The organism is Kitasatospora sp. NPDC048298 (genome assembly GCF_043201465.1).
GTDB lineage: Bacteria > Actinomycetota > Actinomycetes > Streptomycetales > Streptomycetaceae > Kitasatospora.
This window is the reverse complement of sequence record NZ_JBICYZ010000014.1, coordinates 110,693-161,115: the sequence shown is the minus strand read 5'-3', so window position 1 is coordinate 161,115 and position 50,423 is coordinate 110,693. Positions and strand designations below refer to the sequence as shown.

Genomic DNA, 50,423 nt, shown 5'->3' with positions numbered 1-50,423 from the left:
TTGACGATGATCTCCGCGCCGCGCGGCAGGTCCGGCAGGTTCGCCTTCAACGCCGCCGGATTCATCGCGACCAGCACGTTCGGCGCGTCACCCGGAGTCAGGATGTCATGGTCCGCGAAGTGCAACTGGAAGGAGGAGACACCCGGAAGAGTCCCGGCAGGCGCCCGGATCTCCGCCGGGAAGTTCGGCAGCGTCGACAGGTCGTTACCGAACGACGCCGTCTCCGAAGTGAAACGGTCACCGGTCAGCTGCATGCCGTCACCGGAATCACCGGCGAAACGAATGATCACCCGATCGAGTCTGCGGATCGGCTTGCCCGGCTTCACCGGAGGGCCGCCCGTGGCCGGCGGTCCCGCGGGAGCAGCCGAACCCGAGCGGACACCACCGCTCCCGGCGCGGGTCTCGTCGCCGTCCGGTCCGTCCACTGCCTCTGACTGATCGACCTGACTGGTCACTGCCGCGGACCTCCTCGTGGGCGCACCACCGCGGGCGCGGCCCCGTGCCCCGTCCGCCTGGTGCACCTCTCGCATCCTATGCGGGCCGACTCGACGGCGGCCGGAGCCACGGCAGTTAATTCACCGGCCCGCGGCAACACAGCACACAAGCGTCAACACCCGCCTGCCGGAGATCATTCCGGCTCGGGCGGGCGGGCGCGAGACACCTGGCGAACCTTGGCCGAGATGCGCTCAACGAGGCGGGTGTCAGGAGTTGAGGTAGGTGAGCACGGCCAGCACCCGGCGGTGGTCCTCGGCGCTCTGCGCCAGACCCAGCTTGAGGAAGATGTTGCTGACGTGCTTCTCCACCGCGCCGTCCGAGACCACCAGCTGCCTGGCCACCGCGGCGTTGGTGCGGCCCTCCGCCATCAGCCCGAGCACCTCGCGCTCGCGCGGCGTGAGATTGGCCAGAACGTCGCCCTTGCGGCTGCGGCTGAGGAGCTGCTGCACCACCTCGGGGTCCAGCGCGGTGCCGCCCTCGGCGACCCGGACCACCGCGTCGGCGAACTCGCGCACCTCGGCGACCCGGTCCTTGAGCAGGTAGCCGACGCCCCGGGTGGAGCCGGCCAGCAACTCGGAGGCGTAGCGCTCCTCCACGAACTGCGACAGCACCAGCACGCCCAGCTGCGGGTAGCGGCCGCGCAGCTCCACACAGGCCCGCAGGCCCTCGTCGGTGTGGCTCGGGGGCATCCGCACGTCGGAGACCACGACATCCGGCAGGGCGTCGGCCGCGGCCAGGTCGTGGATGGTCTTCACCAGGGCGTCGCCGTCCCCGACCCCGGCCACGACCTCCAGGCCGCGATCGGTGAGCAGCCGGGTCAGTCCCTCCCGCAGCAGTACGGAGTCCTCGGCGATGACGACGCGACGCATAACGACCTTCCCGGCAGGCGTGGGCTGACGGGAGTCAGTCTCCCCCATCCCCGGACGCGCCGAGGGGGCGGGCCCGGCCACATCGCGGCCGGGCCCGCACGGCCCCCGTCGGGGCTCACATGGTGCGGATCGCCACCGCGTCGCAGAGACCCTCCAGGGCGGCCTTCGCCGCGCAGTCCGGCAGCGGGGCCAGCAGCGCCCGGGCCTCCTCGGCCCGGCGCAGGGTCTCGGCGCGGGCGCGCTGCAGCGCGGGGTGGGCACGCAGCAGACGCAGCGCCTCGGCGTGCAGCTCGTCGTCGGAGAGGTCCTGGTCGAGCAGTTCGCGCAGCCGGGCGTCGTCCGGGTCGGCCGGGTCGGCGGGCATCTGCTGCAGCAGCAGGGTCGGCAGGGTCGGCACGCCCTCGCGCAGGTCGGTGCCGGGGGTCTTGCCGGACTCGTGGCCGTCGCTGGCGATGTCGAGCACGTCGTCGGCCAGCTGGAAGGCGATGCCGATCCGCTCGCCGAACTCGCCGAGGGTGTCCACCAGCTCGCGCTCGGCACCGGCCATCAGCGCTCCTATCCGGCAGGAGACGGCGATCAGCGAGCCGGTCTTGCCCTCCAGGACGTCCAGGTAGTGCAGCAGCGGGTCCATGTCCTGGCCAGGGCCGCGGGTCTCCAGGATCTGGCCGGTGACCAGCCGCTCGAAGGCCTCGGCCTGCATCCGCACGGCCTCCGGGCCGAGGTCGGAGAGCACCTGGGAGGCGCGGGAGAACAGGAAGTCGCCGGTGAGGATCGCGACCGAGTTGTCCCAGCGGGAGTTGGCGCTCGGGGCGCCCCGGCGCACCGGCGCCTCGTCCATGACGTCGTCGTGGTACAGCGTGGCCAGGTGGGTCAGTTCGACCACCACGGCGGCGGGCACCACGCCGGGCGCCCCCGGGTCGCCGAACTGGGCCGCCAGCAGCAGGAGCAGCGGACGGAAGCGCTTGCCGCCGGCCTCGAGGAGGTGACTGGCGGTGACGGTGATGAAGGGGACGTCGCTCTTGACGGCCTCACCGAGCGCCGCCTCCACCGCGTCCAGTCCGGCCTGGACATCCCGGGTCAGGTCGCGGTCCTGCACGCTGAGCCCGAAGGGTTCCACGACGGTCACGAAGACCACTCCTCTGTCCCTGGTCGATCTAGCGGCCTGGTCCCTGAGTGCCGCCGCTGGCCATACAGGCAGGGTATCCGGTCGCGAGTGGATCACTGCACGGGCGTGCGGATCCTGTCATGATCGGGCCTGATGCCCTGGTCAGGGCGGCTGTGCGGGCCGGACGGCGGTGGGGGCGAATTCGGCTGGAAATAAAGGTGGGAGAGCTCCCGGAACTCCCCCGGCCCCCGTACCCGACAAAGACCCGTCCGGGCCGCGCGAACTGGGCGCGGCCCGGACGGGGCCCTGGTCGAGAGCGGGGGACGTAAAGGTCAGCGCACGAACAGCGAGGCCTTGGACGCGAGGTCGAGGAAGTACTGGGGCAGCAGCCCGAGACCCAGCGTGACCAGCACCCCCACCCCGATCGCGGTCGCCGTGAAGGCGCTGGGGATCGCCACCGTGGGGCCGCCGGGCTGCGGGTCCGAGAAGAACATCAGCACGATGACCCGGATGTAGAAGAACGCGGCCACCGCCGAGCTCAGCACACCGACGACCACCAGGGGCGTCGCCCCCCCACTGGCCGCGGCCTGGAAGACCGCGAACTTCCCGGTGAACCCGGAGGTCAGCGGAATTCCGGCGAAGGCCAGCAGGAACAGCGCGAACACCCCCGCCACCAGCGGCGAACGCCGCCCCAGCCCGGCCCAGCTGGACAGGTGGGTCGCCTCGCCCTTGGAGTCGCGCACCAGGGTGACCACCGCGAACGCCCCGAGCGTCACGAAGGCGTACGCCAGCAGGTAGAACAGCACCGAGGAGATGCCCTGCTTGTTGACGGCGATCACGCCGGTCAGGATGAACCCGGCGTGCGCGATCGAGGAGTACGCCAGCAGGCGCTTGACGTCCTGTTGGGTGACCGCGAGCACCGCGCCCACCACCATGGTGAGGATCGCCACGCCCCACATGACCGGCCGCCAGTCCAGCCGCAGGCCCGGGAAGGCCACGTAGAACAGCCGCAGGAAGGCTCCGAAGGCCGCGACCTTGGTGGCCGCCGCCATGAAGCCGGTCACCGGGGTCGGCGCGCCCTGGTAGACGTCCGGGGTCCAGGAGTGGAAGGGCACCGCGGCGACCTTGAACAGCAGGCCGACCGCCAGCATCGCCAGGCCGGTCAGCACCAGCGCGTCGCTCTGGGTGGTGCTCAGCTGCGCGGGGGTGGTCATCGCCTTGCCGGAGATGACGTCCCCGATGTCGCCGAGCTTCACACTGCCCGCGTAGCCGTACAGCAGCGCCGTGCCGAACAGGAAGAAGGCCGAGGCGAAGGCACCGAGCAGGAAGTACTTGACCGCCGCCTCCTGGGAGAGCAGTCGGCGGCGCCGGGCCAGCGCGCACAGCAGGTACAGCGGCAGCGAGAAGACCTCCAGCGCCACGAACATGGTCAGCAGGTCGTTGGCGGCGGGGAACAGCAGCATGCCGCCGACCGCGAACATGGTGAGCGGGAAGACCTCGCTGGTGGCGAAGCCGGCCCGGACCGCGGCCCGCTCCTGCTCGCCGCCGGGGGTGGCGGCGGCCTGGGCGGCGAAGGCGTCGGCGGGCAGGCCGCCGGCCTTGGGCTCCAGCCTCCGCTCGGCGTAGGTGAGCACCGCGACCACCGAGGCCAGCAGGATCACGCCCTGGAGGAACAGCGCCGGGCCGTCCATCGCGACCGTCTCCATGGCCAGCAGGTCGATCCGGGTGAAGCCGTGACTCTGCACGGCCAGCACCACCACGGCGACGAAGGCGCCGCCCAGTCCGGCCAGGGCGAGCGTCACCTGGGTCCAGTGCCGGTACCGGCGGGGCACGAAGGCCTCCACCAGGACGCCGGCCACGGCGGCGGCGAACACCACGAGCATCGGGGACAGCTGCCCGTACTCGATGTGCGGCGCCGGGATGCTGGCGGTGTTGCCGCCGGCGGCGGCGAGCACTGCGGTGGCGCTCACTTCTGCTCACCTCCTGAGGTGGCGGCGACCGGGTGGGCCGGCGCCGGGTCGGTCTGGTGGATCTGCGAGAGCGTCGCGTTCACCGACGGGTTGACCAGGTCGGTGAGCGGCTTGGGGTAGACGCCCAGCAGGATGGTCAGCGCCACCAACGGGCCGACCACCGCGAGTTCGCGGAGCTTGAGGTCGGGCATGGTGCGCACGCCCTCCTTCACCGGGCCGGTCATGGTGCGCTGGTACAGCAGCAGGGCGTACAGCGCGGCCAGCACGATGCCGAAGGTGGCCACGACGCCGATCGCCGGGTAGCGGGTGAAGGTGCCCACCAGCACCAGGAACTCGCTGACGAACGGGGCGAGCCCGGGCAGCGACAGCGTCGCCAGGCTGCCGATCAGGAACGTCCCGGCGAGCACCGGAGCGACCTTCTGCACACCTCCGTAGTCGGCGATCAGCCGCGAGCCGCGACGGGAGATCAGGAACCCGGCCACCAGCATCCACGCCGCCGTGGACAGGCCGTGGTTGACCATGTACAGGGTGGCGCCGCTCTGGCCCTGGCTGGTCAGGGCGAAGACACCCATGATGATGAAGCCGAAGTGCGAGATCGAGGCGTACGCCACCAGGCGCTTGATGTCCTTCTGGCCGACCGCCAGCAGCGCGCCGTAGACGATCCCGACCAGCGCGAGGACCAGGATCGCCGGGGCGAAGGTCTTCGAGGCGTCCGGGAACAGCCCGAGGCAGAAGCGCAGCATCGCGAAGGTGCCGACCTTGTCCACCACGGCGGTGATCAGCACCGCGGTGCCGGCGGTGGACTCGCCCATCGCGTTCGGCAGCCAGGTGTGCAGCGGCCACAGCGGGGCCTTCACCGCGAAGGCGAAGAAGAAGCCCAGGAACAGCGCCTTCTCGGCGGTGCCGGTCAGCTGGAGCCGGCCGTCGGCGATCGCCGAGGTCAGCGTCGGCAGGTCGAAGGTGCCGAAGCCCTGGTCCTGCGCGATCACGTACAGGCCGATCACCGCGGCCAGCATCACCAGGCCGCCGAGCAGGTTGTAGAGCAGGAACTTCACGGCCGCGTAGGAGCGCTGGCGCGCCGACTCGGGACCGCCCGCGCGGTCCCCGAAGCCGCCGATCAGGAAGTACATCGGGATCAGCATGGCTTCGAAGAACACGTAGAACACGAAGACGTCGGTGGCGTAGAAGGAGACGACCACCATCGCCTCCACCGCGAGGATCAGGGCGAAGAAGCCCTGGGTGCGGCGCCTGTTCTCGAAGCTGCCGTCGGGCCCGGCCGGCCCCGGGTCGGCGTCGTGCCAGGAGGCGAGGATCACCAGCGGCACGAGCACGGCGGTGAGCAGGGCGAGCACGGCTCCGATGCCGTCCACGCCGAGCGAGAAGTTGACGCCGAAGGAGCGGATCCAGCTGTACGACTCGTTCAGCTGGAAGCGGGTGCCGTGCGGGTCGAACCGGGTCGCCACCACGGCGGCCAGCGCCAGGGTGACGACCGAGACGCCCAGCGCGACGGCCTTGGTGGTCCTGCGCCGGCTCTCGGAGGACCCGGCGGGCAGCGCGGCCGTGAGCACCGCGCCGGCCGCCGGGACGGCGCAGGTGGCGGTCAGTAGGACGCTCATGCCCGCTCCCCCCAACGGATATCAGGACGAGTCATCACGTGGACCTCATCAGGAGAGTCGTGGCGACCAGCACCAGCGTGCCGCCGAACATGGAGAGCGCGTACGAGCGGACGAAGCCGTTCTGGATCCGCCGCAGTCGGCCGGAGAGCCCGCCGATCGCGGCGGCCAGGCCGTTGACCACGCCGTCCAGGCCGCGGCTGTCGAAGAACACCAGCGCCGCGGCGAGCGCCGAGCCCGGCCGCACCAGCACCGCGTGGTTGAAGTCGTCCTGCAGCAGATCGCGGCGGGCGGCCCGGGTGAGCGGGGAGCCGACCGGCGGCACCACCGGGACCGGCGAGCGCCCGTACATCAGGTACGCGAGGCCGACGCCGGCCAGCATGCAGGCCGTGGTCAGCAGGGTGACGGTCAGCGGGGCGAGCGGGGAGTTGCCCTCCTCGTACCCGGTGACCGGCTCCAGCCACCTCAGGAAGGAGTCGTGGAAGGCGAACAGCCCGCCCGCGAAGACCGAGCCGAAGGCCAGCAGGACCATCGGGACGGTCATCGTCCGGGGTGACTCGTGCGGGTGCGGGGCCTTGCCCTCGCCCGCGGCGGAGCCGCTGGTGTCGCCAGTGGGCTGCCAGCGCTTCTCCCCGAAGAAGGTCAGCACCATCACCCTGGTCATGTAGAACGCGGTGACGGCCGCGCCGACCAGCGCGCACAGCCCGAGGATCCAGCCCTCGGTACCGCCCTTGGCGAAGGCCGCCTCGATGATCTTGTCCTTGGAGAAGAAGCCGGACAGGCCCGGGAAGCCGATGATCGCCAGGTAGCCGAGGCCGAAGGTGACGAAGGTGACCGGCATGTACTTGCGCAGGCCGCCGTAGTGGCGCATGTTCACCTCGTCGTTCATGCCGTGCATGACCGACCCGGCGCCGAGGAACAGCCCGGCCTTGAAGAAGCCGTGGGTCACCAGGTGCATGATCGCGAAGGCGTAGCCGATCGGGCCGAGCCCGGCCGCCAGCACCATGTAGCCGATCTGCGACATGGTCGAGCCGGCCAGCGCCTTCTTGATGTCGTCCTTGGCGCAACCGACGATCGCACCGAACAGCAGCGTCACCGCGCCGACCACCACCACAGCGGTCTGCGCGTCCGGCGCCAGGTCGAAGATCGCCGACGAGCGGGTGATCAGGTAGACGCCGGCGGTCACCATGGTGGCCGCGTGGATCAGCGCCGACACCGGGGTCGGGCCCTCCATCGCGTCCCCCAGCCAGGACTGCAGCGGCACCTGCGCCGACTTGCCGCAGGCCGCCAGCAGCAGCATCAGGCCGATCGCCGTCAGCTTGCCCTCGCTCGCCTCGTGCGCACCGCCGAAGACCGGACCGAAGGCGAAGGAGCCGAACTCGGCGAACATCAGCATGATCGCGACGGACAGGCCGACGTCACCGACCCGGTTGACGATGAAGGCCTTCTTCGCCGCCGTCGCCGCACTCGGCTTGTGCTGCCAGAAGCCGATCAGGAGGTACGAGGCCAGGCCCACGCCCTCCCAACCGAAGTACAGCAGCAGGTAGTTGTCCGCGACCACCAGCAGCAGCATGGCGGCCAGGAACAGGTTCAGGTAGGCGAAGAAGCGGCGCCGGCGCTCGTCGTGCGCCATGTAGCCGACCGAGTAGAGGTGGATCAGCGTGCCGACGCCGGTGATCAGCAGGACGAAGGTCATCGACAGCTGGTCGAGCAGGAAGGAGGCGTCGGCCTGGAAGCCGTTCACCGGGATCCAGCTGAACAGGTGCACGCCGACCGCCCGGTGCTCGGCGTCACGGCCGAGCATGTCCGAGAACAGGGCCAGGCCGAAGCCGAACGAGAGCGCCGCGAGCGCGGTGGCCAGCCAGTGGCCGTACCGGTCCAGCGCCCGGCCGCCGAGCAGCAGCAGGGCGGCGCCGGCCAGTGGAGCCGCCACCAGCAGCGGAATGAGAGAGTTCACCGAAGGCCCTCCGCCTACAGCTTCATCAGGTTGCTGTCGTCGACCGAAGCGGAGTGCCTGGTCCGGAAAATGGAGACGATGATGGCGAGGCCCACCACGACCTCGGCCGCCGCGACCACCATCGTGAAGAACGCGATGATCTGACCGTCCAAGGTCCCGTGCAGCCGGGAGAACGTCACCAGGGCGAGGTTCGAGGCGTTCAGCATCAGCTCCACGCACATGAACAGCACGATCGCGTTGCGCCGGATCAGCACCCCGGCCGCGCCGATGGTGAACAACAGGGCCGCCAGGTAGAGGTAGTTGACCGGGTTCACTCCGTGCCCTCCTCGCCGGCCGGGTGCTTCACGTTGTTCGCCGCCACCGGCTCGCCGTTCGCCGCGGCCCGCTCGCCGTTCGCCGGACCGCCGTTCGCGGTCCCTCCGTTCGCGGGCACCGGCTCCAGCGACTTGCGCGGGGACGCCACCGCCGGCCGCTCCGAGGACGGACGGCCCAGCCAGTCCGCCGTGCTGTTCTCCAGCTCCGCCATCCGCTGCAGCATCGCCTGACTGACGTCCCGGACCTGGCCGCGCTCGCGCAGCGTCGCCATCACCGAGTCCTCGGCGACCGTGCCGTCCGGCAGCAGCGCCGGGACGTCCACCGCGTTGTGCCGCGCGTACACGCCCGGCGCCGGCATCGGCGGCACCTGGATGTTGTCCCTGATCCGCTGCGCCGCCAGCTCGCGCTGCGTCTTCGGCGCCTTCACGTGCTCCCGGTGGGTCAGCACCATCGCGCCGATCGCCGCGGTGATCAGCAGCGCACCGGTGACCTCGAAGGCCCACACGTACCGGGTGAAGATCAGCCGGGCCAGACCCGGCACGTTGCCCTCGGCGTTCGCCTCGGACAGCCCGGTGAAGTGGTTCAGCTTCGCGTTGGCGATCCCGGCGATCAGCAGCACGCCGAAGCCCAGGCCGCACAGGGCCGCGGCGAACCGCTGGCCCTTCAGCTGCTCCTTCAGGGAGTCCTCGCTGGTGACGCCGACCAGCATCACCACGAACAGGAACAGCATCATGATCGCGCCGGTGTAGACCACGATCTGCACCACGCCCAGGAACACCGCGCCCTGGGCCATGTAACAGACCGCCAGCGCCAGCATGGTGGCCGCCAGGCAGAGCGCGCTGTGCACGGCCTTGCGCATCAGCACCATGCCGAGCGCACCGCCGACCGCGATCACCGCGAGCACCCAGAACTGGAAGGCCTCACCCGTCGAGGTCGTCCCGGTCGCCTCCGCCAGCCGCGCGATCACTGCCGCACCTCCTTCTCCCGGTCGGTGCGCTCCTGCTGGACCGTCCCCGGCGCCGCCGCGGTGACCTCACCCCGGTAGTACGCGCCCTCGTCGGTGCCCGGGAAGATCGCGTGCGGGGTGTCGACCATGCCCTCGGACAGGCCCACCAGCAGCTGCTCCTTGGTGAAGATGAGGTCCCGCCGGGAGGAGTCGGCCAGCTCGTACTCGTTGGTCATGGTCAGCGCCCTGGTCGGGCAGGCCTCGATGCACAGCCCGCACAGGATGCAGCGGGCGTAGTTGATCTGGTACACCGCGCCGTAGCGCTCGCCCGGGGAGTAGCGCTCCTCGTCCCGGTTGTCCGCGCCCTCCACGTAGATCGCGTCGGCCGGGCAGGCCCACGCGCACAGCTCGCAGCCGACGCACTTCTCCAGGCCGTCCGGGTGCCGGTTCAGCTGGTGGCGGCCGTGGAAGCGCGGAGCGGTGGGCTTCTTCTGCTCCGGGTACTGCTCGGTGAGCCGCTTCTTGAACATGGCCTTGAAGGTCACGCCGAAGCCTGCGGCCGGGCCGAGGATCGACGGACGGTCGGCCCGCTCGGGGCGACCCGCACGATCGGACTGGTCGGACATCTCGGTTCAGCTCCCTTCGGAATGGTCGGCCCCGTTGAGGGCGTCCTGGAGTTGCTTCGGGGCACGACTGCGCCGGCGCGGCACCGGCGGGAGCACCTGACCGGGCATCGGCGGGACCGGGTAGCCGCCCGCCATCGGATCGAACTCGCCCTTGGGAGGCACCTCCTCGACCTCCGGCTGCTTCCTCACGAAGTCCCGCAGCAGCGCCAGCAGCAGCAGCACCCCGACCGGGGCGCCCACGTACAGCACCACCTGGCCGAAGCCGTAGCCCTCGTTGCGCAGCGCCCGCACGCTCGCGATCAGCACCAGCCACACCAGCGAGACCGGGATCAGCACCTTCCAGCCCAGCTTCATGAACTGGTCGTAGCGGAACCGGGGCAGCGTGCCGCGCAGCCAGATGAAGAAGAACAGCAGCAGCTGGATCTTCAGCGTGATCCACAGCATCGGCCACCAGCCGTGGTTGGCGCCCTCCCAGAAGGTCGACACCGGCCACGGGGCCCGCCAGCCGCCCAGGAAGAGGGTCGAGGCCACCGCCGAGACCGTCACCATGTTCACGTACTCGGCCAACATGAACATCGCGAACTTCAGCGAGGAGTACTCGGTGTTGAAGCCGCCGACCAGCTCGCCCTCGGCCTCCGGAAGGTCGAACGGCGCCCGGTTGGTCTCGCCGACCATCGCGATGACGTAGACGATGAACGAGACCGGCAGCAGCGCCGCGAACCAGGTCGGTTGCTGGTGCGCCACGATCTCCGAGGTCGACATCGAGCCGGAGTAGATGAAGACCGCCGCGAAGGACAGGCCCATCGCGATCTCGTAGCTGATCATCTGCGCGGACGAGCGCAGCCCGCCCAGCAGCGGGTACGTCGAACCCGAGGACCAGCCGGCCAGCACGATCCCGTAGATGCCCACCGAGGCCGTCGCCAGGATGTACAGCAGCGCCACCGGGAAGTCCGTCAGCTGGAGCGGCGTGCGGGTGCCGAAGATCGACACCTCGTTGCCGGCCGGGCCGAACGGGATCACCGCGAAGGCCATGAACGCGGGGATGGCGCAGACGATCGGGGCCAGGATGTAGACCACCTTGTCCGAGCCCTTGACCACCAGGTCTTCCTTCAGCGCCAGCTTCACGCCGTCCGCCAGCGACTGCAGCAGGCCCCACGGGCCGTGCCGGTTGGGCCCGATGCGCAGCTGCATCCAGGCCACCACCTTGCGCTCCCAGACGATCGCGATCAGCACCGTCAGGACCAGGAAGGCGAAGCAGAACACGGCCTTCAGCAGCACCAGCCACCACGGGTCCTGCCCGAAGAAGTGGAGCGTCTCGTACGGCTGCGAAGTCATCGGTCCTCCCCTTCGCCGGCGGTGTGGTCCGCGGTCTCCTGGGCCTTCGCCGCCCTGGCCTGTGTCGCCCTGGCCTGTGCTGCCCTGGCCTGTGTCGCCCGGGCCTGTGTCGTCGGCGCGGGTTCGGTCTCGGTCTCGGCCGCGGGTTCGGTCTCCGGTTCGGGTTCGGGTTCGGAGTCGAGTTCGGCCGCGGTGATCGTGACCAGGTGGCCGACGGTGGTGCCGAGCGCGCGGTGGGCGCCGCCCGGGGTGGAGTCGAGCGGGATCCAGACCGTGCGGTCCGGGATCGAGTCGGTGACCTCCAGCGGCAGGGACAGCGATCCGGCCGGGCCGGTCAGCCGCAGCGCGGCGGCCGCCTCGGCGCCGACCTCCTTGGCCGTCTCCGCCGAGATCCGGACCACCGCCCGGTGCCGGGTGCCCGCCAGGTGCGGGTCCCCCTGCTGCAGCACGCCGTTGTCCAGCAGCAGTCGCCAACCCGCCAGCACCGCCTGGCCGGCGGCCGGCCGGGGCAGCACGCCCGGGTGCGCCGCCGGGTCGGCCGCGCGACCGCCCTCCCAGGGGGTGAAACGGTCCAGCTCCAGCCGGGCCGCCCGGACGTCCGGCAGGCCCAGCCGGTGGCCCAGGGCGTCGGCCAGCATGCTCAGCACCCGCAGATCCGACTGGAGGTGCCGGCCCATCTGCTGGTCCGGCTTGAGCGCGGACTCGAACATCCGCACCCGGCCCTCCCAGTCCAGGAAGGTGCCGGCCTTCTCCGCCACCGCCGCCACCGGCAGCACCACGTCGGCGCGCGCCGTCACCGCCGAGGGCCGCAGCTCCAGCGACACCAGGAACGGCACCGCCGCCAACGCCTCGTCGGCCAGCGCCGGATCCGGCAGGTCGTCCGGGTCCACCCCGCCGACCACCAACGCCTCCAACTCGCCGGCCACGGCCGCCGCCAGGATCCCGTCGGTATCCCGGCCCGGCCGGGACGGCGGCTCGGCCCCGCCCCACACCGCGGCCGCCTCCGCCCGGGCCGCCGCGTCCGCCACCGGACGGCCGCCGGGCAGCAGGCCCGGCAGCGCACCCGCCTCGACGGCCCCGCGCTCACCGGCCCGGCGCGGCACCCAGGCGAGCTTCGCGCCGGTCGCGTGCGCCAGCCTCAGCACCGCGGTCAGCGCTCCCGGGACGGCGGCCAGCCGCTCGCCCGCCAGGATCACCGCACCCGGGGTGCGCAGCAGTTCGGCCGCCCGGCCCGCCTCGTCGTTCAGCGGCTCGTCCGCCGCCAGCGCCGCGAACCACTCCGGCTCGGTGCCGGGGGCCGCCGGCAGCAGCGCGCCGCGCAGCTTGGCCAGACCCCGGGAGCCGAACGCGGCCACCGAGAACACCTTCAGGCCCGTCGCCCGGGTCGCCTTGCGCAGCCGCAGGAAGACGATCGGCGACTCCTCCTCCGGCTCGAAACCCGCCAGCAGCACCGCCGGCGCCCGGTCGAGGTCCTCGTAGGCCGGCCCGGTGCCGTCCAGGTCGACGCCCCGCCCGGCCACCGCGGCGGCCAGGAACTCCGCCTCCTCACCGCTGTGCGGGCGGGCCCGGAAGTCCACGTCGTTGGTGCCCAGGGCCACCCGCGCGAACTTCCCGTACGCGTAGGCGTCCTCGACCGTCACCCGGCCGCCGGCCAGCACCCCGGCCCGGACCCCGCGCAGCCCCTCGGCCGCCCGGGCCAGCGCCTCCGGCCAGGAGGCCGGCACCAGTTCGCCGTCCACCCGCACCAGCGGGGTGGTCAGCCGGTCGCGCTGCTGGGCGTAGCGGAAGGCGAAGCGGCCCTTGTCGCAGTTCCACTCCTCGTTCACCGCCGGGTCCTCGCCCGCCAGCCGGCGCAGCACCTTGCCGCGCCGGTGGTCGGTGCGCTGCGCGCAGCCCGAGGCGCAGTGCTCGCACACGCTCGGTGAGGAGACCAGGTCGAAGGGGCGCGAGCGGAACCGGTACGCCGCCGAGGTCAGCGCGCCCACCGGGCAGATCTGGATGGTGTTCCCGGAGAAGTACGACTCGAAGTCGTCGCCCTCGCCGGTGCCGACCTGCTGCAGCGCCCCGCGCTCCACCAGGTCGATGAACGGGTCCCCGGCGATCTGCTGCGAGAAGCGGGTGCAGCGCGCGCACAGCACGCAGCGCTCGCGGTCCAGCAGCACCTGGCTGCTGATCGGCACCGGCTTCTCGTAGGTGCGCTTCATCCCCTCGAAGCGGGAGTCGGCGGCGCCGCTGGTCATCGCCTGGTTCTGCAGCGGGCACTCGCCGCCCTTGTCGCAGACCGGGCAGTCCAGGGGGTGGTTGATCAGCAGCAGCTCCATCACGCCGCGCTGGGCCTTCTCGGCCACCGGCGAGCTGAGCTGGGTGCGCACCACCATGCCCTCGGCCACCGGGATGGTGCAGGAGGCGACCGGCTTGCGCTGGCCCTCGATCTCGACGATGCACTGGCGGCAGGCACCGGCCGGGTCGAGCAGCGGGTGGTCGCAGAAGCGCGGGATCTGGGTGCCGATGGTCTCGGCGGCCCGGATCACCAACATTCCCTTGGGGACCCGCACTTCGACGCCGTCGATGGTGAGCGTGACCAGTTCGACCGCGGTCTCGGAGGCGGTTGGCTCTGTGATCGTCACGCGTGCACCTCCCTTTCGGTGGCGGACTGGTGGCCGGGGCGGGGGCCGTCGGCCCAGACGGTGGAGGCGGCCGGGTCGAACGGGCAGCGGCGCTCGGCCAGGTGCTGCTCGTACTCGGCCCGGAAGTGCTGGAGCGAGGAGACGATCGGGCTGGCCGCGCCGTCGCCCAGCGCGCAGAAGGACTTGCCGTTGATGTTGTCGGCGATGTCGAGGAGCTTCTCCAGGTCCCCGTCGACGCCCTCGCCCGCCTCGATCCGCTTGAGCAGCTGGACCAGCCAGTAGGTGCCCTCGCGGCAGGGGGTGCACTTGCCGCAGGACTCGTGGGCGTAGAACTCCGTCCAGCGGGTGACCGCCCGCACCACGCAGGTGGTCTCGTCGAAGACCTGGAGCGCCTTGGTGCCGAGCATCGAGCCGGCCGCGCCGACGCCCTCGTAGTCCAGCGGGACGTCGAGGTGCTCGTCGGTGAACATCGGGGTGGAGGAGCCGCCCGGGGTCCAGAACTTCAGCCGGTGCCCGGCGCGGATGCCGCCGCTGAGGTCGAGCAGCTGGCGCAGCGTGATGCCGAGCGGGGCCTCGTACTGGCCGGGGTTGGTGACGTGGCCGGAGAGCGAGTAGAGCGTGAAGCCGGGGGACTTCTCGGTGCCCAGCGCCTTGAACCACTCCTTGCCGCGGGACAGGATCGGCGGCACCGAGGCGATCGACTCGACGTTGTTGACCACCGTCGGGCAGGCGTACAGGCCGGCGATCGCCGGGAACGGGGGCCGCAGCCTGGGCTGGCCGCGGCGGCCCTCCAGGGAGTCCAGCAGCGCCGTCTCCTCACCGCAGATGTAGGCGCCGGCGCCGGCGTGCACGGTGATGTCGAGGTCGGTGCCGGAGCCGAGGATGTTCCGGCCCAGCAGCCCCGCCCCGTACGCCTCGGCGACGGCCGCGTGCAGCCGGCGCAGCACCGGGACGACCTCGCCGCGCAGGTAGATGAAGGCGTGGTCGCAGCGGATCGCGTAGGAGGCGATGATCATGCCCTCGATCAGCGCGTGCGGGTTGGCGAACAGCAGCGGGATGTCCTTGCAGGTGCCCGGCTCGGACTCGTCGGCGTTGACCACCAGGTAGTGCGGCTTGCCGTCGTTCTGCGGGATGAACTGCCACTTCATGCCGGTGGGGAAGCCGGCGCCGCCGCGGCCGCGCAGGCCGGCGTCCTTGACCAGGGCGATCACGTCGTCCGGCGGCATGGCGAGGGCCGCCTTGAGGCCCTCGTAGCCGTGGTGGCGGCGGTAGGTGTCGAGCGTCCAGGGGCGGCTGTCGTCCCAGGAGTCGGACAGGACCGGGGTGAGCAGCTTCTCGGCCGGCTCGGCGGAGGTCATCACGCCTCGCTCCCTTCCTGGCCGTTGGTCGGCTGGCCGCTGCCCGGTTGGCCGTTGGCGGGCTGACCGTCGGCGGGCTGGCCGTTGCCCGGTTGACCGTTGGCGGGCCGGCCGTTGGCTGCCCGGCGGGGGGACTCGGGGCGGGGGGAGACCACCTTGGTGCCGGGGGTGCCGGGCAGGGCCTCGCCGCGGGCCAGCCGCAGGCCGGCCAGGGAGGGCGCGCCGCCGGCGCCGGACTCGTCGTTGGCGCCCGGGCGCTCGTCGGGGAAGCCGGCCAGGATCCGGGCGGTCTCCTTGAAGCCGCACAGCCTGGCGCCGCGGGTGGGCCTGACCTCGCGGCCGGCGCGCAGGTCGTCGACCAGCTGCCGGGCGCTCTCCGGCGTCTGGTTGTCGAAGAACTCCCAGTTGACCATCACCACGGGCGCGTAGTCGCAGGCCGCGTTGCACTCGATGTGCTCGATCGAGAGCTCGCCGTCCTCGGTGGTCTCGTTGTTGCGGATGCCCAGGTGCTCCTGGAGCTCGGCGAAGATCTGGTCGCCGCCGAGCACCGCGCACAGGGTGTTGGTGCAGACCCCCACGTGGTACTTCCCGGCCGGGCGGCGCCGGTACATGGTGTAGAAGGTCGCGACCGCGGTGACCTCGGCGGTGGTGAGGTCCAGCTGCTCGGCGCAGAAGCGGATCCCGGTCGGGCTGACGAAGCCCTCCTCGGCCTGCACCAGGTGCAGCAGCGGCAGCAGCGCCGAACGGGGCTGCGGGTAGCGGGCGATCAGCTCGGCGGCGTCGGCGGCCAGCCGGGCGTGCACCTCCTCGGGGTACGGTGCGGCCGGCAGCGCCGGCAGTCCCAGTTCGACGTTGGTCACCGGTCCACGCCTCCCATCACCGGGTCGATCCCGGCCACCGCGACGATCACGTCGGCCACCTGGCCGCCCTCGCACATCGCCGCCATCGTCTGCAGATTGGTGAACGACGGATCCCGGAAGTGGACCCGGTACGGGCGCGTCCCGCCGTCGCTGACCACGTGCACGCCCAGCTCGCCCTTGGGCGACTCGACCGCCGCGTACGCCTGGCCGACCGGGACCCGGAAGCCCTCGGTGACCAGCTTGAAGTGGTGGATCAGGGCCTCCATCGAGGTGCCCATGATCTTGCGGATGTGGTCGAGGGAGTTGCCCATCCCGTCCGGGCCGACGGCCAGTTGGGCCGGCCAGGCGATCTTCTTGTCGGCCACCATGACCGGGCCCGGCCGCAGCCGGTCCAGGCACTGCTCGACGATCCGCAGCGACTGCTTCATCTCCTCCAGGCGGATCAGGAAGCGACCGTAGGAGTCGGCGCTGTCGGCGATCGCGACCTCGAAGTCGTAGTCCTCGTAACCGCAGTACGGGTCGGTCTTGCGCAGGTCGTGCGGCAGGCCGGTGGCGCGCAGGATCGGGCCGGTGGCGCCGAGGGCCAGGCAGCCCGGCAGGTCCAGGAAGCCGACGTCGACCAGGCGGGCCTTGAACACCGGGTTGCCGGTGGCGAGCTTGTCGTACTCGTGCATCCGGGAGCGGAAGACCTTGACCGCCTCGCGGATCTGGTCGACGGCGCCGGGCGGCAGGTCCTGGGCGAGGCCGCCGGGGCGCACGTACGCGTGGTTCATGCGCAGGCCGGTGACCAGCTCGAAGACGTCCAGGATCAGCTCGCGGTCCCGGAAGCCGTAGATCATCAGCGTGGTGGAGCCGATCTCCATGCCGCCGGTGGCCAGGCAGACCAGGTGCGAGGCGATCCGGTTGAGCTCCATCATCATCACCCGGATGACGCTGGCGCGGTCCGGGACGTCGCCGGTGATGCCGAGCAGCTTCTCGACCGCCAGGCAGTAGGCGGTCTCGTTGAACAGCGGGGTCAGGTAGTCCATACGGGTCACGAAGGTGGTGCCCTGGACCCAGCTGCGGAACTCCATGTTCTTCTCGATGCCGGTGTGGAGGTAGCCGATGCCGCAGCGGGCCTCCTTCACCGTCTCGCCGTCGATCTCCAGGATCAGCCGCAGCACGCCGTGGGTGGACGGGTGCTGGGGGCCCATGTTGACGATGATGCGCTCGTCGTCGGCCCGGCCGACCGCCTCGACCACCTCGCCCCAGTCGCCGCCGGTGACGGTGAAGACCCGGCCCTCGGTGGTCTCGCGGGCGTCCGCTTCCTCGGTCTCTCCAAAGTGCTGGGTGTTCATCAGCTGTACGACCTCCGCTGGTCGGGAGCCGGGATCTGGGCGCCCTTGTACTCGACGGGGATGCCGCCGAGCGGGTAGTCCTTGCGCTGCGGGTGGCCCAGCCAGTCGTCCGGCATCATGATCCGGGTGAGCGCCGGGTGGCCCTCGAAGACCAGGCCGAAGAAGTCGTAGGCCTCGCGCTCGTGCCAGTCGTTGGTCGGGTAGACACTCACCACGGAGGGGATGCGCGGGTCGGCGTCCGGCGCGGTGACCTCCAACCGGATCAGCCGGCCGTGGGTGATCGAGCGCAGGTGGTAGACCGCGTGCAGCTCGCGCCCCTTGTCGCCGGGGTAGTGAACGCCGCTCACTCCCAGGCACAGTTCGAAGCGCAGCGCCGGGTCGTCGCGCAGGATCCGGACCGTCCTCAACAGGTGGTCGCGGTCGACGTGGAAGGTGATCTCGCCGCGGTCGACCACGGTCTTCCCGATCACCTCGACCGGGTCCAGGCCCTGCTCCTCCAGGGCGCCCTCCAGCTCGTCGGCCACCTCGTCGAACCAGCCGCCGTACGGGCGTTCGCTCGGACCGGGCAGCACGATCGGGGCGGCCAGGCCGCCGAAGCCGGAGGTGTCGCCGCTGTCCTTGGCGCCGAACATGCCCTGGCGGCGGCCGACCACCTCGACCGGGATCTCGCGGACCGGCTGCTCGCGGCGGGTCTCGGGTACCTGGTCGTTCATCGCAGCTGCCCCCGCATCTCGCTGATCGGGGTGGCCTTCAGGGCGAGCGCCTCACCGAGCTCCTCGGCCCGGCGCTTGTTCACGCCCAGCGGCTCGTGCTGGATCTTGTCGTGCAGCTTCAGGATCGCGTCCATCAGCATCTCCGGACGGGGCGGACAGCCGGGCAGGTAGATGTCCACCGGGACGATGTGGTCGACGCCCTGGACGATCGCGTAGTTGTTGAACATCCCACCGGACGAGGCGCAGACGCCCATCGAGATGACCCACTTGGGATTGGGCATCTGGTCGTACACCTGGCGCAGCACCGGGGCCATCTTCTGGCTCACCCGGCCCGCCACGATCATCAGGTCGGCCTGCCGGGGGGAGCCCCGGAAGACCTCCATGCCGAACCGGGCCAGGTCGTAGCGGCCCGCCCCGGTGGTCATCATCTCGATCGCGCAGCAGGCCAGACCGAAGGTGGCCGGGAAGAGTGACGCCTTGCGCACCCAGCCGGCGGCCGTCTCCACGGTCGTGAGCAGAAAGCCGCTCGGCAGCTTCTCCTCGATTCCCATCAGATCCCTCTCAATGCCCTCAAGTCCTCTGATACGTGGGCCGGTTCTGGCTTGTCCGCTCGTTCACAAGCGGGCGCGCAGCCGGCGGACGGGTGGAGTTGCCACCCCGCGCTCGGACCGCCCCGCGCTCAGTCCCACTCCAGGCCGCCGCGCCGCCACACGTAGGCGTACGCGACGAAGACGGTGGCGATGAACAGGAGCATCTCGACCAGCCCGAAGATCCCCAGGGCGTCGAAGGTCACCGCCCAGGGGTAGAGGAAGACGATCTCGATATCGAAGACGATGAAGAGCATCGCCGTCAGGTAGTACTTGATCGGGAACCGACCGCCGCCCACGGGCTGCGGGGTCGGCTCGATGCCGCACTCGTACGCCTCCAACTTGGCCCGGTTGTAGCGCTTGGGGCCGGTGAGTGAGGCCATCACGACGGAGCCGACCGCGAACGCCGCCGCGATGGCACCGAGTACGAGGATCGGCGCGTAGGCATTCATAGCCCCCGCTCCCTCCGTCCAGTCGTCCTTGACTGCAGATCGGAACCGGCGGGTCACGCTGAGGTGAACCCGCGTTCCGGTTCCCGAGATCCACCTCATGTGAGGCAGTTCACAAAGCCTGGAACGAGCGCATCCTATGCCCGTCGGCTTGTGATCTGCGACACGCAGTTCACCGTCTTCTTTGTGATCTACGACACCATGCGAATGGGGTCGAATGCGAACATGCCCAAATTTGTCGACGCAAAGCAGTCGAATGATCACAAGCTGTCGCATTTGCTCGTGAAGCGGCTGGTCAGGGGCGTGTTCCTATATCAACTATGCGTCGCTTGGAGCAAATTTCCGGGCGTCATGTTGACGTGTTATAGCGGCTCACTCGCAGGGGTGGCGGGGGGCCGAACGCTCGCTTGACCCTTCGTTCACAAGCGCTCGAGGCGGTCTTCGGCGGTGCACCGGTGCTGGTCGCAGTGGGCCAGGCGCCGGGTGCCCGGGGCCGCGCTCCGGGCCAGGGGTCGGTTGCCCGGGGCCACGCTCCGGGCCGGGGCCGGGTGCCCGGGGCCGCGCTCCGGGCCAGGGGTCGGTCGGTTACTGGTGGCCGGCCGTCTGCTCCCAGATCCAGGCCGCGATGCCCACCCGGTTACGGGCTCCGATCTTGCGCTGGACGTTGGCGAGGTGGTTCTTCACCGTTCCAGGTGAGATGAACAGCCCGGCGCCGATCTCGGCGTTGGTCGCGCCGTCTGCCACCAGCTCGGCGATCTCCCTTTCTCTCGCGGTCAGTTCCTCCGTCGGCCCGGCTGTCGGTTGCACCGCAGCGGCAGCCGACGTGACGCCCGGCCCGGGCTTCGGCTCCATGCCGGGGATGGCCATGTGGCGCAGGAGCCGTACGGTGATCTGCGGGCTGATCAACGCGTCCCCGGCCATCGCCGCCCGAACCGCCTCGATCAGCAGCACCGGCCCCGAGCGCTTCAGCAGGAACCCCGCCGCTCCGTGCCGCAGTGCCGTGTGCACGTACTCGTCCAGGTCGAAGGTGGTCACCACGATCACCTTGCACTGGTCGGCCAACTGGCGTGTGACCTCCAGCCCGTCGAGCTTCGGCATCCGGATGTCCGCGAGCACCACATCCGGCCGCAGCCGCCTTGCCTCCTGCACGGCTGCGGCACCGTCCGCCGCCTCCGCCACCACCACCATGTCCGGCTGGACGTCCAGGATCATCCGGAACGCACTGCGAATGTCCGCCTGGTCGTCCGCGATCAGGACCCGAATCGGCCCTTTGCCACTACCCATCCCCGTACCTCCCCGTCACCGATCCCGCCGGCGATCCGCCGGCGGCCGCTACGATCCCGCCGGCCCCGCGCCTGCCTCCTCCAACGGCAGCACCGCCCTCACCCGCCAGGCCTCCCGCTCGTACGGGCCGGCCTCCAGCGAACCGCCGAGGGCCTCCACCCGGGCCGCCAGCCCCGGCAGTCCGCTGCCGCCGCCCCGGCGAGACCGCCCCGCCGGGCCCGGTGCCCGACCGTCGTTGGTCACCGTCAGCTCCAGCCGGCCGCCGCAGCGGCGGGCCCGGATCTCGACCACGCGCGCGGCCGGAGCATGCCGCCGGACATTGGTCAGGGACTCGACCACGATCCGGTGGACGGTGCCCTCCACCTCGCGTGGAACCGACTCCTCCGGCAGCTCCAACCGGACTTCGGCGCCGCCGGTCGCGGTGAACCGCTCGGCCACCCCGAGGAGTTCGGCGAGCCCGGGCTGCGGGCCGCGGCCGCCGCCCTCCTCGCTGCGCAGCAGTTGCACGGTCCGGTCCAGCGAGGCCAGCGCCCGCTGCCCGGCCTGCTCTATTCGCTGGAACATCTCGGCCGCCCGGGCCGGATCGATCCCCGCCAGATAGGCCCCCGCCTGGGCCTGGGCGACCATGCCGCTGACGTCGTGCGCCACGAAGTCGTGCAGGTCGTGGGCCAGTTCGAGTCGCTGTGCCCGCCTGGCCTCGGCCACCGCCTTCCTGCGCCCCTCGTCCAGGCCCCGCAGGTAGAGCCCGACCAGCACGGCCGGCAGGGAGAGCATCGACCCGAACCCGAAGAGCGTGAGCGTGTCCGCGGGCCCCTCGACGAACGCGAACCGGGACGGCCAGAGGGCGACCGCTCCGCATGCCGTCCAGGCCGCCGCCGCACACCGCGGGCCGTCCTCGGCGCGCAGGCTGACGACCACGGCCAGCAGCAGGACGGCCAGCTCGGCCAGGCCCGCCAGCCCGGCCCAGCGCTGCCCCTCCGCCCAGCGGCCAAGGAGCCAGACGGCGACCGTGACCACGACCGACGCCGCCCCGAGCGCCAGCGTCACGGCCACCGGCCCGTACCGCCGCCGCGCCGCCCAGGCCGGCGGCACCAGGACCAGGACGATCCCGGACAGGATCTGAGTCATCGTCACCACCTCTCCCCGACTCTTCGACTGCCGTCACACTACGACGCCACCCAGGCGGCGCGCCTGTGCCGATCGGCATATTTCAAAGGCTGGTTGAGCAGGAGGAACAGCCCGATCGGCATCTGCCGCGAACCCCCGCCGGGCCTCCAGTCTTGAGTCATCGCACCGGCCACGGAGGCCGGAGCCGAGAGGAGGCCACCACCGTGTCGAAGCTCGTGATCAATGCCCGCGCCACCACCCACCGGGCCGGCGCCACCGCCCCGGACGTCCCGCCCGCGCCGCGCTGGGCCCGGCTCGCCGCCAAGGCCGCCGTCCTCACCACCGTCCCCTCGGGGCTGTGGCGGATCGCCTTCGGGTTCGGCGCCCCGCTCGGCTTCACCGGCGCGACGGCCGCGGCCTACGCCGAACACCAGCCGGGCTGGGGCACGGTCTACTGCGTGGCCCTGAGCGCCCTGGCCGAGTCGCTGGCCTTCCTGACGCTGGGCCTGGTCCGGCCCTGGGGGCTGGTGGCGCCCCGGTGGCTCCCGCTGATAGGCGGCCGCCGGGTCCGGCCGCTCGCCGCGATCGTCCCGGCGCTGCTGGGCTCGGTGGTGCTCACGTTCCTCGGCATGGAGGGGCTGTTCGGCGGCTGGGCCCACAACCTGGCCGACCCCGACTCGCCGCAGGGCTTCGCCGCCGCCGTAATGACGCTCGCCTACCTGCCCCTGGTCGCCTGGGGCCCGCTGCTCTGCGCGGTCACGCTCGACTACGCCCGCCGGACACTGCGGCGGCGCCGGTGACGAGGGCGGCCGGTCACACCGGAGTCGGCTCCGGGCTCGGCCCCGTCGCATCGGTCTCGTTCGGGCCCTCGCCCCCGGCCGGGCCGGGCACGGGTTCGGGCGCGGGCGCGGGCGCGGGCGCGGTGCGTCGGCCCCACTCGGTCGCGACCAGCACCAGGACCCCGCCGAGCAGGGCGAGCGGGCCCATCCGGTTCCCGGCCACGGTGATGCCGAAGACGGCGGCCCACAGCGGCTCGGTGCCGAGCAGCAGGCTGACGCGGGAGGGCGAGGTGGCCCGCACCGCCCACATCTGGACGAAGAAGGCGAACAGGGTGCAGAACAAGGACAGATGCAGCAGCCAGGCCCACTGGTCGGCCCCGTACGAGCGCGCGACCGTCCAGGGGGCGGGCCCCGCCAGGAGCGCGACGACGGCGAACACCCCGGTGGCCACGGCGAGTTGGACCCAGGTGATGGCGAGCATGTCGGTGTCGCGGACGGCCCGGGTGCGGGCCATCGCGAGGACGTACGCGGTCCGGACGAGGGCGGCGCCCAGCACCAGCAGGTCACCGAGCGCGGGAGGGCGCAGCCCGCCGTCGCCGGTGAGCAGGGCGACGCCGAGGACGGCCAGTCCGGCGGCCACGAGGAAGGCCTTCGGTGGCGCGGTCCGGCCGAGGGCGCTCTCGCCGAGCGGGGTCAGCACCATCGCGAGGCTGATGATCAGCCCGGCGTTGGTCGCGGAGGTGTGCACGGCTCCGTAGGTCTCCAACAGGAAGATCCCGCTGAGCACCAGCCCCAGCGCGGCGCCGCCGAACCACTCGGCGCGGCTCAGCCTCCGCAGGGCGCGCCAGGCGACGGCCCCGAGCAGTGGCAGCACCAGCCCGAACCGCAGCACGAGCATCGCCACGACCGTCCCCGGCTCGGCCACCCGCTGGACGGCGAGGAAGCTCGACCCCCACACCACGGCCACGAGCAGGACCGGAAGATCACGAAGGACCGACGAGGACGACCTCTTGGGCAGGTCGGACAAGGAGGCTGGCATGCGAAAGAACCCTCCGAACGGACGGAACCGGCAGGCGCGAGTACCGTACGGCGTCGGACGGACCCAGGAGCCGGGCGAAAGGCCCGGCGGTGGACGGGGTGGAGCACGGAGCAAGGGTGCGCCATCTTCGCGCACCGGGCCGCCGGTGATCAATGCCCTGCGGGGGCGCGGGTGGATCAGACGGCGAGCAGACCGTTCGCCGCGGCGATCGCCTCGATGTCGGCCGGGGTGCCGGACATGATCGCGCGGACGTGTTCGGTGACCAGCTCGGTCGGCCAGTCCCACCAGGCCGCACGGAGAAGGCGCGCGGTGTCGGCCTCGTCGAAGCGGCGGCGGATCGGGCGGGCCGGATTGCCGCCGACGACGGTGTACGGCTCGACGTCGGAGGTGACCATCGCTCCGGCCGCGATGATCGCGCCGTCGCCGATCCGGACGCCGGGCAGGACGGTGGCCCCGTGGCCGAACCAGACGTCGTTGCCGATCACGGTGTCGCCCCGGCTGGGCAGGCCCGCGACGATGTCGAGGGTCCGCTCCGTCCAGCTGCCGCCGAACATGGTGAAGGGGAAGGTGGAGACTCCGACGGTCGGATGAGCGGCGCCGGCCATCAGGAACCGGGTGCCGGTGGCGATCGCGCAGTACTTGCCGATCACCAGCCGCTCGGGGCCGTACGCGTAGAGAACATTGCGCTCCTCGAAGCGGGTGGCTCCATCGGGGTCGTCGAAGTAGGTGTACTCGCCGACCTCGATCCGCGGGTCGGTGACGAGCGGGCGCAGCAGGACGACCCGGTCGTGACCGGCGAGCGGGTGGAGGGCGGTGGGGTCGGGAATGGCGGTGGCGGACACGCAGGCTCCTCTCGTAATGCGACACAAGTCGCATTACGATAAGCATCGCATGGCCTCCACCCCACGACAAGCTTTAACGCGACTGGAGTCGACTTTGACTGAAGCAGCCCACCCCGAGCCGGAGCCCCGCACCCCCACCCCGCGCCCCGGCGGCCGCAGCGCCCGGGTCCGGGCGGAGGTGGTTGCCGCCACGCTCGCCGAGGTGACGGCCAAGGGGTACGACGGCCTCACCGTCGAGGCGGTCGCCACCCGCTCCGGCATCCACAAGGCGACCCTCTACCGGCGCTGGGGCGGGGTCGACGGCCTGGTTGCCGACGCCCTGACCGCCTCCGCCGATCAACCCTGGCCCCTGCCCGACGCCGGAGACCTCCAGGAGGACCTCCGGCGGATCACCCAGGAGGTGTTCAGCGTCTTCACCGACCCGGAGCTCGGCCCCACGCCCACCGCGCTGATCTCCGCGGCCCAGCGCTCGGACGTCGGCGCGGCTGCCCTGCGCGCCTTCTTCGCGGCCCGCCACCGCCAGGCCGCCGAGGTGGCCGAACAGGCCGTCGCCCGGGGCGAACTGCCCGCCGGAACGGATGGCGCCGAGGTGGTCCGGGCCGCCACCGCACCGCTCTACTACCGGCTGTTCGTCTCCGGCGAGCCGCTCGACGCCCGCACCGCCGAGCGGGCCGCCGACGCCGCCGCCCTGGCCGCCCGCGCCGGACTCTTCGCACCCACCACGACCGCCCCGGAGGTGAACTGACGAGCACTCACGTTTCTGTCGCCCGGGGAGCCACGGCCGCCCCACCCCCTACCGCATCCCCGCCCGGCCGTGGATGATGCACCCATGACAACCCCGCCGTCCACCACCCCCCGGAAGGCCCGTCACGTGAACCGCAAGCGCTGGGCGCTGGTCGCCGCCGCCACCGTCCTCCCGCTCGTGGCGAGCACCGGCACCGCCATCGCGGACGCCCCCGTGGCCGCCGCCCCCGCCGCGGGCTGCACCTACACACCGGCCGTCCCGGCGGACAACTTCAAGGGCATCCCGGTGTTCGACGCCAAGAAGGCGGCGAAGCCCTACCGCGCGACACTGCGGACCACCCAGGGCCAGATCACCTTCGAGGCCCTGACGGACAAGGCGCCCTGCACCACCTTCTCGTTCCGGTTCCTCGCCGAGCACGACTACTTCGACCGCAGCCACTGCCACCGCCTCACCACCCAGCGGATCTACGTCCTCCAGTGCGGCGACCCGACCGGCACCGGCAGCGGCGGTCCTGGCTACTCGTTCCCGGACGAGAACCTGACCGGCGCCACCTACCCGGCCGGCACCGTGGCCATGGCCAACGCCGGCCCGAACACCAACGGCAGCCAGTTCTTCTTCGTCTGGAAGGACACCAAGCTCTCCCCCGCCTACACCCCGTTCGGCCGGATCACCGCCGGCCTGGACGTCCTCCAGAAGATCGCCGCCGGCGGCGAGGACGACCAGAACAACCCGGGCGACGGCTTCCCCAACCTCCCCGTGAACATCCGCAACGTGAAGATCAGCACCCACTGATCGGCACCCGCCACCCGTCCTACCGCCCGCCCATGTCCGCCCGCCCCCGCTCCCGTACGGTGGCAGCACCAACGACACCGCATGGGAGCAGGAGCAGCGCCGCATGGACAGCCGGATCTGGGAGAGCGTCGACCACCTGGTCGCATGGCTGGACGAGCAGGGCACGCAGTCGCCCCAGGAAGAACGGCTGCTGCGGATCCTCAAGCTCTCCGAGGAGATCGGCGAGGTCAGCGCGGCGGTGATCGGCGCCACCGGTCAGAACCCGCGCAAGGGCGTCACCCACACCTGGGAGGACGTCCAGCACGAACTCTGCGACGTCGTCTTCTCCGCCCTCGTCGCCCTCCGGACCCTCACCCCCGACGCGGCCCGGGTCTTCGCCGAACGCCTCGCCTACGTCGAACAGCGCTCCGCCGCCTCCCGCCGAACGACGGACGCCGCCCCAGCCCCGGCAGAGACGCCCGAAGAGACGTAGCCGACCGCTCCGTCCGGGGCCGAGCGTCTCCGCGGCAGGAGCCAGGCCTCCGGTCGGAGCGCGGTGAGGAGGCTGCCGCGGTGGGCTTCGGCGACACGGTCCACGGGATGCCGGTCCCGAGCCGAACGTCCGGGGCAAACGTCCGGGCGAACGCCCGAACCGAACGCCCGGGACGAACGCCCCGGGCCCCGGGTCAGGCGTTCGGCGCGACCCTGGCGAGGCCGTTGATCACGCGGTCCATCGCGTCGCCGCCCTGCGGGTCGGTGAGGTTGGCGAGCAGCTTGAGGGTGAAGCGCATCAGCATCGGGTGGGTGAGGCCGCGCTGGGTGGCGATCTGCATCACCTTGGGGTTGCCGATGAGCTTCACGAAGGCCCGGCCCAGCGTGTAGTAGCCGCCGTACACGTCCTTGAGGATGCGCGGGTAGGCCTGGAGGGCGCGCTCGCGGCCACCGTCGGTGACCCGGGCGAGGGCCTGCACGATGACCCCGGCGGCGATCTGGCCGGATTCCATCGCGTAGGCGATGCCCTCGCCGTTGAACGGGTTGACCATGCCGCCCGCGTCGCCGACGAGCAGCAGGCCGCGGGTGTAGTGCGGCTGCCGGTTGAAGGCCATCGGCAGCGCGGCGCCGCGGATCGGCTCGGTCATGTTCTCGGGGGTGTAGCCCCACTCCTCCGGCATGCTTGCGCACCAGGCCTTGAGCACCTCGCGCCAGTCCAGCTCGCCGAACGCCGGCGAGGAGTTGAGGATGCCGAGGCCGACGTTGGAGGTGCCGTCGCCCATGCCGAAGACCCAGCCGTACCCGGGCAGCAGCTTGCGGTCACCGTCGCGGGTGTCCCACAGCTCCAGCCAGGACTCCAGGTAGTCGTCGTCGTGGCGCGGCGAGGTGAAGTAGGTGCGGTAGGCGACGCCCATCGGGCGGTCCTCGCGCCGGTGCAGGCCCATGGCGAGCGAGAGCCGGGTGGAGTTGCCGTCGGCGGCGACCACCAGCGGGGCCCGGAAGGTGACCGGCCGCTTCTCGTCGCCGAGCTTGGCGGTGACGCCGACGATCCGGCCGGTGCGCTCGTCCAGGACCGGGCCGCTGACGTTGCAGCGCTCGTAGAGCCGCGCGCCGGCCTTCTCGGCCTGACGGGCCAGCAACTCGTCGAAGTCGGCGCGCTTGCGGACCAGGCCGTAGTCGGGGAAGGAGGACAGCTCGGGCCAGTCCAGCTCCAGCCGGACGCCGCCGCCGATGATGCGCAGGCCCTTGTTGTGCAGCCAGCCGTTCTCGGTGGAGACGTCGATGCCCATGTCCACCAGCTGCTTGGTGGCACGCGGGGTCAGGCCGTCGCCGCACACCTTCTCGCGCGGGAAGGCGGTCTTCTCCAGCAGCAGCACGTCCAGCCCGGCCTGGGCCAGGTAGTAGGCGGTAGTGGAGCCGGCCGGGCCCGCGCCGACCACGATGACGTCGGCCGTGCTCTCCACGGGGCTGTCCGGCTTCGTCAGATCGGCTGCGGTCTCGGACACGTGGACACACTCCTGGAACTGCGGCTGGGGGACGGCGGCTTTGCCTCCGGCAGTCTAGTTCCGCTCACGCCACCGACTGCGCCCCCGCCCCCGACCACCAGCCGCGAACCAGCCCCGACCACCAGCCGCGAACCGGCCCCGCCCCCGAGCGAGGTGGCCGCCGCGTCCGTCACGTCCGCCGCGTCCACCGCCCGGCTACGCGATCTTGTACGCCCGGTGCAGCGCGACGATCCCGCCGGTCAGGTTCCGCCAGGCGACCTTCGACCAGCCGTTGTCCTGGAGCCTGGCGGCCAGGCCCGGCTGGTCCGGCCAGGCCCGGATGGACTCGGCGAGGTAGACGTACGCGTCCGGGTTGCTGCTGACGGCGGTGGCCACCGGCGGCAGCGCGCGCATCAGGTACTCGGTGTAGACCGTCCGGAACGGCGTCCAGGTCGGGGTGGAGAACTCGCAGATCACCAGCTTGCCGCCGGGCTTGGTGACCCGCAGCATCTCGCGCAGCCCCGCGTCGGTGTCCTGGACGTTGCGCAGCGCGAAGGAGATCGTCACCGAGTCGAAGGTGTCGTCCGCGAACGGCAGCCGGGTGGCGTCGCCGGCGGTGAGCGCCAGCTCGGGGTGGCGGTGCTTGCCCTCGGCGAGCATGCCGACCGAGAAGTCGCAGGGGACGACCTTCGCGCCGGCCTCGACGAAGGGCAGCGAGGAGGTGCCGGTGCCGGCCCCGAGGTCGAGCACGATGTCGCCCGGTCCGGCGTCCACCGCCTCGGCCACCGCCCGGCGCCAGGCGCGGGCCTGGCCCAGGGAGAGCACGTCGTTGGTGCGGTCGTACTTGGCCGCGACGTCGTCGAACATGGCGGCGACTTCGTGCGGCTGCTTGTCCAGAGAGGCTCGGGTCACGCCCCCCATTGTTCACCCTCGCACGGACACCCCGACCAAGGGGGCACGCCGACCCTCGGGGCGCACCTGGAGCACCACCCGCCGGGCCACGCCCACGGGCCCGTCAGCGCCGAGCTCTCCGCCCGTCAACACTGAGCCCTCCGCCCGTCAGCGCCGAGCCCGCCGCCCGTCAGTGCTGAGCGCGCCGCCCGCCCGCGCGGCGCCGCCGGCGGGACCGCTTGCCATGCGTTATCGCGGGCATCCCGTCCGCCAGCGCCCCGGTCGCCAGGGCGAGGTTGGCGGCCAGCTTCCCCTTCCCGCTGCGGACCGCGAGGGCCTTGTGGTGCCGCCGGATGCGCAGCACGCAGATCAGGAAGAGCACGACTCCCACCGGCACGCTGAACCGGGCCAGGCCCACGCCGACCGGCTGCGGGTAGGTGTCGCCGCAGATCCGGACCGCGCCCGGGTCGTCGGCGGCGTGTTCCAGGCAGACCTTGTCGCCGAGCCTGATGCCGTCCGAGAGCGGAAGCGCGGCCGCGGTGTGCGGTTCGCCGCCGGCCCGGTAGCTGACGGCGCTGTAGGTGCCGCCGCCGGTCGGGAGCTGGGTGACGACCCCCTCGACTCTCACCGGGTGCGCCTCGATCCGGTCGGCCTGGTCGGCCTGACGCCAACCCAGCAGGCACATGCCGACGGCCAGCACGGCGCTGAGCACGGCGGCGAGGTACCAACCACGGCCCAACCGCGGGATGCGCGGCGGGGGAACGGTCGCGGGTCGCATGGTTCCTGTCCTGGCTTGCCGTCGGGGCCGGGGACACGGCCCCGCCGCCCGCGGGCGCGGGCAGTGGTGTGGTGAGGGTACGGAGTGAGCTGTCCGGGATCGTATCCGCTGGCGGGCCCTCAGGTCACGATGAAAGGGCAATCACTCTCCGCAACCGGCACCGGAGTTCGGGTGCACACGAAGGAAGTCCCGTACACCACAAGGGATTCCGGCTACTGGCGGGTACGTCGCGCCCGCCGTGACGGTCGTCTCACCGCCGGCGGTACACCAACCGCCCGCCCAGAACCGTGGCCAGGCACCCGCCCGCCGCCGGTTCGACGGCCGCGGCACCCGCGGCACCCGCGAGGCCCACGGCACCCCCGACACCCGCGACCGCGAACACCGCGAAGTCCGCCCGCCCCCCGGCCGCCACCCGCCCGTACACGGCCTGCGCCAACGGCAGCACCGCCAGCGGATCCAGCGGCCCCACGCCCCCACCCGAGGAGCCGGAAGAGCCGGAAGAGCCAGAGGAGCCGGAGGAGCCAGAACCGGAAGATCCGGAGCCAGGCAGCCCCACCACCCCCGACCGCGCCACCGCCGTCCGCACCGAGGCCCGCTCGAAGGGCCCGGCCACCGCCGTCACCCCGTACCCGAGCATCCGCTGCAGCCCCCGCCGCGCGCTGGCCCCGCAGCGCGTCTCGTCCGTGGATCCGGCCAGCCCGTCGGCGACCGGTTCGAGGCCGACCTCCTCCCGTGGATCCGGGTGGTACGCCCGTTCCAGCAGCCAGTGCCCGTACGGATTGCGCAGCCCGGGGGCGAGCACGGCCGCTCCCCAGTCCCGCACCCGCGCGCCCGGGTGCGCGGCCGCCAGCGCCTCGTACGGCCCGACCGCCTCCACCAGCTCGCCACGCACCACCACCGCCCCGTCGGCGATGGACGGGGCGGTGGGATCGGCCGGGTCGGGCAGCAGGAACGCCGCCCGGTGCAGGGTCAGCATGACGGGGTCAGCGCACCGTGGGGAGAGGGGTCAGTTGTCCAGGATCTTCAGCTCGGGGTGCGCGGTGCCGCCCTCGATCGCCGTGGAGGCGATGTGCGAGGCGACCCGCGGGTCGACCGGGTCGTTGGCCGGGTCGTCCAGCACGCGCAGGTGCTCGTAGGTGGTCGAGCGCTGCGCCGGGACGCGGTCGGCGGCCCGGATGAGGTGGATCAGCTCGGTGAGGTTGGAGCGGTGCTTGGCGCCCGCCGCCGAGACGACGTTCTCCTCCAGCATCACGGACCCGAGGTCGTCCGCACCGTAGTGCAGCGACAGCTGGCCGGCCTCCTTGCCGGTGGTGAGCCAGGAGCCCTGGATGTGGGCGACGTTGTCGAGGAACAGGCGGGCGATCGCGATCATCCGCAGGTACTCGAAGACGGTGGCCTGGGTCGAGCCCTTCAGGTGGTTGTTCTGCGGCTGGTAGGTGTACGGGATGAAGGCCCGGAAGCCGCCGGTGCGGTCCTGCACGTCGCGGATCATCCGCAGGTGCTCGATCCGCTCGGCGTTGGTCTCGCCGGTGCCCATCAGCATGGTGGAGGTGGACTCCACGCCGAGGCCGTGGGCGATCTCCATGATCTCCAGCCAGCGCTCGCCGGATTCCTTCAGCGGGGCGATCGCCTTGCGCGGCCGCTCCGGCAGCAGTTCGGCGCCGGCGCCGGCGAAGGAGTCCAGGCCCGCCTTGTGGATCCGGGTGATGGCCTCCTCGACGGAGACGCCCGAGATCCGCGCCATGTGCTCGACCTCGGAGGCACCCAGCGAGTGGATCACCAGCTGCGGGAAGTCGGCCTTGATCGCCGAGAACGCGCGCTCGTAGTACTCCACGCCGTAGTCCGGGTGGTGGCCGCCCTGGAACATGATCTGGGTGCCGCCCAGCTCGACCGTCTCGGCGCAGCGGCGCAGGATCTCGTCGAGCTCGCGGGACCAGCCCTTGTCACTCTTCGGCGGCACGTAGAAGGCGCAGAACTTGCACGCCGTCACGCAGACGTTGGTGTAGTTGATGTTGCGCTCGATGATGTACGTCGCGATGTGCTCGGTACCCGCGTAGCGACGGCGGCGCACCGCGTCGGCGGCGGAGCCGAGCGCGTGCAGCGGCGCCGAGCGGTAGAGCTCCAGCGCCTCCTCCGGGGTGATCCGGCCGCCGGCGGCGGCCCGGTCGAGCACGGCCTTCAGGTCGGTGCTGGACGCATCGAGGGTGGTCGCTGCGAGCTCGGTCACCTGGCGGCCTTCTCTCTCTCAAGTGCTACTGGGGTACGGCCGAACCAGCCTACGCCAGCACATTCGGCCGCCCACCTCCGCTGTCACCCCCGGCGACGACGCCGGTCACCCCACCAGCAGGGCCCGTCGCCCCGCGGCAACGCCCGTCACCCCGTCGGCAGGACCGGTCACCCCACCGGCAGGGCCGCCGGCTCCAGCAGCCGCACCGCGACGTCCGGGGCGAACCCGCTGTCGTGCGCGACCCGCCGGGCGAACTCGGAGACGCCGGCCAGCTGCCGCTCGCCGAGCGAGAAGTCGAGCGCCTCGCTGAAGTACCGCTCCAGCACGTCAGCCCCGAAGGACTCCCAGCGGGCGGCCTGCTCGGCCACCTTGGTGGCCTCGACCAACGACAGGTCGCGGGACTCCAGGAAGGCCCGGTGCACCGCGGCGGTCAGTTCCGGGGCGCGCTCGGCGAACTCGCGCCGCACCGCCCAGACCGCGAAGACGAACGGCAGGCCGGTCCACTCCTTCCACATCTCGCCGAGGTCGTGGACGGTCAGCCCGAGGTCGGCGGCCTGTCCGAGGTAGGCGCGCAGGGCCGGGTCGCCGATCAGGACGGCGGCGTCGGCCTCGGCGAGCATCGCGCTGAGGTCCGGCGGGCAGCTGAAGTAGTCCGGGCGCACGCCCTCGCGCTCCTCCAGGAGCAGCCGGGCGAGCCGCACGGAGGTGCGGCTGGTGGAGCCGAGGGCGACCCTGCGGCCGTCGAGGTCGGCGAGCGGCACCTTGCTCACGATCAGGCAGGACATCACCGGGCCGTCGCTGCCGACCGCGATGTCCGGCAGGACCAGCAGGTCGTCCGCGTTGCGCAGGTACTCCACGCAGGTGATGGGGCCGATGTCGAGGGCGCCGCCGACGAGCTGGTCGCTCAGCTTCTCGGGGGTGTCCTTGGTGAGGTCCAGGTCGAGCAGGTTGCCGGTCCTGGCGAGCCCCCAGTAGAGGGGTACGCAGTTCAGGAACTGGATGTGGCCGACCCTGGGCCTGACCGGGGTGTCCGGGGTGTTCTGTCGGGGCTCCCGCGTCCGCGCGTCCGGGGTTCGTGCTTCCGGTGCTGCCACTGCGCCGCTCCCTTGCTGTTCGTACCTCCCCGCAGCGTATGCCTGCTGTTCGCGGCGGCCCGCACCGGCCACCCGACACGCCCTCACGCGCCTCCGGCACGCCTTTCCGCGACCGCTCCCGCCCTTACGACACGCGCCTTCCACGCCGCAAGTGACCTCTGGTCGTCACAGCGGCCGCATGCTAGCGTTGCCCTCAGTTGCAGTTTGATTCCCCTTGCAGTACTTGAAGCCTGCGGAGCATGTAACCGCAGGCTTTTTGTAGTTTTTCAGCAATATCGAAAAATTTCGGACACGTCCGGAGGCAGGGCGATCAGCGCAGCGGACCGGGTGTCACACGGTGTGGCCCCCGACACGCATCGCAAGGAGAACGGCATGGCTCAGGGAACCGTCAAGTGGTTCAACGCTGAGAAGGGCTTCGGCTTCATCGCCCAGGAGGGCGGCGGCCCCGACGTCTTCGTTCACTACTCCGCCATCAACGCGAACGGCTTCCGCTCGCTGGAGGAGAACCAGCAGGTCACCTTCGACGTCACCCAGGGCCCGAAGGGCCCGCAGGCGGAGAACGTCAGCGCTGTCTGACCATCCTCTGATGATCTGATCGCTCGGGACCCGAACGGGTCCGTCGGCGGCTCCCGACAGCCGCCACCGTGAGCACAAGAGCAGTACCCAAGGGGGCCCGCCCATCCGGCGGGCCCCCTGCCTTTTCGAAAGCCGCGAACCGGACGGAAGTTCGGGTGCGGAACGAAGGAATGCGGAAAGGGCCCTCTCCCGTCACCGGGAGAGGGCCCTTTCCGTCGCGGATCGAACGCCCCCTCTGACGTCCGATCGGACATCCGACCTCCGGCCGAGCGGCCGGGCCGGAAGGCCGGACGGGCCTCAGGCCGCGACCGGGGCCGCCTCGCCCTGACCTGCGGCGACGGCCGGCTTCGCGTCCTCCTCGTACAGGTCCCCGGAGGGGTTGTTGTACGCGGCGACGTCCAGGATCCGCTCCCGGGCGGCGACCACGATCGGCACGACGACCTGGCCGGCGACGTTGGTCGCGGTGCGCATCATGTCCAGGATCGGGTCGATGGCGAGCAGCAGGCCGACGCCCTCCAGCGGCAGGCCCAGGGTGGACAGGGTCAGCGTCAGCATGATGATCGCGCCGGTGAGGCCCGCGGTGGCGGCCGAGCCGACCACCGAGACGAAGGCGATCAGGATGTAGTCCTTGATGCCCAGCTCGACGTTGAAGACCTGGGCGACGAAGATCGCGGCGACGGCCGGGTAGATCGAGGCGCAGCCGTCCATCTTGGTGGTGGCGCCGAACGGCACCGAGAAGGACGCGTACTCGCTCGGGACGCCGAGGCGCTCGGTGACGCGGCGGGTGACCGGCAGGGTGCCGACCGAGGAGCGGGAGACGAAGGCCAGCTGGATCGCGGGCCAGGCGCCCTTGAAGAAGTGCACCGGGTTGAGCCCGGCGGCGAAGCGCAGCACCAGCGAGTAGACGACGAACAGCACCAGGGCGCAGCCGAGGTAGATGTCCAGGGTCAGCGTGGCGAAGGGCTTCAGCAGGTCCCAGCCGTACTTCGCGACGGACTTGCCGATCAGGCCGAGGGTGCCGAGCGGGGAGAGCCGGATGACCCACCACAGCGCGGTCTGGGTCAGCTCCAGCACGGACTCGCTGAGCTTGAGGACCGGCTCGGCCTTGGCGCCGAGCTTGATGATCGCCGCGCCGACCACGACCGCCAGGAAGACGATCTGGAGGACGTTCACCTTGGCGAAGGAGTCGACGATGTTGGTCGGGAAGATCCCGGTCAGGAAGTCGACCCAGGTGCCCTTGGAGTCGAGCGCCTTGAGGCCCTCGGTCTTCAGGTTGGTGCCCTCGCCCGGGTTGGTCAGCAGGCCCAGGCCGATGCCGATGCCGACCGCGATCAGCGAGGTGATCATGAACCAGAGCAGCGTACGGGTGGCCAGGCGGGCCGCGTTGGTCACGTTGCGCAGGTTGGCGACGCTCACCACGATCGCGGTGAACACCAGCGGCGGGACGGCCAGCTTGAGCAGCTGGACGAAGATCTTGCCGATGGTCTCCAGGGTGGTGGCCAGCCAGGAGATGTCGGCGGCGCGGGCCAGGTAGCCGAGGCCGACGCCGAGCACGAGGCCGGCGACGATCTGCACCCAGAAGGGCGTCTTGCGGATGCGGGCGAGCACGGACGGCGACGTGGTCGCCTCGGGCGCTGTGGACATGGGGGAGCGTCTCCGGGGAGGGCGTTGCTGACGGTGAGGTGGGGGCGGAGCAGGCGGCACGGCGCGGGGCCGGACGGGAGAGGTCGGGCCCCGGTCAGGGGCGTGCCGCCGCGGTACAGCACAGGGCGGTACAGCGCGGGGCGCGACAACGGCGCGGGCTGTCCACAGCACCGGCCAGAGCACACGGGCGGGCGGCCCCGGGCAGCTGGCCCGGGCCGTGCATCCGCAGTGCGTCTGAGGCTGTCATGACCGATACGTTAGCAGCAAAGGTTTGAGATGTTCAAAGTACTTGTTTGAGGTCACGCAGAGTTCCTGCCCTCTTCGGGCGCACCGCGAACTCGAACTCCGGACACGAACGAAGCTGACGCCCCATCAGGTCAGCTCGGCGGTCCGATTGACCACTGAGCGGTTATACGTATAACTTTGTCGGCGTCCCCGCCCCTGCCTGCCCACCCGGAGAGGACGCCGATGGGCTACCTAGCCCTGCTCCGTGCCCCGCACGTCACCCGCCTGCTGCTCGGCACCCTGCTCGGCCGTCTGCCCGCCGGCATGACCGCCCTCGTCATCGCCCTCGCCCTGCGCGACGCCGGGGTGCCGTACGGCCGGGTCGGACTGGCCACCTCCGCCTACGCGTTCGCCGCCGCCATCGGCGGGCCGGTGCTCGGCCGGATCGTGGACCGCACCGGGCAGCCGAGGGTCCTGCTCGCCTCCGCCGTGGTGGCCGGCGGCGGGTACGCGCTGCTCGCCCTCGCCCCCGGCTCCGCGATCGGCGCACCGGTCGGGGCCGCGATCGCCGGTCTCGCCATGCCCCCGCTGGAGCCCTGCCTGCGCTCGCTCTGGCCGGACGTGGTCGAGGAGAAGCAGCTCGACACCGCGTACGCCTTCGACTCCGCCTCACAGCAGACGCTCTACGTGGCCGGGCCGCTGGCCGTCGCCGCCATCTCCGGACTGTTCAGCCCGGTCGCCGCGCTCTGGGTGGCCGCCGGGCTCGGGCTGGCCGGCGCGCTGATCGTGGCCACCACCGGGCCCGCCCGGGCCTGGCGCGCCCCGGCCCGGGAGCAGTCCGCCGGACTGCTCGGACCGCTGCGCTCCCCCGGCCTGGTGCTGCTGCTGATCGGCCTGGCCGGGGCCGGCTGGGCGGTCGGCGCCCAGAACGTGCTGTTCATCGCCTACGCCGAGCGGCACGCCGGCGAACTGCCGGGCGGCGGGAGCACCCTGCTGGCGCTGGCCGCGCTCGCCGGCCTGCTCGGCGCGCTCGCCTACGGCGCGGTCAACTGGCGGCAGAGCACGGCCACCCGCACCTGGGTGATGGCCCTCGCGATGGCCGCCTCCTACCTGCCGCTGGTCACCCTGCCCGGGCCGTACCCGATGGCCGCGCTGGCCTTCCTCTCCGGGATCATGCTGGCCCCGCTGCTCGCGGCGGCGTTCGTGCTGGTCGCCGAACTGGCCCCGACCGGCACCGTGACCGAGGCCTTCGCCTGGCTGGTCACGCTGTTCGCCACCGGCAACTCGCTCGGCTACGCCGTCTCCGGCAAGCTCGCCGAGGACTCGCTGCGCCCGGTGGCGATGTGCGCGGTGGGCGGGATCGCGCTCGGCGGACTGCTGCTGTTCGGCGCCCGGCGCTGGTTCCACCCGGCTCCGGCGGCCACCGCCGCGCAGCCCGTCCCGGTGGGCTGACCCACCCCCACAGACGACTGTGCCCGCCGGCGGTCTGGCCGGCGGGCACAGTCTTTGTCCTTCGGTTACGGATGATCAGCTGTGACGGCCCCGACGGCGCCGGGCGATCACCGTGAACAGCACGCCGAAGCCCAGGGCGACGGCACCCAGCACGGCCGGCAGCAGGCCGGGCCCACCGGTGTGGGGCAGCTCGCCGCTCCCCTGCCCCGGGGACGGCCGCCGCGGATCCTGCGACGGGGCACCGGGCTCACCCGTGCTCGGGGGCTCGGTCGACGACGGGCCGTTCGACGGGCCGTCGGTCGGGGTGCCCGACGGGGTGCCCGACGGGGTGCCGGTCGGGCTGCCCGTCAGCGAGGGCGAACTCGTCGGCATCGGCGAACCCGTCGGCGAGTTCGTCGGCGTCGGCGAACCCGTCGGGGACGGCGAGTTCGTCGGGGTGGGCGTCGACGACGAGGTCGGAGACGGGGACGAGGTCGGCGTCGGCGAACCCGTCGGAGTAGGCGTCGGAGTGGGAGTAGGCGTCGGCGTCGGCGTCGGCGTCGGAGTAGGCGTAGGCGCATCCGCCAGTACCAGCCCCAGGTCCAGGCTCAGGTCCCGCGCCCCGCCCGACAGCCGCACCGTCTGGGTGGTCCCGGTGGTCGGGTCGGCGTCCGAGTCCCGCGCCGGGTCCTTCCCCGCGTGCCGCACGGTGACCTTGGCGTCCGCCGGGACGGTCGTCAGGTCGAAGCGCACCGCGTACTCCCCGTCCGGCAGCTGGTCGAACAGGTAGTTCCCGTCCGTGTCCGTCACCGTGGTGACCGGCTTGCCCAGCTTGTCGCGGACCGGCTGCCCGGTCCCGTCCAGCAGCTCCACCCGGACACCCGGGACGCCGCTCTCGCCGGAGTCCTGGACGCCGTTGCCGTCGCGGTCGGCCCAGACGTGGTCGCCGAGCGCGTTGTTCGGCGACGCGGGGGCCCGGACGCCGACGCCGACCTTGGCGGGCTCGGCCGGCAGCAGCGGGCTGCCGGTGGAGTCGGTGGCGGTGTAGGCGAAGCTGTTCCACGCGAAGTCGGCGTTGCCGGCGTCCACCGAGGCGACCATCGGCCAGGTCAGGGTGAACAGTCCGCCCGACGGCAGGGTGCCCGGTCGGCTGACCCTGAACCAGGTGGCGTTGCCGGGACCGGGGAAGTCGGTGCTCCACCGGGCGCCGGCGTCGCACGGCCCGGGCACGGTGATCGCGCCGGTCACGCAGGGCTTCGGCGAGGTGGTGTACTCGATCACCACGGTCGGATCGCTGGAGGTCAGCGGCCGGGTGAGCGAGGGCGTCCAGGCGGAGCCGCGCGGGACGTCCGGGCGCAGCAGGTAGGAGTCTCCCGGGGTGGGCAGCTTGTCGTACGCGACGAAGTCGGTGACCGGGTCGGGCGAGTCGTTGCGGACGGTCAGCCGGTAGGAGAGGCCGCCGCCGGGCGTGGTGGTGCCGGTGGTCGCGTAGTCCTTGTCGAGGTCGCCCCTGACCTCCTTGAAGGAGCGCAGCACGGCCGGGACCTGCACCTCGACCTTGGAGGAGGCGTGGCACACGGTCTCGGTGGTGTTGCCGTCGCCGTTGAGGTCGCGGGTGTCCGGCACGCCGCTGTCGGTGCCGAAGTAGGAGCAGGCGACCGGCTCCTTGGCGCCCTCGGTGGTGACGTACACGTCGTTGGTGAGGGTGCCGGGCCTGGCGCTGCCGGCCACCTGGACGTCGATCAGGGTGCGGTAGGCCCGGTGGTCGTCGAGGTAGGTCATGTCGGGTGCGCCGGCCGGCCAGGTCAGCTTGAGCAGCTGGCGGCCGTCCGGTCCGGGCAGCACCTGGACGGACTGCGGGGCGACGGACTCCGGGTAGCCGGGGTCGCGGCGGGCGCTGCCGTCCTGGTAGACGAGGCCGGCCGGCAGCAGGTCGTACATCACCAGCGGGGTGCCCAGGGTGCGGCCGGTGCGGTTGTACGGGGTGATCTGGAAGGTCGCGATGCCGCCGGGGGCGAGCACCTCCCCGGAGGTGGTGGTCTTGGCCGCGCCCAGGTTGGTGGCCGCGGAGACGTCGGCGTCGGCGCAGGCGCTCGCCGAGGAGGTCGCGCCGGCGGCGTCGGTGCCGGTCACGTCCACGCAGTTGTGCAGCGGGCCGGGCGCGGTGCGGCCGTCGTGGCCGGGGGTGACCACCTGGGCGAGCACCTGGACGGCGTTGCCGGGGCTCCAGCCGGTGGGGATGGGGCCGTTCCACTCGAAGCGCAGCCCGTCCAGCCGGCGCCCGGCGGGGATGCCGAGCTCGTCGTTCGCGGGGTTGCCGGCGCCTGCGGCGAAGGTGATCCGGCGGCTGCCCGAACCGTCGAAGGGCTTGCCGGGGGTGAAGGTCCGCCAGGTCGGGTCGCCGTCCAGCCGGTACTGGAGGATGAGGCCGATGCTGGTGGGGTTCCAGGCCTCCAGCTGGATGGACTGCGGGATCAGCCAGTTGTAGAGGTTCGAGGTGGTGCCGCCGCCCGGGTCGGTCATCACCAGGCGGGTGGCGGGGCCGGCGATGTTGCCGGGGTGGAGGCTGAAGGAGGCGATGTCGCCGGAGACGACCTTGTCCTGCCAGATCTTGGAGGCGGTGACCTGGATGCCGGTGGTCGGCGGCTGGAAGGTCGGGGAGTCCGCGGTGGCCTTCGAGAGGTCGCGCATGCCCTCGGGGCCCAGCGGATCGCCTTGCAGGACCACCGAGTTGGTGGAGGTGGTACCGCTGGGGAACGTCGGGTCCGGGTAGTTGACGACCAGGACGCCGGGATTGCGGCAGCCCGCCTGGCCGTTGCCGGCCCGGAAGTCGCCGATGTCGAACACCCAGCGGTCGGGGTCGGCCGGGTCCCGGGTCCAGCCCGGCGAGCGGCCGGTGTCGACGACGGCGCCGGGCGGCAGGGTGTCGACCAGGCGGGCGGCGTCCAGGTCGACGTTGGGGACGCCGCTGGTGGAGCAGGCGCTGAACTGGTAGGTGACCGACCGGCCGTCCTGACTGCTGGTCTGGACGCCCTTGGTGACCTTGTAGTCGGGCTGGACGACGGCGCCGGTGGTGGCGGAGCCGGACTGCTCGGGCTCGCCGTCGGCGGTCAGGGTGGCCGAGTTGACGGCCTTGGCGCCGTTGGGGGTGGTGAAGTTGGGGAACCTGAGGACGACCTTGACGGTCGCGGTGGTCCCCGGGGTGAGGGCGAGGAGCCTGATGTCGAGGGTGCCGCCCATGGCGCCCGCCGCCGGGACGGTCGAGCCGGCGACGTCGACGGTGCTCGCGTCCGGGGTCCAGCCGACGAACTCCATCCCGGCGGGGAGGGTGTCGGTGATCCGGCCGTTGGCGCAGTCGGTGACCGAGCAGGTGTAGCGCAGGGTGTAGGTGACGTTCTCGCCGGGCGCCACCGTCGGCTTGTCCACCGTCTTGGTGAAGCTGACGGCGGCTTCGGCGGTCGGAGCGGTGAGGGTGCCGGTGAGCAGCGTGCCCGCGAAGAGGCCCATGGCCATGGCCGTACGGCCTGCCCTGGACGAGGGTGAGGGTATTGATCGGAGCGTCCGCATGCTGGAAATCTCACCCTCTGTTAATCCGAATGGAGGTACGGCGCGAGAGTGAAGGATGACTTTTCACCCGATTGGAGTAGCCAACGGGCAAACCGGACGAAACAACACCACCAGGTGATTGCGGAAAGTGATCAGACCATCGGAGCCGTGGCGGCCGGCGCCGTGGAGGAGCGCAGCACCAGCGAGGTGGCCAGCGGTGCGACCGGCGCCACCCGCTCGCCGCGCAGCAGGGCCGCCAGCGCGGCGGCGCCCGCCCGGCCCAGCTCCTCGCCGGGCAGGTCGACGGTGGTCAGCGGCGGGGCGAGCAGCGCGGCCACCGCGACGTTGTCCATGCCGACCACCGACACGTCCTCGGGCACCCGCAACCCCAGCTCGGCGGCGGCCTGGTAGACCCCGGAGGCGACCACGTCGTCGTCGCAGATCACCGCGCGCGGCCGGTCCGCCCGCTCCAGCAGCCGGCTCGCGACGGTCCGCGCGGCCCGGTGGCCGTCGTTCAGGCTCACGCCCAACTCCACGACGTCCAGGTCGAGTTCGCGCACGGCCTGCTCGAAGGCGGCCTGCCGGACCCGGAAGGTGTACGCGGAGTGGCTGGAGCGCAGCCGGCCGATCCGGCGGTGGCCGAGCGCGGCCAGGTGCTCGACCGCGGCGCGCATCCCGCCGGCCACGTCGAGCTCGACGGTCGGGCGGGCCCGGTCGGTGCCGGGGTCGGCGTCCAGGAAGACGGCGGGGGTGTCGGCGGGCAGCTCGCCGAGCTGGCTGTCGTCCGGGGAGCAGATCAGCAGGCCGTCGAAGCGGCCGGCGGTGGCGGCCTCGGCGAGGGTGGCGCGGCCCCAGCCGGAACTGACCACGACGGCCAGGCCGTTGCGGCCGGCCTCCTCGTGGACGCCCTCCAGCACCCGGCCGAAGAACGGGCCCTGGAGGTTCGGCACGGCCAGCAGGATCATCCCGCTGCGGCCGAGCCGCAGCTGCCGGCCTGCCGCCTGCGGGCGGTAGCCGAGGCTGCGGGCGGCCTCCCGGACCCGCTCCCGGGTGGCCTCGGAGACCCGTCGGCCGGCCTCGGCACCGGAGAAGACCAGGGAGACGGTCGCCTGGGAGACCCCGGCGAGCCGGGCCACGTCCCGTCCGGTGGGCCGGCGGACGGGGGCCGGCCAGGTGCCGAGCGCCCCCTCGGCGGGCGACCCCTCGGCGGGCGTCTGCTCGGACGACGGCTCGGACGACGGCTCGGACGGCTCGGAGTCTCTGTTGGCGGGCACGGCGGCTGCGCTCGTGGGGCGGGGCGGAGCCGGGGTCAGCTCTGGCCGGCGGCGGCCGCGCGGGCGGCCTCGTCGGCGGCGTCCTCCTCGGCGTTCCGCTCGGCGGTACGGCTGCGCATCCCGGAGACCCTGCCGCTGATCTGCGCGGACATCTCATCGCGCTGCTTGCTCAGCAGCACGTAGCTGAGCGGCGCGGAGGCGATCGCGGCCAGCAGGAACAGGAAGATCATGCCGGCCTCACCGCTGACCGGGATGATCTGGAAGTGCCCGAGCAGCAGGGCCACCAGCAGGCAGCCGAGGAAGATGCTGACCCGCAGGGAGGTGTAGCGGAGCGTGGCGTGCGACTTCTCCGGGCCGTTGCTGGTCACTCGACACATCCTTCTTCTTGCGCTGGGGCGGGTCCTCCAGTCAAGCATGCCTGACGGCCGGCGCGGGGCACGGGGCACCGATCCGGCCCGCCCGGCCGCCGCGGTCCGTCCCGGTCCGCCCCCGGGCGGGTGTCAGCGCAGGTCGAGCCACATGGTGATGTCGTCCCGGTCGTCCCCGGGGGCGACCCGGATCGCGGCCGGCACCCGGCCGACCTCCCGGTAGCCGCTGCGGGCGTAGAAGCGCTCCAGCCCCAGGCCGCCGCGCGCGGTGAGCCGCAGCGACTCCAGGCCCCACTCCCGGGCCACCCGCTCGGCCTCGGCGAGCAGCCCGGCCCCGTGGCCGTGGCCCTGGAAGTCCGGGTGCACCATGACCCGCTTGAGCATCCGCCAGTGGTCCATCAGGCCGAAGCGCATCGACTCGAAGAACAGCAGGCCGACCAGCCGGCCCGTCCCGCTCTCGTGCGCGACCAGCAGCCGGTCCGGGCCGTCCGGCTCGACCCCGGCGAACTGGCGGTCGGCGGTGTCCCAGACCTCGTCCTCGGTGACCGGCGCCACGAAACCGACCGCCCCACCCGCGTTGGTGACGTCGACCCACAGCCGGACGACGTCCGTGCGCAGGTCGGGGTCGAGCTTCGGGTCCAGGGTGAAGATGAGCGCCATGAGGCGGAGCCTAGACCTCCGGTACGACCGTCCTACCGGGAGGTCCGGCACCGCCCCCGCCCACCGGGCCCCACCGTCACGGAAGCACCGGCGCCGGCACCGCCCCGACGTCACGGGAGCACCGGCACCGCCCCGCCGTCCCGCCCGGTGCCGCGCAGCGCCAGGCAGAGCCCGACCGCGACCGCGCACAGCGCGCCGGCGCCGTACCAGGTGAGGTCGTAGTTGCCGAGCGCGTCCCGGGCCAGGCCGGCCAGCCCGGCGACGACGGCCGCGCCGATCTGGTGGGCGGCGAGCACCCAGCCGAAGACGATCGGGGCGTCCTCGCCGAAGTGCCGGCGGCACAGCGCGACGGTCGGCGGCACGGTGGCCACCCAGTCCAGGCCGTAGAAGATCACGAAGGCGAGGATCGGCGGCTGCAGCGAGCCGGCCAACAGCTGCGGCAGCAGGAGCAGGGACAGGCCGCGCAGCCCGTAGTAGACGGTCAGCAGCAGCCGGGAGTCGACCCGGTCGGTGAGCCAGCCGCTGAAGACGGTGCCGAGCACGTCGAACACGCCGATCAGGGCGAGCAGGCTCGCGGCGGTGGTGACGGGCATGCCGTGGTCGTGCGCGGCCGGGATGAAGTGGGTGCCGACCAGGCCGGCGGTGGTGGCGCCGCAGATCGCGAAGGAGCCGGCCAGCAGCCAGAACGCCCGGCTCCGGGCGGCGTCCCGCAGCACCCGCAGCGAGCGGGTGAGGGCCCGGCCCTCGGCGACCGGCGCGGGCGGGGCTTCGGTGGCGCCGTACGGGAGCAGGCCTAGGTCGGCGGGCCGCTCGCGCATCAGCAGCAGGACCGGGACGGCGACGGCGCTGGCGGCGAGCGAGACCACGACCACGGCCGAGCGCCAGCCGTGCTGCTCGACCAGCCAGGCGCCGACCGGCAGGAAGACCAGGTTCCCCGCCGCCCCGGCGGCGGTCAGCACCCCGGTGACCAGGCCCTGGCGGGCCCGGAACCAGCGGCCGGTGATGGTGGTGGCGAAGGCGCCGGCCATCGAGCCGCTGCCGAGGCCGACCAGCACGCCCCAGCAGAGCACCAGTTGCCAGGGCTGACGCATCAGCATGGTCAGCCCGGCGCCGACGGAGATGGTCAGCAGCGCGCAGACCACCACCAGGCGCACCCCGAAGCGGTCCATCAGGGCGGCGGCGAACGGGGCGGTGAGGCCGTAGAGCGTCAGGTTGACGGAGGTGGCGCTGGAGATCGTCCCGAGCGACCAGCCGAACTCGTTGTGCAGGGCGTCCATCATCAGGCTCGGCGTGGAGCGGAAGCCGGCCGAGCCGAGCAGCACGAGCAGGGAGACGGCGGCCACCACCCAGGCGTAGTGCACCCGGGGGCGTCGGGCCGGGGCGGGCGGTTCGGAGCGGGGGACGGTGGGGGCGGGGGCGCTGCGTTCGGTCACGCGGACGAGTGTTCCGGGCGGCCCGGAGCCGGACGAGTGGCCTGAACGACAGCTTTCGCAAGAATCGGGCCAAGGGGCGCGGTAGCCTGGCCCGGACCCACCGACGCCCGAGGGGACGGCATGGCACACCTGGTCGCGGTACTCGCGCTGGAGGGCGTGATCGCCTTCGAACTCGGCATCCCCGCCCGCATCTTCGGCGGCGCCAGGGACCCGGCCGGCCGGCCGCTGTACGAGGTGGCCACCTGCACCCTGGACGGACGGCCGGTCACCACCAGCGCCGACTTCCGGGTGCTGGTCGACCACGGGCCCGAACTGCTGGAGCGGGCCGACACGGTGCTGATCCCGGCGTCCGCCGACTCCGCCCCGGACGTCGCCGACGCCTGCTTCACCCCGGCCCTGGCCGACGCGCTGGCACGGATCCGGCCCGGCACCCGGCTGATGTCGATCTGCACCGGGTCCTTCGTCCTGGCCGCCGCCGGCCTGCTGGACGGCCGCCCGGCCACCACCCACTGGCGCTACACCGAGCACTTCGCCCGGCTGTTCCCCCGGGTGCGACTGGACCCCGACGTGCTCTACACCGACGACGGCGACCTCCTCACCTCCGGCGGGGTGGCCGCCGGGGTGGACCTCTGCCTGCACGTGGTGCGCCGCGACCACGGCAGCGCGGTCGCCAACGCGGTGGCCCGCAACTGCCTGGTGCCGCCGTGGCGCGAGGGCGGCCAGAAGCAGTACGTGGAGGCCCCGAGCCCGGTGGACGCCGACGACAGCGGCACCGCCGCGGTGCGCGCCTGGGCGCTGGAGCACCTGGACGAGCCGCTGGCGCTGCGCCGGCTCGCCGACCGGGCGGGGATGAGCGTCCGGACCTTCACCCGGCGCTTCCGCGAGGAGACCGGCGCCAGCCCCGGCCAGTGGATCACCACCCAGCGCACCGAGCGGGCCCGGCAGTTGCTGGAACGGACCGATCTGACGATCGACCAGGTCGCCCGGGAGTCCGGATTCGGCACCGCCGCCTCGCTGCGGCTGCAGCTGCGCGGCCGGCTCGACGTCGCGCCGAGCGCCTACCGACGCACCTTCCGCGCCGTCCCCGAAGGCCTCGCCGTTCCCGAAGGCCCCACCCGGCAGGCTTCCTGAGCACGGCCGGGGAACCGGGCCGCCGGTGGCCGGATCCCGTCGTTCCCCGACGGCGCCTTGGATGGCGGCAGGCCGCGCGCGCCTCCGGCACGGCACGGCAGGCCACCATCCAAACAGCGCGCGCGGGCCCTGAACCAGCGCCGCACCCTCCGCACTCGCCGAGGAGCGGTCCGCGACCCGTCCGCGATCCCCCCCTGCTGACACGAATCCCCTGGACAGCAGCTCCGCAGCGGTGGACGGACGTCCCCTCGGCGTCCCCTCGCGACGGAGCGCCGCACCCAAGCGTGATCAGTCGGATACGTCACGTCAATGGCTAGTCCGAAATTCGGAATGGTTGCGTCACCTTTCGGCCGGTGATCAGCACCGGAGTCAGGCACCGTCCGACGGCCGCCGCGAAAGCCGCTATTGCGCCAATGCCGCCCAGTCCACGTCGGCCAGCGGATCGGCCGGACGGGCGTCGCTGCCGATCTCGCACCAGACCCGCTTGCCCGAGCCCTCCGGGTCCCAGCCCCAGCGCTCACAGAGCAGCTCGACCAGTTCCAGGCCGCGGCCGTTGGTCGCGTCCTGGTCGGCGCCCGCGTGCCGCGGGGTGGGGGCGGCCTGGCTCGCGTCGGCGACCTCCACCCGCAGCGGGACGGCCGGCCCGCCCGCACCGCTCCCGTCCGCCACCGGAAGACAGAGTCTCAGCACGGCCGGACAGCCGGTGTGCACCACGGCGTTGGTCACCAGCTCCGAGACCACCAGCACCACCGTCTCGGCCATCGGCGCGTCCGGGTCCACCCCGTGGTTCAGCAGCCTCGAGCGCACCCACCGGCGGGCCCGGCCGACCTCGGCGGGGTCAGCCTGGACCGCCAGCTGTACCTGAAGAACCTGCACCGCTCCACCACCCGCACTCGCAGTTCGGCCTTAGTTCCGATCGGGCCGGATCGGCCGGCGGGCCCTCGCACGTCGCCCGGTGCCACCCGAGCCGCACCCGGGCGCCCGCCCGATCCGTCCGCCCGCGCCCACTCGTCCGCGCCGCCTCGTCGGTCGGGTACCGGCCGCGACACGAATACGCCTCAGGATGGGCGGGGGGACCGACAGCAGCAAGCGCTTCGGGCATATTCCGGCGATCGGGCGACAGGGGAGTGCATACTGTCCCGCTCACTCTCGCGAGCCTCGCACCGGTGATCGTCCGGCCCGGGCCGACCTGCCGGTCCCGCCGTCGGGAACCTACCGCCGCGCGTCGCGCGAGCCCCGCCCGCCACTCGCGAACCACCCGTGCGACATGTGTCCGACGACGGTCGAACAGCGGCACCCCGAACGGCCCCGAACGACCCCGGGCGGCCCCGGGACGCACCCCCGGCCACTCCCCCGGGCCGGGAGCCGGAAGGCGTGCGGCACCTCCCTACCGGAGGGCCCACCCATGAGGAGGGCGAAACGCTCGGAACGGTTCCGATCTTGCCGGAATCGCTCCCGGCGCCACCCGGCCGCAAGATACCGTTGGGTACGCCAGCGAACCCGGTCAGGAGGGTGGTTTCCCGATGGCCACCCCGGAGCGGAACCCGCGCTGGGACGAGCAGTTGCAGCGCCGCCTCGCCCGCGGCGAGGAGACGGCGCTCGGCGAACTCTACGACCAGCTCGCACCGATGGTGCACGGCCTGGCCGGGCGGATACTGGCCGACCAGGCCGCCGCCACCCAGCTCACCCGGGAGATCTTCGCCCACGTCTGGGAGCACCCCGAGGACTACGACCCCGCCCGGGGCACCCTGCGCTCCTGGCTCGGCGCGCTGACCCACCACCGCGCCGTCGAACGGCTGCGGGCGCGGCGGGCCGCCGAGCGGGCACCGGGCGCGGAGGCCGAGATACGCGCCGTGGCCACCGCCGCCCGGGTCCAGTACGTGGTCGACTCCCTGCCCCAACCCCTGCGTGAGACCATCGCGGTGACGTACTACGACGGCCGCACCTACCGCGAGACGGCCCGCCTGCTCGGCATCAGCGAGCAGGCCGCCAAGCAGCGGATGCGGCTCGGTCTGGAGCTGCTGGCCACCGAACTGGCCGACGAGCGCGCCCGCCAGGCCGCGGCCGGGGACGGGAACGGGGAGACGTGAGCAGCACAGAGGAGCGGCACGACGCCCTGCGCTCGCTGCTCGGCGCGTGGGCCCTCGGCGCCTGCCCGGCCCGCGAGGCCGCCGAGTTGGAGCAGCACCTGGGCGACTGCCGGGAGTGCGCCGAGGAGGCGGCCCGGCTGCGCGAGGCGGCCGGCTGGCTCTCCCTGGACGAGCCGCTGGACCAGCCCGGCCCGCTGCGCCAGCAGGTGCTCGACTGGTGCCTGGCCCGCCGGCCGGCCGAACTGCCCGTCCCCGCCTGGGGCATGCCGTACACGGCGGAGACCGCCAAGCTCGACGCGCTGCTGCGCGACCTCGGCCCGGAGGAGTGGCTGGAGGTGGCCGAACTGCCGTGGCACGGCGGCACCGAGCGGCTGCGCCCGGCCGAGGTGCTGGGCCACCTGACCGCGGTGGACGGCTTCCTGGCGCTGGCGCTCGGCCTGCCCGACCCGGTGCCGGCCCTCCCCGGCCTGCCCGCCGCGCCGGCCGGACGGCGGGTGCCGCCGCAGGAGCCGGCCGCCGGGCCGGCCGTGCCGCGCGTCCCGCCGCAGGGCGGCCCGTACGACACGATCACCGCGCGCACCGCCCGGCTGATCGCCGACCAGGGCGGCCTGGCGCCGCAGTCGGTGCGCTCCCGCTGGCGGCGGCAGGCCCACGACCTGGTGCGCGGTGCCGCGCTCGCGCCCCAGGGCAACACCCCGGTCGACTACGGCTTCGCGGTGCTGCCGCTGCGGGACGCCTTCGTGGACCGCGCCTTCGAGTGCTTCGTGCACGGCGAGGACGTGGCCAGGGCGGTCGCCTACCCGTACGACCCGCCGGCGCCGCAGCACCTGCGGCAGATGGTGGAGCTGGTGGTCCGGCTGCTCCCCCGGGCACTGGCCGGGCTGCGCGCGGCCCGGCCCGAGCACGCCGGGGCGCCCGGCCTGCCGGAGGGCGGGGTCCGACCGGCCCGGCGGGTGCGGCTGATGGTCGACGGCCCGGCGGGCGGCGAGTGGCTGATCACCCTCGACGGCGGCGACGAACGCAGCGGCGGCGCGGGTGGGGAGCCGGTGGCCTCGATGGTGCTGGACGGCCTGGAGCTGTGCCAGCTCGCCGCGGCGCACCGGGACCCGGACCGGCTGCCGGTCGGCGAGCACGGCGACCGGACCGCGGTGCGCGAGGTGCTGCACGCGCTCCCGCTGCTCTCCCGGCCCTAGGTCTGAAGGCCTAAGCGAAGACGACCGTACGGGTCCCGTCCAGCAGCACCCGGTGCTCGCTGTGCCACTTCACCGCGCGGGCCAGCGCCTGGCACTCGACGTCCCGGCCGAGCGCGACCAGCTGGTCGGGGCTGACGTCGTGGGTGACCCGGGCGACCTCCTGCTCGATGATCGGGCCCTCGTCCAGGTCGGCGGTGACGTAGTGCGCGGTGGCGCCGATCAGCTTCACGCCGCGCGCGTGCGCCTGGTGGTACGGCTTGGCGCCCTTGAAGCTCGGCAGGAAGGAGTGGTGGATGTTGATCACGCGGCCGGACAGCTCGGTGCACAGCTGGTCGGAGAGCACCTGCATGTAGCGGGCCAGCACGACCAGCTCGACGTCCTCCGCCGCGATCAGGTCGAGCAGCTGCCGCTCGGCCTGGGCCTTGGTGTCCTTGGTGACCGGGATGTGGTGGAAGGGGATGCCGTAGCTCTCGGTCAGGTCCCGCAGGTCGGTGTGGTTGGAGACCACCGCGGCGATCTCCACCGGCAGGGCGCCGATCCGGGTGCGGTAGAGCAGGTCGTTCAGGCAGTGCCCGAACTTGCTGACCATGAGCACGATCCGCATCCGCTGCTCGGTCGGGTGGATCTGCCAGTCCATCCCGAACGAGGCGCCGATCGCGGCGAAGCTGGCCCGCAGCTTGTCCGCGGTGACCGGCTCGGGGGCGGAGAAGTGCACCCGCATGAAGAAGAGCCCGCTGTCGCCGTCCCCGAACTGCTGGCTGTCGATGATGTTGCAGCCGGTCATGAAGAGGTAGCTGGAGACCGCGTGGACGATGCCCTGCTTGTCGGGGCAGGACAGCGTGAGGACGTACTGGGCGCCGACCGGCTGCTGTTCCACTGGGGGTATCCCGTTCTGAGGTCGTGACGTGCGTGGATGGTCCAGCGTGTCACATCCCGGACACCTGCCGCCCCGCTGCCCGTACTGCGGGACGGCGGGCGTCCGGAGGTCAGACCTGGGTGAGGATGCGCAGTACGTCCAGCGACTTCGGCGGCGCATCCGGGTCGTCCCCGTCGCCCGTGGCCAGCATGACGTGCGCCTCGCGGGCGGCCCGGACGGTCTCCGGCCAGCCGGGGTGGCCGAGGTAGGCGGAGGCCGGCGCGTCCGCCCCGACCTCGTGCAGCATCTGCACGGCCCGCAGCACCGCGACGTCCACCAGCGCGGCCTCGGCCGGGTCGCGGAGGATCGTCCCGACGTACTTCTCGGCCGACCAGCGGTCCAGCCAGGTGTCCTCGACCAGCCGGTAGACGGCGTCGGTCACGTCGCCGTAGCCCTCCCGTCCGGTCAGCCAGGTGTCCTGCTGGAAACCGGGGTCGGACAGCATGTGCAGCGCCGAGCGCAGTCGGGCTCGCCAGCGCCACCAGGGCAGGTCGTTGAGCGGCATGCCGCCCATCGTGCTGGAGCGGTGGCTCGGACGAGAAGTGTTTCGGGCAGACCGATACGAAGATTCTGTGCTGGCGGACATGGTGAACGATCGTACGTTCCCCGTCTGTTCGCGCTCCACTCGCGATCTACACGCGTACCTCCTCGGAGTTCGGCGGCCGTTCGCCATTCGTTCGCACTTCGGCCCTCTCGACTTGTGGCACCGGGGCTTGGCTTGCTCCGGCGCGCCGGAGGGCGCCCAGAGAGGGAATGCCGATGACCAGCCGAAGGGACTCCTTCCAAGCCCGTCCCCAGGTCGGGCGACGCCGCCGCCGACGCCCGATCGCAGCCGCCGCGACCACCGCGGCCCTGCTCCCCACCCTCTTCTCGGCCTCCGCGTGCGGCGGATCGGCCGATGCTTCCACCAGCGGCAATGACCTTGTTGTGATGACCTGGGCGCCGGCCGGCACGGGCTCCGCCGACCGCCCCGGCATGACGGCGCTCGCCTCCGCCATCGGCCAGGACGTCAACACCAAGGGCGGACTGGACGGCCACCGGCTGCGCGTGATCACCTGCAACGAGCACAACACCCCGGACGGTGCCCGCGCCTGTGCCCAGCAGGCGGTGGACGCCAAGGCGGTCGCCGTGATCGGCTCCTACAGCCAGTGGGGCGAGGCGTTCATGCCGGTGCTGGAGCGCGCCGGCATCCCGCTGATCGGCGGCTACGGGCTCTCCCAGCCGGAGTTCTCCAGCCCGCT

General features: G+C 72.4%; 45 protein-coding genes and 1 pseudogene (1 of these 46 cut by a window edge). 10 read left to right on the top strand and 36 right to left on the bottom strand.

The genetic code is table 11. The annotated features are described in order from the left end of the window. The 19 genes and pseudogenes from ACGF0D_RS14520 to ACGF0D_RS14430 form a co-directional block, all read right to left on the bottom strand. Positions 1 to 455 (bottom strand): 2-oxoacid:acceptor oxidoreductase family protein (locus ACGF0D_RS14520; RefSeq protein ID WP_392915986.1); only part of this gene is annotated, 455 nt, incomplete at its 3' end. A 246-nt stretch (positions 456 to 701) separates the two neighbouring features. After that, positions 702 to 1,364, bottom strand: coding sequence for a response regulator transcription factor (locus ACGF0D_RS14515; protein WP_359827817.1), 663 nt, complete (start codon positions 1,362 to 1,364; stop codon positions 702 to 704). A 115-nt stretch (positions 1,365 to 1,479) separates the two neighbouring features. Then, positions 1,480 to 2,490, bottom strand: coding sequence for a polyprenyl synthetase family protein (locus ACGF0D_RS14510; protein ID WP_392882275.1), 1,011 nt, complete (start codon positions 2,488 to 2,490; stop codon positions 1,480 to 1,482). 311 nt (positions 2,491 to 2,801) lie between these two features. After that, the gene (gene nuoN / locus ACGF0D_RS14505) at positions 2,802 to 4,439 is read right to left on the bottom strand and encodes an NADH-quinone oxidoreductase subunit NuoN (RefSeq protein WP_392882277.1); all 1,638 of its coding nucleotides are present in this window, start codon (positions 4,437 to 4,439) and stop codon (positions 2,802 to 2,804) included. Beyond that, the gene (locus tag ACGF0D_RS14500; protein ID WP_392882279.1) at positions 4,436 to 6,055 is read right to left on the bottom strand and encodes an NADH-quinone oxidoreductase subunit M; all 1,620 of its coding nucleotides are present in this window, start codon (positions 6,053 to 6,055) and stop codon (positions 4,436 to 4,438) included. The genes nuoN and ACGF0D_RS14500 overlap by 4 nt, the downstream gene beginning before the upstream one ends. Positions 6,056 to 6,089: 34 nt before the next feature. After that, on the bottom strand, positions 6,090 to 8,009 hold the full coding sequence (gene nuoL / locus ACGF0D_RS14495) for an NADH-quinone oxidoreductase subunit L (RefSeq protein WP_392882282.1): 1,920 nt from the start codon (positions 8,007 to 8,009) through the stop codon (positions 6,090 to 6,092). Between the two features lie 14 nt (positions 8,010 to 8,023). Continuing rightward, on the bottom strand, positions 8,024 to 8,323 hold the full coding sequence (gene nuoK / locus ACGF0D_RS14490; protein WP_030060110.1) for an NADH-quinone oxidoreductase subunit NuoK: 300 nt from the start codon (positions 8,321 to 8,323) through the stop codon (positions 8,024 to 8,026). Further along, positions 8,320 to 9,288: an NADH-quinone oxidoreductase subunit J gene (locus ACGF0D_RS14485; RefSeq protein ID WP_392882683.1), complete on the bottom strand. Its 969-nt coding sequence runs from the start codon at positions 9,286 to 9,288 to the stop codon at positions 8,320 to 8,322. The genes nuoK and ACGF0D_RS14485 overlap by 4 nt, the downstream gene beginning before the upstream one ends. Beyond that, complete coding sequence (nuoI, locus tag ACGF0D_RS14480; protein WP_392882284.1) at positions 9,288 to 9,896, bottom strand: NADH-quinone oxidoreductase subunit NuoI; 609 nt, start codon at positions 9,894 to 9,896, stop codon at positions 9,288 to 9,290. The genes ACGF0D_RS14485 and nuoI overlap by 1 nt, the downstream gene beginning before the upstream one ends. A 6-nt stretch (positions 9,897 to 9,902) precedes the next feature. After that, a complete protein-coding gene (nuoH, locus tag ACGF0D_RS14475; protein ID WP_392915983.1) occupies positions 9,903 to 11,231 on the bottom strand; it encodes an NADH-quinone oxidoreductase subunit NuoH in 1,329 nt (442 codons plus the stop codon). A 149-nt stretch (positions 11,232 to 11,380) separates the two neighbouring features. After that, positions 11,381 to 13,858 (bottom strand): annotated as a pseudogene (locus tag ACGF0D_RS14470) (NADH-quinone oxidoreductase subunit G); the annotation flags it as partial. Further along, a complete protein-coding gene (gene nuoF, locus ACGF0D_RS14465; RefSeq protein ID WP_392915981.1) occupies positions 13,855 to 15,216 on the bottom strand; it encodes an NADH-quinone oxidoreductase subunit NuoF in 1,362 nt (453 codons plus the stop codon). The pseudogene ACGF0D_RS14470 and the gene nuoF, both read right to left, overlap by 4 nt. Beyond that, on the bottom strand, positions 15,216 to 16,076 hold the full coding sequence (nuoE, locus tag ACGF0D_RS14460) for an NADH-quinone oxidoreductase subunit NuoE (protein ID WP_392915978.1): 861 nt from the start codon (positions 16,074 to 16,076) through the stop codon (positions 15,216 to 15,218). Before nuoE ends, nuoF begins: the two co-directional genes overlap by 1 nt. Next, positions 16,073 to 17,413 (bottom strand): NADH-quinone oxidoreductase subunit D, encoded by a 1,341-nt coding sequence (locus ACGF0D_RS14455; protein ID WP_392882290.1) that lies wholly within the window; start codon positions 17,411 to 17,413, stop codon positions 16,073 to 16,075. Before ACGF0D_RS14455 ends, nuoE begins: the two co-directional genes overlap by 4 nt. Then, entirely contained in the window at positions 17,413 to 18,126 is a 714-nt protein-coding gene (locus ACGF0D_RS14450; RefSeq protein ID WP_392882293.1) for an NADH-quinone oxidoreductase subunit C, read from the bottom strand. The genes ACGF0D_RS14455 and ACGF0D_RS14450 overlap by 1 nt, the downstream gene beginning before the upstream one ends. Next, positions 18,123 to 18,677, bottom strand: coding sequence for an NADH-quinone oxidoreductase subunit B family protein (locus ACGF0D_RS14445; protein WP_355265622.1), 555 nt, complete (start codon positions 18,675 to 18,677; stop codon positions 18,123 to 18,125). Before ACGF0D_RS14445 ends, ACGF0D_RS14450 begins: the two co-directional genes overlap by 4 nt. A gap of 128 nt (positions 18,678 to 18,805) precedes the next feature. Beyond that, positions 18,806 to 19,165, bottom strand: a complete 360-nt coding sequence (locus tag ACGF0D_RS14440) for an NADH-quinone oxidoreductase subunit A (RefSeq protein ID WP_030060100.1) — start codon at positions 19,163 to 19,165, stop codon at positions 18,806 to 18,808. 582 nt (positions 19,166 to 19,747) lie between these two features. Continuing rightward, positions 19,748 to 20,446, bottom strand: a complete 699-nt coding sequence (locus ACGF0D_RS14435; RefSeq protein ID WP_392915975.1) for a response regulator — start codon at positions 20,444 to 20,446, stop codon at positions 19,748 to 19,750. 48 nt (positions 20,447 to 20,494) lie between these two features. Further along, positions 20,495 to 21,574: a sensor histidine kinase gene (locus ACGF0D_RS14430; RefSeq protein WP_392915972.1), complete on the bottom strand. Its 1,080-nt coding sequence runs from the start codon at positions 21,572 to 21,574 to the stop codon at positions 20,495 to 20,497. A gap of 203 nt (positions 21,575 to 21,777) precedes the next feature. On the opposite strand from ACGF0D_RS14430, the gene ACGF0D_RS14425 reads away from it, so the two are divergent. Further along, entirely contained in the window at positions 21,778 to 22,353 is a 576-nt protein-coding gene (locus ACGF0D_RS14425; RefSeq protein WP_392915969.1) for a hypothetical protein, read from the top strand. A gap of 13 nt (positions 22,354 to 22,366) precedes the next feature. On the opposite strand, the gene ACGF0D_RS14420 is transcribed toward ACGF0D_RS14425, so the two are convergent. Both ACGF0D_RS14420 and ACGF0D_RS14415 read right to left on the bottom strand, forming a co-directional pair. Further along, complete coding sequence (locus tag ACGF0D_RS14420) at positions 22,367 to 23,371, bottom strand: DMT family transporter (RefSeq protein ID WP_392915967.1); 1,005 nt, start codon at positions 23,369 to 23,371, stop codon at positions 22,367 to 22,369. A 176-nt stretch (positions 23,372 to 23,547) separates the two neighbouring features. Next, the gene (locus ACGF0D_RS14415; protein ID WP_392915964.1) at positions 23,548 to 24,213 is read right to left on the bottom strand and encodes a CatB-related O-acetyltransferase; all 666 of its coding nucleotides are present in this window, start codon (positions 24,211 to 24,213) and stop codon (positions 23,548 to 23,550) included. 94 nt (positions 24,214 to 24,307) lie between these two features. Between ACGF0D_RS14415 and ACGF0D_RS14410 the strand changes: the two genes are divergently transcribed. From ACGF0D_RS14410 to ACGF0D_RS14400, 3 genes are all read left to right on the top strand, one after another. Then, positions 24,308 to 24,958: a TetR/AcrR family transcriptional regulator gene (locus ACGF0D_RS14410; RefSeq protein WP_392915961.1), complete on the top strand. Its 651-nt coding sequence runs from the start codon at positions 24,308 to 24,310 to the stop codon at positions 24,956 to 24,958. 84 nt (positions 24,959 to 25,042) lie between these two features. Beyond that, positions 25,043 to 25,750, top strand: coding sequence for a peptidylprolyl isomerase (locus ACGF0D_RS14405; protein ID WP_392915959.1), 708 nt, complete (start codon positions 25,043 to 25,045; stop codon positions 25,748 to 25,750). A gap of 103 nt (positions 25,751 to 25,853) precedes the next feature. After that, on the top strand, positions 25,854 to 26,222 hold the full coding sequence (locus tag ACGF0D_RS14400; RefSeq protein WP_392915956.1) for a MazG-like family protein: 369 nt from the start codon (positions 25,854 to 25,856) through the stop codon (positions 26,220 to 26,222). Positions 26,223 to 26,415: 193 nt separating this feature from the next. Here the strand turns inward: ACGF0D_RS14400 and ACGF0D_RS14395 are convergent, their stop codons facing one another. The 6 genes from ACGF0D_RS14395 to ACGF0D_RS14370 form a co-directional block, all read right to left on the bottom strand. Continuing rightward, the gene (locus tag ACGF0D_RS14395) at positions 26,416 to 27,726 is read right to left on the bottom strand and encodes a geranylgeranyl reductase family protein (protein WP_392882315.1); all 1,311 of its coding nucleotides are present in this window, start codon (positions 27,724 to 27,726) and stop codon (positions 26,416 to 26,418) included. Positions 27,727 to 27,921: 195 nt separating this feature from the next. Further along, positions 27,922 to 28,617: a demethylmenaquinone methyltransferase gene (locus ACGF0D_RS14390; RefSeq protein ID WP_392882316.1), complete on the bottom strand. Its 696-nt coding sequence runs from the start codon at positions 28,615 to 28,617 to the stop codon at positions 27,922 to 27,924. A 169-nt stretch (positions 28,618 to 28,786) separates the two neighbouring features. Then, positions 28,787 to 29,374: a hypothetical protein gene (locus tag ACGF0D_RS14385; protein WP_392915953.1), complete on the bottom strand. Its 588-nt coding sequence runs from the start codon at positions 29,372 to 29,374 to the stop codon at positions 28,787 to 28,789. A gap of 250 nt (positions 29,375 to 29,624) precedes the next feature. Continuing rightward, positions 29,625 to 30,350 carry a hypothetical protein gene (locus ACGF0D_RS14380; protein WP_392915950.1) on the bottom strand — a complete coding sequence of 242 codons (726 nt, stop codon included), beginning with the start codon at positions 30,348 to 30,350 and terminating at the stop codon, positions 29,625 to 29,627. Positions 30,351 to 30,380: 30 nt separating this feature from the next. Next, positions 30,381 to 31,601 (bottom strand): cyclic dehypoxanthinyl futalosine synthase, encoded by a 1,221-nt coding sequence (gene mqnC / locus ACGF0D_RS14375; protein WP_049651178.1) that lies wholly within the window; start codon positions 31,599 to 31,601, stop codon positions 30,381 to 30,383. 167 nt (positions 31,602 to 31,768) lie between these two features. Further along, positions 31,769 to 32,695 carry a menaquinone biosynthetic enzyme MqnA/MqnD family protein gene (locus ACGF0D_RS14370; protein ID WP_392882321.1) on the bottom strand — a complete coding sequence of 309 codons (927 nt, stop codon included), beginning with the start codon at positions 32,693 to 32,695 and terminating at the stop codon, positions 31,769 to 31,771. Positions 32,696 to 33,067: 372 nt separating this feature from the next. Between ACGF0D_RS14370 and ACGF0D_RS14365 the strand changes: the two genes are divergently transcribed. Further along, positions 33,068 to 33,271 carry a cold-shock protein gene (locus tag ACGF0D_RS14365; protein ID WP_316526772.1) on the top strand — a complete coding sequence of 68 codons (204 nt, stop codon included), beginning with the start codon at positions 33,068 to 33,070 and terminating at the stop codon, positions 33,269 to 33,271. Between the two features lie 297 nt (positions 33,272 to 33,568). Here ACGF0D_RS14365 and ACGF0D_RS14360 read toward each other — a convergent pair whose 3' ends face one another. Further along, positions 33,569 to 34,915, bottom strand: coding sequence for a dicarboxylate/amino acid:cation symporter (locus tag ACGF0D_RS14360; protein WP_392882324.1), 1,347 nt, complete (start codon positions 34,913 to 34,915; stop codon positions 33,569 to 33,571). Between the two features lie 468 nt (positions 34,916 to 35,383). Here ACGF0D_RS14360 and ACGF0D_RS14355 point away from each other — a divergent pair, with 468 nt between their 5' ends. Continuing rightward, positions 35,384 to 36,592 carry an MFS transporter gene (locus ACGF0D_RS14355; RefSeq protein WP_392915947.1) on the top strand — a complete coding sequence of 403 codons (1,209 nt, stop codon included), beginning with the start codon at positions 35,384 to 35,386 and terminating at the stop codon, positions 36,590 to 36,592. Between the two features lie 75 nt (positions 36,593 to 36,667). Here ACGF0D_RS14355 and ACGF0D_RS14350 read toward each other — a convergent pair whose 3' ends face one another. From ACGF0D_RS14350 to ACGF0D_RS14330, 5 genes are all read right to left on the bottom strand, one after another. Then, positions 36,668 to 40,078 (bottom strand): SdrD B-like domain-containing protein, encoded by a 3,411-nt coding sequence (locus ACGF0D_RS14350; RefSeq protein ID WP_392915944.1) that lies wholly within the window; start codon positions 40,076 to 40,078, stop codon positions 36,668 to 36,670. Positions 40,079 to 40,269: 191 nt separating this feature from the next. After that, positions 40,270 to 41,391, bottom strand: a complete 1,122-nt coding sequence (locus ACGF0D_RS14345) for a LacI family DNA-binding transcriptional regulator (RefSeq protein WP_392915942.1) — start codon at positions 41,389 to 41,391, stop codon at positions 40,270 to 40,272. Between the two features lie 35 nt (positions 41,392 to 41,426). Continuing rightward, on the bottom strand, positions 41,427 to 41,759 hold the full coding sequence (locus ACGF0D_RS14340) for a DUF4229 domain-containing protein (protein ID WP_392915939.1): 333 nt from the start codon (positions 41,757 to 41,759) through the stop codon (positions 41,427 to 41,429). A 132-nt stretch (positions 41,760 to 41,891) separates the two neighbouring features. Beyond that, the gene (locus tag ACGF0D_RS14335) at positions 41,892 to 42,419 is read right to left on the bottom strand and encodes a GNAT family N-acetyltransferase (protein WP_392882335.1); all 528 of its coding nucleotides are present in this window, start codon (positions 42,417 to 42,419) and stop codon (positions 41,892 to 41,894) included. Positions 42,420 to 42,529: 110 nt separating this feature from the next. Next, positions 42,530 to 43,852 carry an MFS transporter gene (locus ACGF0D_RS14330; protein ID WP_392915937.1) on the bottom strand — a complete coding sequence of 441 codons (1,323 nt, stop codon included), beginning with the start codon at positions 43,850 to 43,852 and terminating at the stop codon, positions 42,530 to 42,532. Between the two features lie 120 nt (positions 43,853 to 43,972). On the opposite strand from ACGF0D_RS14330, the gene ACGF0D_RS14325 reads away from it, so the two are divergent. Continuing rightward, positions 43,973 to 44,983, top strand: coding sequence for a GlxA family transcriptional regulator (locus ACGF0D_RS14325; RefSeq protein ID WP_392882340.1), 1,011 nt, complete (start codon positions 43,973 to 43,975; stop codon positions 44,981 to 44,983). 402 nt (positions 44,984 to 45,385) lie between these two features. Here the strand turns inward: ACGF0D_RS14325 and ACGF0D_RS14320 are convergent, their stop codons facing one another. Continuing rightward, complete coding sequence (locus tag ACGF0D_RS14320; protein WP_392882342.1) at positions 45,386 to 45,859, bottom strand: ATP-binding protein; 474 nt, start codon at positions 45,857 to 45,859, stop codon at positions 45,386 to 45,388. A 647-nt stretch (positions 45,860 to 46,506) separates the two neighbouring features. Between ACGF0D_RS14320 and ACGF0D_RS14315 the strand changes: the two genes are divergently transcribed. Then, on the top strand, positions 46,507 to 47,073 hold the full coding sequence (locus tag ACGF0D_RS14315) for a sigma-70 family RNA polymerase sigma factor (protein ID WP_392882344.1): 567 nt from the start codon (positions 46,507 to 46,509) through the stop codon (positions 47,071 to 47,073). After that, on the top strand, positions 47,070 to 48,266 hold the full coding sequence (locus ACGF0D_RS14310) for a zf-HC2 domain-containing protein (protein WP_392915935.1): 1,197 nt from the start codon (positions 47,070 to 47,072) through the stop codon (positions 48,264 to 48,266). Before ACGF0D_RS14315 ends, ACGF0D_RS14310 begins: the two co-directional genes overlap by 4 nt. A 10-nt stretch (positions 48,267 to 48,276) precedes the next feature. Here the strand turns inward: ACGF0D_RS14310 and purU are convergent, their stop codons facing one another. Together purU and ACGF0D_RS14300 are read right to left on the bottom strand one after the other, a co-directional pair. Next, positions 48,277 to 49,143 carry a formyltetrahydrofolate deformylase gene (gene purU, locus ACGF0D_RS14305; RefSeq protein WP_392882352.1) on the bottom strand — a complete coding sequence of 289 codons (867 nt, stop codon included), beginning with the start codon at positions 49,141 to 49,143 and terminating at the stop codon, positions 48,277 to 48,279. 109 nt (positions 49,144 to 49,252) lie between these two features. Further along, positions 49,253 to 49,687, bottom strand: a complete 435-nt coding sequence (locus ACGF0D_RS14300) for a hypothetical protein (RefSeq protein WP_392915932.1) — start codon at positions 49,685 to 49,687, stop codon at positions 49,253 to 49,255. A gap of 425 nt (positions 49,688 to 50,112) precedes the next feature. Here ACGF0D_RS14300 and ACGF0D_RS14295 point away from each other — a divergent pair, with 425 nt between their 5' ends. Further along, a protein-coding gene (locus ACGF0D_RS14295; protein ID WP_392882357.1) for an ABC transporter substrate-binding protein crosses the window boundary here: on the top strand, positions 50,113 to 50,423 show its 5' portion. 820 nt of this gene lie beyond the right edge of the window; 311 of the gene's 1,131 nt are visible here — the first part of the coding sequence; the start codon lies at positions 50,113 to 50,115; its stop codon lies off the right edge, out of view.

What these genes read in the sequence shown, in the direction of transcription:
- ACGF0D_RS14350 (WP_392915944.1), bottom strand. Translation starts at nt 40,078, where the DNA reads ATGGGCCTCTTCGCGGGCACGCTGCTCACCGGCACCCTCACCGCTCCG.
- ACGF0D_RS14455 (WP_392882290.1), bottom strand. Translation starts at nt 17,413, where the DNA reads ATGAACACCCAGCACTTTGGAGAGACCGAGGAAGCGGACGCCCGCGAG.
- ACGF0D_RS14445 (WP_355265622.1), bottom strand. Translation starts at nt 18,677, where the DNA reads ATGGGAATCGAGGAGAAGCTGCCGAGCGGCTTTCTGCTCACGACCGTG.
- ACGF0D_RS14430 (WP_392915972.1), bottom strand. Translation starts at nt 21,574, where the DNA reads ATGACTCAGATCCTGTCCGGGATCGTCCTGGTCCTGGTGCCGCCGGCC.
- ACGF0D_RS14440 (WP_030060100.1), bottom strand. Translation starts at nt 19,165, where the DNA reads ATGAATGCCTACGCGCCGATCCTCGTACTCGGTGCCATCGCGGCGGCG.
- ACGF0D_RS14315 (WP_392882344.1), top strand. Translation starts at nt 46,507, where the DNA reads ATGGCCACCCCGGAGCGGAACCCGCGCTGGGACGAGCAGTTGCAGCGC.
- ACGF0D_RS14435 (WP_392915975.1), bottom strand. Translation starts at nt 20,446, where the DNA reads ATGGGTAGTGGCAAAGGGCCGATTCGGGTCCTGATCGCGGACGACCAG.
- ACGF0D_RS14385 (WP_392915953.1), bottom strand. Translation starts at nt 29,374, where the DNA reads ATGCGACCCGCGACCGTTCCCCCGCCGCGCATCCCGCGGTTGGGCCGT.
- ACGF0D_RS14400 (WP_392915956.1), top strand. Translation starts at nt 25,854, where the DNA reads ATGGACAGCCGGATCTGGGAGAGCGTCGACCACCTGGTCGCATGGCTG.
- ACGF0D_RS14300 (WP_392915932.1), bottom strand. Translation starts at nt 49,687, where the DNA reads ATGCCGCTCAACGACCTGCCCTGGTGGCGCTGGCGAGCCCGACTGCGC.
- ACGF0D_RS14325 (WP_392882340.1), top strand. Translation starts at nt 43,973, where the DNA reads ATGGCACACCTGGTCGCGGTACTCGCGCTGGAGGGCGTGATCGCCTTC.
- nuoI (WP_392882284.1), bottom strand. Translation starts at nt 9,896, where the DNA reads ATGTCCGACCAGTCCGATCGTGCGGGTCGCCCCGAGCGGGCCGACCGT.
- ACGF0D_RS14365 (WP_316526772.1), top strand. Translation starts at nt 33,068, where the DNA reads ATGGCTCAGGGAACCGTCAAGTGGTTCAACGCTGAGAAGGGCTTCGGC.
- nuoH (WP_392915983.1), bottom strand. Translation starts at nt 11,231, where the DNA reads ATGACTTCGCAGCCGTACGAGACGCTCCACTTCTTCGGGCAGGACCCG.
- ACGF0D_RS14420 (WP_392915967.1), bottom strand. Translation starts at nt 23,371, where the DNA reads ATGCCAGCCTCCTTGTCCGACCTGCCCAAGAGGTCGTCCTCGTCGGTC.
- ACGF0D_RS14335 (WP_392882335.1), bottom strand. Translation starts at nt 42,419, where the DNA reads ATGGCGCTCATCTTCACCCTGGACCCGAAGCTCGACCCCGACCTGCGC.
- ACGF0D_RS14450 (WP_392882293.1), bottom strand. Translation starts at nt 18,126, where the DNA reads ATGAACGACCAGGTACCCGAGACCCGCCGCGAGCAGCCGGTCCGCGAG.
- ACGF0D_RS14355 (WP_392915947.1), top strand. Translation starts at nt 35,384, where the DNA reads ATGGGCTACCTAGCCCTGCTCCGTGCCCCGCACGTCACCCGCCTGCTG.
- ACGF0D_RS14500 (WP_392882279.1), bottom strand. Translation starts at nt 6,055, where the DNA reads ATGAGCGTCCTACTGACCGCCACCTGCGCCGTCCCGGCGGCCGGCGCG.
- ACGF0D_RS14405 (WP_392915959.1), top strand. Translation starts at nt 25,043, where the DNA reads ATGACAACCCCGCCGTCCACCACCCCCCGGAAGGCCCGTCACGTGAAC.
- nuoF (WP_392915981.1), bottom strand. Translation starts at nt 15,216, where the DNA reads ATGACCTCCGCCGAGCCGGCCGAGAAGCTGCTCACCCCGGTCCTGTCC.
- ACGF0D_RS14515 (WP_359827817.1), bottom strand. Translation starts at nt 1,364, where the DNA reads ATGCGTCGCGTCGTCATCGCCGAGGACTCCGTACTGCTGCGGGAGGGA.
- ACGF0D_RS14380 (WP_392915950.1), bottom strand. Translation starts at nt 30,350, where the DNA reads ATGCTGACCCTGCACCGGGCGGCGTTCCTGCTGCCCGACCCGGCCGAT.
- ACGF0D_RS14360 (WP_392882324.1), bottom strand. Translation starts at nt 34,915, where the DNA reads ATGTCCACAGCGCCCGAGGCGACCACGTCGCCGTCCGTGCTCGCCCGC.